The organism is Rossellomorea sp. GQ25 (assembly GCF_059758515.1).
Genome location: NZ_JCAXEQ010000001.1, coordinates 1 through 57,671, shown reverse-complemented (window position 1 = coordinate 57,671; position 57,671 = coordinate 1). Strand labels below are relative to the sequence as shown.

At 40.3% G+C, this 57,671-nt stretch carries 63 protein-coding genes (1 of these 63 running past the window's edge); 4 read left to right on the top strand and 59 right to left on the bottom strand.

Going from position 1 to position 57,671, the window contains the following annotated elements:
• The 15 genes from AC6CIB_RS00315 to AC6CIB_RS00245 form a co-directional block, all read right to left on the bottom strand.
• Window positions 1–983, bottom strand: the 5' portion of a protein-coding gene (locus tag AC6CIB_RS00315; protein WP_498277302.1) for a pyridoxal phosphate-dependent aminotransferase. 205 nt of this gene lie to the left of the window's left edge; 983 of the gene's 1,188 nt are visible here — the first part of the coding sequence; the start codon lies at window positions 981–983; its stop codon lies off the left edge, out of view.
• 23 nt (window positions 984–1,006) lie between these two features.
• Entirely contained in the window at window positions 1,007–1,483 is a 477-nt protein-coding gene (locus AC6CIB_RS00310; protein ID WP_498277300.1) for a cell wall elongation regulator TseB-like domain-containing protein, read from the bottom strand.
• A 12-nt stretch (window positions 1,484–1,495) separates the two neighbouring features.
• On the bottom strand, window positions 1,496–1,666 hold the full coding sequence (locus AC6CIB_RS00305) for a YpmA family protein (protein ID WP_498277299.1): 171 nt from the start codon (window positions 1,664–1,666) through the stop codon (window positions 1,496–1,498).
• Window positions 1,667–1,890: 224 nt separating this feature from the next.
• On the bottom strand, window positions 1,891–2,736 hold the full coding sequence (locus AC6CIB_RS00300; RefSeq protein WP_498277297.1) for a hypothetical protein: 846 nt from the start codon (window positions 2,734–2,736) through the stop codon (window positions 1,891–1,893).
• A gap of 76 nt (window positions 2,737–2,812) precedes the next feature.
• Window positions 2,813–5,608, bottom strand: coding sequence for an ATP-dependent DNA helicase DinG (dinG, locus tag AC6CIB_RS00295; RefSeq protein WP_498277295.1), 2,796 nt, complete (start codon window positions 5,606–5,608; stop codon window positions 2,813–2,815).
• Window positions 5,609–5,724: 116 nt separating this feature from the next.
• Window positions 5,725–6,108, bottom strand: coding sequence for an aspartate 1-decarboxylase (gene panD, locus AC6CIB_RS00290; protein WP_498277293.1), 384 nt, complete (start codon window positions 6,106–6,108; stop codon window positions 5,725–5,727).
• Complete coding sequence (gene panC, locus AC6CIB_RS00285; protein ID WP_498277291.1) at window positions 6,101–6,970, bottom strand: pantoate--beta-alanine ligase; 870 nt, start codon at window positions 6,968–6,970, stop codon at window positions 6,101–6,103. Before panC ends, panD begins: the two co-directional genes overlap by 8 nt.
• Window positions 6,967–7,806 (bottom strand): 3-methyl-2-oxobutanoate hydroxymethyltransferase, encoded by an 840-nt coding sequence (gene panB / locus AC6CIB_RS00280; RefSeq protein WP_498277290.1) that lies wholly within the window; start codon window positions 7,804–7,806, stop codon window positions 6,967–6,969. The genes panC and panB overlap by 4 nt, the downstream gene beginning before the upstream one ends.
• 277 nt (window positions 7,807–8,083) lie before the next feature.
• On the bottom strand, window positions 8,084–9,067 hold the full coding sequence (locus AC6CIB_RS00275; protein ID WP_498277288.1) for a biotin--[acetyl-CoA-carboxylase] ligase: 984 nt from the start codon (window positions 9,065–9,067) through the stop codon (window positions 8,084–8,086).
• On the bottom strand, window positions 9,052–10,248 hold the full coding sequence (locus AC6CIB_RS00270; protein ID WP_498277286.1) for a CCA tRNA nucleotidyltransferase: 1,197 nt from the start codon (window positions 10,246–10,248) through the stop codon (window positions 9,052–9,054). The genes AC6CIB_RS00275 and AC6CIB_RS00270 overlap by 16 nt, the downstream gene beginning before the upstream one ends.
• Window positions 10,249–10,290: 42 nt before the next feature.
• On the bottom strand, window positions 10,291–11,415 hold the full coding sequence (gene bshA, locus AC6CIB_RS00265) for an N-acetyl-alpha-D-glucosaminyl L-malate synthase BshA (RefSeq protein WP_498277284.1): 1,125 nt from the start codon (window positions 11,413–11,415) through the stop codon (window positions 10,291–10,293).
• A 1-nt stretch (window position 11,416) separates the two neighbouring features.
• A complete protein-coding gene (bshB1, locus tag AC6CIB_RS00260) occupies window positions 11,417–12,118 on the bottom strand; it encodes a bacillithiol biosynthesis deacetylase BshB1 (RefSeq protein ID WP_498277282.1) in 702 nt (233 codons plus the stop codon).
• Window position 12,119: 1 nt separating this feature from the next.
• Window positions 12,120–12,527 (bottom strand): methylglyoxal synthase, encoded by a 408-nt coding sequence (mgsA, locus tag AC6CIB_RS00255; protein WP_498277280.1) that lies wholly within the window; start codon window positions 12,525–12,527, stop codon window positions 12,120–12,122.
• Window positions 12,528–12,539: 12 nt separating this feature from the next.
• Window positions 12,540–13,310, bottom strand: a complete 771-nt coding sequence (gene dapB / locus AC6CIB_RS00250) for a 4-hydroxy-tetrahydrodipicolinate reductase (RefSeq protein WP_498277278.1) — start codon at window positions 13,308–13,310, stop codon at window positions 12,540–12,542.
• Complete coding sequence (locus AC6CIB_RS00245; RefSeq protein WP_498277276.1) at window positions 13,297–13,710, bottom strand: nucleotide pyrophosphohydrolase; 414 nt, start codon at window positions 13,708–13,710, stop codon at window positions 13,297–13,299. The genes dapB and AC6CIB_RS00245 overlap by 14 nt, the downstream gene beginning before the upstream one ends.
• A gap of 101 nt (window positions 13,711–13,811) precedes the next feature.
• On the opposite strand from AC6CIB_RS00245, the gene AC6CIB_RS00240 reads away from it, so the two are divergent.
• Complete coding sequence (locus AC6CIB_RS00240) at window positions 13,812–14,681, top strand: YitT family protein (RefSeq protein WP_498277274.1); 870 nt, start codon at window positions 13,812–13,814, stop codon at window positions 14,679–14,681.
• 80 nt (window positions 14,682–14,761) lie between these two features.
• On the opposite strand, the gene AC6CIB_RS00235 is transcribed toward AC6CIB_RS00240, so the two are convergent.
• The 33 genes from AC6CIB_RS00235 to AC6CIB_RS00075 all read right to left on the bottom strand — a co-directional run bounded on the left by AC6CIB_RS00235 (window position 14,762) and on the right by AC6CIB_RS00075 (window position 44,092).
• Window positions 14,762–15,442: a zinc metallopeptidase gene (locus tag AC6CIB_RS00235; RefSeq protein ID WP_113970695.1), complete on the bottom strand. Its 681-nt coding sequence runs from the start codon at window positions 15,440–15,442 to the stop codon at window positions 14,762–14,764.
• A 59-nt stretch (window positions 15,443–15,501) separates the two neighbouring features.
• Window positions 15,502–16,293 (bottom strand): sporulation protein YpjB, encoded by a 792-nt coding sequence (gene ypjB, locus AC6CIB_RS00230; RefSeq protein ID WP_498277273.1) that lies wholly within the window; start codon window positions 16,291–16,293, stop codon window positions 15,502–15,504.
• 66 nt (window positions 16,294–16,359) lie between these two features.
• Complete coding sequence (gene lhaT / locus AC6CIB_RS00225) at window positions 16,360–16,956, bottom strand: lipoprotein heptaprenylglyceryl N-acetyltransferase LhaT (protein WP_498277271.1); 597 nt, start codon at window positions 16,954–16,956, stop codon at window positions 16,360–16,362.
• A gap of 63 nt (window positions 16,957–17,019) precedes the next feature.
• On the bottom strand, window positions 17,020–17,790 hold the full coding sequence (locus AC6CIB_RS00220) for a menaquinol-cytochrome c reductase cytochrome b/c subunit (RefSeq protein ID WP_113970697.1): 771 nt from the start codon (window positions 17,788–17,790) through the stop codon (window positions 17,020–17,022).
• A 49-nt stretch (window positions 17,791–17,839) separates the two neighbouring features.
• On the bottom strand, window positions 17,840–18,514 hold the full coding sequence (gene qcrB, locus AC6CIB_RS00215; RefSeq protein ID WP_044336350.1) for a menaquinol-cytochrome c reductase cytochrome b subunit: 675 nt from the start codon (window positions 18,512–18,514) through the stop codon (window positions 17,840–17,842).
• A 13-nt stretch (window positions 18,515–18,527) separates the two neighbouring features.
• Entirely contained in the window at window positions 18,528–19,037 is a 510-nt protein-coding gene (locus AC6CIB_RS00210) for a QcrA and Rieske domain-containing protein (protein WP_044336348.1), read from the bottom strand.
• Window positions 19,038–19,177: 140 nt separating this feature from the next.
• Window positions 19,178–19,642 carry a YpiF family protein gene (locus AC6CIB_RS00205; RefSeq protein WP_498277269.1) on the bottom strand — a complete coding sequence of 155 codons (465 nt, stop codon included), beginning with the start codon at window positions 19,640–19,642 and terminating at the stop codon, window positions 19,178–19,180.
• Between the two features lie 1,038 nt (window positions 19,643–20,680).
• A complete protein-coding gene (locus AC6CIB_RS00200; protein WP_149156921.1) occupies window positions 20,681–21,220 on the bottom strand; it encodes a ReoY family proteolytic degradation factor in 540 nt (179 codons plus the stop codon).
• Window positions 21,221–21,357: 137 nt separating this feature from the next.
• Window positions 21,358–22,617: a tetratricopeptide repeat protein gene (locus AC6CIB_RS00195; RefSeq protein ID WP_498277268.1), complete on the bottom strand. Its 1,260-nt coding sequence runs from the start codon at window positions 22,615–22,617 to the stop codon at window positions 21,358–21,360.
• A gap of 34 nt (window positions 22,618–22,651) precedes the next feature.
• Entirely contained in the window at window positions 22,652–23,422 is a 771-nt protein-coding gene (locus tag AC6CIB_RS00190; RefSeq protein WP_498277266.1) for a hypothetical protein, read from the bottom strand.
• 258 nt (window positions 23,423–23,680) lie between these two features.
• On the bottom strand, window positions 23,681–24,973 hold the full coding sequence (gene aroA, locus AC6CIB_RS00185; protein ID WP_498277265.1) for a 3-phosphoshikimate 1-carboxyvinyltransferase: 1,293 nt from the start codon (window positions 24,971–24,973) through the stop codon (window positions 23,681–23,683).
• A gap of 12 nt (window positions 24,974–24,985) precedes the next feature.
• Window positions 24,986–26,089, bottom strand: a complete 1,104-nt coding sequence (locus AC6CIB_RS00180) for a prephenate dehydrogenase (protein WP_498277264.1) — start codon at window positions 26,087–26,089, stop codon at window positions 24,986–24,988.
• Window positions 26,090–26,166: 77 nt separating this feature from the next.
• Entirely contained in the window at window positions 26,167–27,267 is a 1,101-nt protein-coding gene (gene hisC / locus AC6CIB_RS00175) for a histidinol-phosphate transaminase (RefSeq protein WP_498277263.1), read from the bottom strand.
• A 61-nt stretch (window positions 27,268–27,328) separates the two neighbouring features.
• Window positions 27,329–27,682 carry a hypothetical protein gene (locus tag AC6CIB_RS00170; protein WP_498277262.1) on the bottom strand — a complete coding sequence of 118 codons (354 nt, stop codon included), beginning with the start codon at window positions 27,680–27,682 and terminating at the stop codon, window positions 27,329–27,331.
• A 63-nt stretch (window positions 27,683–27,745) separates the two neighbouring features.
• Window positions 27,746–28,105 carry a chorismate mutase gene (gene aroH / locus AC6CIB_RS00165; RefSeq protein WP_498277261.1) on the bottom strand — a complete coding sequence of 120 codons (360 nt, stop codon included), beginning with the start codon at window positions 28,103–28,105 and terminating at the stop codon, window positions 27,746–27,748.
• A gap of 74 nt (window positions 28,106–28,179) precedes the next feature.
• Window positions 28,180–29,262: a 3-dehydroquinate synthase gene (gene aroB / locus AC6CIB_RS00160; RefSeq protein ID WP_498277260.1), complete on the bottom strand. Its 1,083-nt coding sequence runs from the start codon at window positions 29,260–29,262 to the stop codon at window positions 28,180–28,182.
• Between the two features lie 3 nt (window positions 29,263–29,265).
• Window positions 29,266–30,438 (bottom strand): chorismate synthase, encoded by a 1,173-nt coding sequence (gene aroC, locus AC6CIB_RS00155; RefSeq protein WP_498277259.1) that lies wholly within the window; start codon window positions 30,436–30,438, stop codon window positions 29,266–29,268.
• A gap of 214 nt (window positions 30,439–30,652) precedes the next feature.
• The gene (locus tag AC6CIB_RS00150; RefSeq protein ID WP_498277258.1) at window positions 30,653–31,426 is read right to left on the bottom strand and encodes a CheR family methyltransferase; all 774 of its coding nucleotides are present in this window, start codon (window positions 31,424–31,426) and stop codon (window positions 30,653–30,655) included.
• Window positions 31,427–31,573: 147 nt separating this feature from the next.
• On the bottom strand, window positions 31,574–32,020 hold the full coding sequence (ndk, locus tag AC6CIB_RS00145) for a nucleoside-diphosphate kinase (protein ID WP_498277257.1): 447 nt from the start codon (window positions 32,018–32,020) through the stop codon (window positions 31,574–31,576).
• A 102-nt stretch (window positions 32,021–32,122) separates the two neighbouring features.
• Window positions 32,123–33,085 carry a heptaprenyl diphosphate synthase component II gene (gene hepT, locus AC6CIB_RS00140; protein WP_498277256.1) on the bottom strand — a complete coding sequence of 321 codons (963 nt, stop codon included), beginning with the start codon at window positions 33,083–33,085 and terminating at the stop codon, window positions 32,123–32,125.
• 27 nt (window positions 33,086–33,112) lie between these two features.
• Window positions 33,113–33,814: a demethylmenaquinone methyltransferase gene (locus AC6CIB_RS00135; RefSeq protein WP_498277255.1), complete on the bottom strand. Its 702-nt coding sequence runs from the start codon at window positions 33,812–33,814 to the stop codon at window positions 33,113–33,115.
• A gap of 6 nt (window positions 33,815–33,820) precedes the next feature.
• A complete protein-coding gene (locus tag AC6CIB_RS00130; RefSeq protein WP_498277253.1) occupies window positions 33,821–34,654 on the bottom strand; it encodes a heptaprenyl diphosphate synthase component 1 in 834 nt (277 codons plus the stop codon).
• Window positions 34,655–34,850: 196 nt separating this feature from the next.
• The gene (mtrB, locus tag AC6CIB_RS00125; RefSeq protein WP_034758340.1) at window positions 34,851–35,072 is read right to left on the bottom strand and encodes a trp RNA-binding attenuation protein MtrB; all 222 of its coding nucleotides are present in this window, start codon (window positions 35,070–35,072) and stop codon (window positions 34,851–34,853) included.
• 13 nt (window positions 35,073–35,085) lie between these two features.
• Complete coding sequence (folE, locus tag AC6CIB_RS00120) at window positions 35,086–35,652, bottom strand: GTP cyclohydrolase I FolE (RefSeq protein WP_498277252.1); 567 nt, start codon at window positions 35,650–35,652, stop codon at window positions 35,086–35,088.
• Between the two features lie 228 nt (window positions 35,653–35,880).
• A complete protein-coding gene (hbs, locus tag AC6CIB_RS00115; protein WP_034758336.1) occupies window positions 35,881–36,153 on the bottom strand; it encodes a non-specific DNA-binding protein Hbs in 273 nt (90 codons plus the stop codon).
• A gap of 635 nt (window positions 36,154–36,788) precedes the next feature.
• Window positions 36,789–38,267 carry a stage IV sporulation protein A gene (gene spoIVA / locus AC6CIB_RS00110; RefSeq protein ID WP_498277250.1) on the bottom strand — a complete coding sequence of 493 codons (1,479 nt, stop codon included), beginning with the start codon at window positions 38,265–38,267 and terminating at the stop codon, window positions 36,789–36,791.
• A gap of 251 nt (window positions 38,268–38,518) precedes the next feature.
• Window positions 38,519–39,229, bottom strand: coding sequence for a YphF family lipoprotein (locus AC6CIB_RS00105; protein ID WP_498277248.1), 711 nt, complete (start codon window positions 39,227–39,229; stop codon window positions 38,519–38,521).
• Window positions 39,230–39,260: 31 nt separating this feature from the next.
• Window positions 39,261–39,461: a DUF2768 domain-containing protein gene (locus tag AC6CIB_RS00100; RefSeq protein WP_148969471.1), complete on the bottom strand. Its 201-nt coding sequence runs from the start codon at window positions 39,459–39,461 to the stop codon at window positions 39,261–39,263.
• Between the two features lie 385 nt (window positions 39,462–39,846).
• Entirely contained in the window at window positions 39,847–40,893 is a 1,047-nt protein-coding gene (locus AC6CIB_RS00095) for an NAD(P)H-dependent glycerol-3-phosphate dehydrogenase (protein WP_498277246.1), read from the bottom strand.
• 16 nt (window positions 40,894–40,909) lie between these two features.
• Window positions 40,910–42,220, bottom strand: coding sequence for a ribosome biogenesis GTPase Der (der, locus tag AC6CIB_RS00090; protein ID WP_498277245.1), 1,311 nt, complete (start codon window positions 42,218–42,220; stop codon window positions 40,910–40,912).
• A gap of 173 nt (window positions 42,221–42,393) precedes the next feature.
• The gene (locus AC6CIB_RS00085) at window positions 42,394–42,585 is read right to left on the bottom strand and encodes a capping complex subunit for YIEGIA (RefSeq protein ID WP_113970716.1); all 192 of its coding nucleotides are present in this window, start codon (window positions 42,583–42,585) and stop codon (window positions 42,394–42,396) included.
• On the bottom strand, window positions 42,582–43,478 hold the full coding sequence (locus AC6CIB_RS00080; protein WP_498277243.1) for a YIEGIA family protein: 897 nt from the start codon (window positions 43,476–43,478) through the stop codon (window positions 42,582–42,584). Before AC6CIB_RS00080 ends, AC6CIB_RS00085 begins: the two co-directional genes overlap by 4 nt.
• Window positions 43,475–44,092: a YphA family membrane protein gene (locus AC6CIB_RS00075; protein ID WP_498277241.1), complete on the bottom strand. Its 618-nt coding sequence runs from the start codon at window positions 44,090–44,092 to the stop codon at window positions 43,475–43,477. The genes AC6CIB_RS00080 and AC6CIB_RS00075 overlap by 4 nt, the downstream gene beginning before the upstream one ends.
• A gap of 100 nt (window positions 44,093–44,192) precedes the next feature.
• Here AC6CIB_RS00075 and AC6CIB_RS00070 point away from each other — a divergent pair, with 100 nt between their 5' ends.
• Window positions 44,193–44,324, top strand: coding sequence for a YpzI family protein (locus AC6CIB_RS00070; protein WP_498277239.1), 132 nt, complete (start codon window positions 44,193–44,195; stop codon window positions 44,322–44,324).
• 162 nt (window positions 44,325–44,486) lie between these two features.
• Here AC6CIB_RS00070 and fni read toward each other — a convergent pair whose 3' ends face one another.
• The 8 genes from fni to sleB all read right to left on the bottom strand — a co-directional run bounded on the left by fni (window position 44,487) and on the right by sleB (window position 52,369).
• Window positions 44,487–45,545, bottom strand: a complete 1,059-nt coding sequence (gene fni, locus AC6CIB_RS00065) for a type 2 isopentenyl-diphosphate Delta-isomerase (RefSeq protein ID WP_498277237.1) — start codon at window positions 45,543–45,545, stop codon at window positions 44,487–44,489.
• Window positions 45,546–45,557: 12 nt separating this feature from the next.
• Window positions 45,558–46,691, bottom strand: a complete 1,134-nt coding sequence (gene rpsA / locus AC6CIB_RS00060) for a 30S ribosomal protein S1 (protein ID WP_498278590.1) — start codon at window positions 46,689–46,691, stop codon at window positions 45,558–45,560.
• 120 nt (window positions 46,692–46,811) lie between these two features.
• Window positions 46,812–47,393, bottom strand: a complete 582-nt coding sequence (locus AC6CIB_RS00055; protein WP_498277235.1) for a lysophospholipid acyltransferase family protein — start codon at window positions 47,391–47,393, stop codon at window positions 46,812–46,814.
• Between the two features lies 1 nt (window position 47,394).
• Entirely contained in the window at window positions 47,395–48,063 is a 669-nt protein-coding gene (gene cmk, locus AC6CIB_RS00050) for a (d)CMP kinase (protein WP_498277233.1), read from the bottom strand.
• A 1,040-nt stretch (window positions 48,064–49,103) separates the two neighbouring features.
• A complete protein-coding gene (locus AC6CIB_RS00045; protein WP_498277231.1) occupies window positions 49,104–49,301 on the bottom strand; it encodes a YpfB family protein in 198 nt (65 codons plus the stop codon).
• Between the two features lie 43 nt (window positions 49,302–49,344).
• Complete coding sequence (locus tag AC6CIB_RS00040; RefSeq protein ID WP_498277229.1) at window positions 49,345–49,992, bottom strand: flagellar brake protein; 648 nt, start codon at window positions 49,990–49,992, stop codon at window positions 49,345–49,347.
• A 152-nt stretch (window positions 49,993–50,144) separates the two neighbouring features.
• Window positions 50,145–51,491 carry a germination protein YpeB gene (gene ypeB / locus AC6CIB_RS00035; protein ID WP_498277228.1) on the bottom strand — a complete coding sequence of 449 codons (1,347 nt, stop codon included), beginning with the start codon at window positions 51,489–51,491 and terminating at the stop codon, window positions 50,145–50,147.
• Between the two features lie 14 nt (window positions 51,492–51,505).
• A complete protein-coding gene (gene sleB / locus AC6CIB_RS00030; protein ID WP_498277226.1) occupies window positions 51,506–52,369 on the bottom strand; it encodes a spore cortex-lytic enzyme in 864 nt (287 codons plus the stop codon).
• Between the two features lie 211 nt (window positions 52,370–52,580).
• Here sleB and AC6CIB_RS00025 point away from each other — a divergent pair, with 211 nt between their 5' ends.
• Window positions 52,581–52,925, top strand: coding sequence for a hypothetical protein (locus AC6CIB_RS00025; protein ID WP_148970017.1), 345 nt, complete (start codon window positions 52,581–52,583; stop codon window positions 52,923–52,925).
• Window positions 52,926–53,028: 103 nt separating this feature from the next.
• Here the strand turns inward: AC6CIB_RS00025 and prsW are convergent, their stop codons facing one another.
• Entirely contained in the window at window positions 53,029–53,715 is a 687-nt protein-coding gene (prsW, locus tag AC6CIB_RS00020; protein ID WP_498277224.1) for a glutamic-type intramembrane protease PrsW, read from the bottom strand.
• 87 nt (window positions 53,716–53,802) lie between these two features.
• On the opposite strand from prsW, the gene AC6CIB_RS00015 reads away from it, so the two are divergent.
• Window positions 53,803–54,780 carry an asparaginase gene (locus tag AC6CIB_RS00015; RefSeq protein ID WP_498277222.1) on the top strand — a complete coding sequence of 326 codons (978 nt, stop codon included), beginning with the start codon at window positions 53,803–53,805 and terminating at the stop codon, window positions 54,778–54,780.
• 73 nt (window positions 54,781–54,853) lie between these two features.
• Here AC6CIB_RS00015 and AC6CIB_RS00010 read toward each other — a convergent pair whose 3' ends face one another.
• Window positions 54,854–55,819 carry a YpdA family putative bacillithiol disulfide reductase gene (locus AC6CIB_RS00010; protein WP_498277220.1) on the bottom strand — a complete coding sequence of 322 codons (966 nt, stop codon included), beginning with the start codon at window positions 55,817–55,819 and terminating at the stop codon, window positions 54,854–54,856.
• A gap of 241 nt (window positions 55,820–56,060) precedes the next feature.
• Window positions 56,061–57,338, bottom strand: coding sequence for a Glu/Leu/Phe/Val family dehydrogenase (locus AC6CIB_RS00005; RefSeq protein WP_498277218.1), 1,278 nt, complete (start codon window positions 57,336–57,338; stop codon window positions 56,061–56,063).
• Between the last annotated feature and the right edge of the window lie 333 nt (window positions 57,339–57,671).

The window sequence follows — 57,671 nt, the reverse complement described above, 5'->3', positions numbered from 1 at the left end:
GGGAACAGATAGAATGCACCTTGAGGCTTCAAACAATGAAACCCTGGAATACTGTTCAATTTATCAAAAACAATGTTTAAGCGCTCTTCAAATGCCTGTCTCATTTCCTCTACAGGTTGTTGATCTCCTAAATAGGCAGCAACCGTCCCATATTGTGAAGTCGTCGTTGGGTTAGAGGTAGAATGACTGGCAAGATTGGTCATTGCTTTAATGATGGTCTCGTTACCTGCTGCATATCCAATTCTCCATCCCGTCATGGAATGAGATTTTGACACCCCGTTAATGACGATTGTTTGCTCTTTAAGTTCTGGAGACAATTCAGCAATAGACGTGTGTGAGTTCCCGTCATACACAAGCTTTTCATAAATCTCGTCTGAAACGATCAGAATATCGTTCTCTAAGCATACTTCTCCAATCGCTTGTAACTCTTCGCGAGAGTATAGCATTCCTGTAGGGTTACTAGGTGTGTTAAGAATGACTGCTTTTGTTTTGGGAGTGATCGTCTCTTTTAACTGCTGTGGAGTAACTTTGTACTCATTCTCTTCTTTCCCTTCAACAATCACGGGAGTTCCTCCGGCAAGCTTCACTTGTTCAGGATAGCTGACCCAGTATGGAGTAGGAATGATGACTTCATCACTTTCGTTTAAAAGAACTTGAAACAATGTATAAAGGGCATGCTTTGCACCACTCGTCACGATGATCTCCGATGGTTTATACGTAAGTTTCTGATCTGTTTCAAACTTATGGATGATAGCTTCTTTTAAATTGGCCATACCACCAGATGGAGTATATTTTGTGTGACCTTCAGTCATGGACGCATACGCAGCATTGATGATATGTTCAGGAGTATTAAAGTCAGGTTCCCCTGCACCTAAACCGATAACATCAATACCCTGTGACTTCATTTCCTTTGCTTTTGCAGTTATCGCTAAAGTCGTTGATGGTGTTAAAGCACTTACTCTGTCAGCTAACGTAAATTTCATGGACGTATTCCCCCTAGAGTTGATTATAAATTTTCAATTTTCCTCCACCATTCTCCAGTAGAAAATAGCAGGTAAAAATAATTTAAATTGTCTTGTTGATCTAAATAGGTAATTTCCCATACAGGTCCGACAGATTCATATCCTAAACGGACCGATAACAATTCTTTCGGTTGCTTTTCATCATTTAGTTTATTGATTGCCTGTTCTTTTGAAATACCATCTGCCCATTTTTTCTCAATTATTTTCCCTTTTTTATTGGGAACCCAAGCCACGAGCTTCTCGTTTTGATCATCCTTACCTGTCACCACAACATAGGACTTAGAGCCGTTGTAGAAGCTTGTGTTTTCAACTTCAACGATAGCCGTTTCAGCTTTCACTCTATTTAGAGCTTTCTCTGCCTGATTATCCAATGGGTTCCGGGAAACTTGATAAAGTACGACCGAAGCCGTAATCCCAAGGACGATGAACAATAGTGCGATAATCGTTATCCATTTTTTCATTACTATCACTCTTTATGTACGATAAATTGTTAATACTGCTTGATTCTGATCTTCCGGATCTAAGGCTAAACCAAACATATAATCATCTTTTTTTAAGGTTCTATTTAGTGCATCAACCACTTTATATAAGTTATCCGTATATTCAATACGAACGGTGGAAAGAATTTCAATTCGGCTTTCCATGTGTTCCTCCTTTTACCCGTTTACTTAAGATATTCCCCTATTAAAAAACATTTTTTTCTACTCATGATGTCACGGCTATTCGCCACACTATGAGTAAGAAACGCTACACACATTATAACAACATTAATGGCTATTATGGTAGAGCGTATCACAAAAACTATATTCTAATCCACACTCAGTTAGGCTGACAACGTTGTCAGCCCTTCTTTATTTTTCTTTCGGCACTAGTGTTTTCCGCCCTCTTCTTTAAACACTCCATCTTCTTGATCAAAAGTAAGCACTTCGTAATTTCGCTTATTAAATTTAATGGCAATCAATCCATGTTGCCCAGTTAAATACAGATCAATCCACGCCTCGTTGATGGCTTCGAGCATTTCACCATTAAGAAGCCTTTCCTTAGAACGGTATAGTAAAGCCGTTTGAGGATCGATATGCTTCAGGAGACTGTGAGACATGTTTTCCGATTTAGAGTGAAGAGGTATTTTCACAATATTGACGTTCTTTAGGGGTTTTGTAAGTAAAACCCCTAAAGAATGCAATGATTGTGAGCTCAGCCACAAAAAGCGATGATGGAAGAAAGTAATGGAAAAGTCCAATCCTTCTCCTTCCTCATTGCCTTCATGCATCACATTTAATGCTAACTCTTTTGAAAGCGAGTATGACTGATCTTCAGTAATCGTGTGTATCGTAAAGGTACCCTTTTTCTGTATTGCTTCAGCCAGGGATTTACCCGATATTATTTCTTTTATGGAGTACTTCTTCCCAAGTTCAGTAATCATATCCTCATGCACTTCACTTTTTTCCGTGAGGATGATTCCCTTAACGTTGTCAATATGCATTTGATTCAAATAATAATATAATTGTTTACTTTCCTGAAGGGGTCCGGTATTAATTAAATAATTTTCCCCGGAAGCTAAATGAAGAACTGCTACTTCCCCTTTTAAAACAGGAAGAAAACTAATCGCATACTCCTCATGTGATACATGTAAATCCACCTGAGGCACTCTCATTCCATAGGCATTTGAAATGACAAGGAAAAAAGTCAGCATTACCGATAAGATCACTCTCATTTTCAATCCTCCAGTTTCACATCTACTCTTTAGGTTGTGTTAAAGAGTAAAATTTATCACTGAAGTTTAATCTGTATTAGAGCCAATCTTCAATCCAAGAAACCAAATCAAATAAATCCCCTTCTTTTACTTCCATTGAAGGAATCGACTGCAAGAAAGCCTTACCATACCTTGTCGTCATCACTCTGCGGTCATATACAATTACGATTCCCCGATCACTGCTTCTTCTAATCAGTCTTCCTACCCCTTGCTTGAACCGAATAATCGCTTCAGGTAAAGAGTGAGAAGAAAACGGATTCTTCCCTTGAGCCTTGAGGATGTCTGATTTTGCCTGATTGACAGGCTCGTCAGGTGGAGAAAATGGAAGTCTGACCATGGCAAGACAAGACAGGTCTTCTCCGGGAATGTCTACACCCTCCCAGAAACTACTCGTTCCAAATAAAATTGCCTTGTCAAATCGCTGGAAGTTCTTTGTCAGCCGTGTACGACTTCCTGAGGTGATTCCTTGGGCCATTAATACATATTCCTCTAATAAACCACTTTCTTTCATCAGCTCGTACGTTTTCCTTAACATATCGTAAGACGTAAATAAGATGAGCATTCGCCCTTTCGTCGCTTGAGCCACTCCTATTAAATGCGAGCTTATTGCTTCAATATATTCTTCACTTTGAACTTGCTGAATTTCAGGGACATCTGTTGGGACGAATAATCTAGAAACTTCATTATAGTCAAAAGGAGAAGTAAGTTGTAACCGTTTCACCCCCTGATCGAGGAGTCCAATCTCGTTTAAGAAGTAATTGAAAGATCCGCTGACGGTCAGGGTAGCTGAAGTCAGGACGACACTTTTCTTTTTGGCAAAAATCTCATCTTGAAGATTACGATTGACAGTAACTGGTTGAGCTTGGATAGAAAGACTATTCGGTAATGATCTTGTATCTCCATCTAACCAGAGAACATGGTTGTTCATTTCTCTTAAAAAGACGGTTTGAAAATTCAATCTCAACTTTGCCCAATCCACTAAAAAGCTGTAAAATTCTTCAATCAAGGCTTTTTCTTTATCTTGCAACTTGATCTTCTTATCCTTGATTGTCTCTAGAACCTGCTGAAACTCTCTTTCCACATACTTCATTCCTGAAATAACCCGTTCCATAGACATGAGTACAGGTTGAAAGTAGCTGCTCTTCTTCATTTCGTCCGTAATTCTCAGCTGTATTTTTTGTACCCCGGTTCTCTTTTTGGCTTTCTTATAGAAAACGCTCGTTAACACTCCAATGGCTTCTTCTAAATCAATGTAAAACTGACTAATACGGGAATCCAATTCAAATGAGTGTGTATTCATTTGAACTGAGTGATTGGAAATAAGTTGATCAAGTTGATAGAACAACTGTTTTTGGTCCAGGGTTCCTAACTGGGAAGTACTAAACTTAATCGAGAGATAATCCATTACAACTCCAAGATGCTGTCTTGCTGACTTCTCCAGATGATGAGCCTCATCTATTACTAAGTAGTCGTAAGGAGGAAGCATGTTGCTTTCCTTCACGATATCAGTCAGAAGCATTGAGTGATTCGTAATGATGATATCTGCTTCTTGAGCACTCTTTCTTGCGAAAAGATAGAAGTCTTTCCCGACCCAGGGATCTTTCGTATGAGGTAAGTGCCAGCCGTCATGTTTTAGACGATTCCAGAACAACTGCCCCCCAGAAGTAAGATTAAGTTCATCCATGTCACCTGACTCTGTTCGTGTCAGCCATACCAGAATCTGCATTTTTGTCAGAACTACGTCATATTGAGACTCATCTTCCCTCAGGGCCTGTTCAAACTTAAACAGGTTTATGTAATGATTTTTCCCTTTTAGTAGTACAGTTCTGAATGGTGTAGGGCTTATTTTTTCCAATAATTTAATTTCTTTATGAAGTAATTGCTCTTGCAATTGGATGGTGTAGGTACTGATGACCACTCTTTCATGAGAGCCCTTGGCAAACATGACCACAGGCCATAAGTAGCCCAGTGACTTGCCAACCCCTGTTCCCGCTTCTATGACCACATGCCGGGATTCATGAAAAGCATGTTGAATCTCATCCATCATCTCCATTTGTTGCTCTCTCTTCTCATAGAAGGGAACATATTGTGCCAAGTGTTCTTCTATATTGGGTTCACCAAAATGGAGCTCTTCCATAACATCTTTCTTTGAAGCATCTTTCTTCCGTATAGCCAGTCCTCGATAGACCTCTAACTCCGGTGGCAGGTCTTCTACGTGTTTTTGTTTCTCACTCACAATACTGTCAAACAATAAGGAAAGATCACTTTTCAAATGATGGGAAAGCTTGTGAAGATTTTCGAGTGTGACTAAGGGCAGCATTGACAATTCTTCAATAAAATAAAGGAGAATTTCAGCTGTTACATAGGCATCACTGTCTGCCTGGTGAGGCCTTACATGGCTTAAATCCAATGAATTGGACAGTTCCGTAAGTTTAAAACTATCTGCCGATGGTAAGGCCACTTTAGCTAATTCTACTGTATCGAAGGCAGGTCCCGTAAATGGATTATAGCCCGCTGCTTCCAGTTCTGCTTGAAGGAATGAAAGATCAAATTGAACGTTATGAGCAACAAAAACGCCATGGTCAAGCAGCTCGAGTATTTTTGGTGCAATTTCATGAAAAGCTGGAGCGTCCTTGACCATTTCATCATTGATCCCCGTCAATTCCTCAATAAACGCAGGAATCGGTTTTCCAGGTGACACAAATGATGTGTATTGATCAACGATCTTTCCGCCTTCTATAATAACCGCTGATAGTTGGATGATTTTTTCTCCCTTTTTAGGAGAATTTCCTGTTGTTTCAAGATCGATAACAACGAGTTTGAATGGGTACATGTTCTTCACTGCCTTTATATAGATCCTACATCATACTCTTATGATTTCTAAATAAGTGTACCATAAACAAAAAAGCAAGTCTCCTATTCACAAATTAGAAGACTTGCCGATTTCTTTTATAGTATTGTCGCTTCAGGTTCTGTTCCGATCATATCAATGATATGGTTATTTTCTCCCATGATGGCAACTTTCGGGATATGGTCATGGGCCATTTCTTCAGCTACCAGTTTATACGATATGATGATGACAATATCACCTTTTTGCACAAGTCTTGCAGCAGCCCCGTTCAAACAAATGACGCCGCTCCCTCTTTCACCTGGTATAATGTAGGTCTCCAGACGGGCACCATTGTTGTTGTTTACAATCTGAACCTTTTCATTCGCCATCATTCCGACTGCATCTAAGATATCCTGATCGATGGTAATGCTTCCCACATAATCCAAGTTCGCTTCTGTTACAGTCGCTCTGTGGATTTTACCACTCATCATCGTTCTAAACATTTAAATCCTCCTCTGGTTCTACACTGATGATTATATTATCAATTAATCTGGCCTTTTGAAATTGAACTGCCAGAGCTATAATGATCTCACCCTGTAATCTGGACAGTTCCGTTAGCTCAGGATAGGAGTACACTTCCACATAATCGATTTTTCCCGAGGTATTTTCTTGAATGTTCATTGAAATCATAGAAATAATCGAATCAGGGTTCCTCTCCCCGGCATCAATACGATTTTTTGCTTCTTTCAGACTTTGATAAAGAGAAGGTGCTTCTCTTCTTTCTTCTTTTGATAGATAGACATTTCTTGAGCTTTTCGCCAATCCATCCTCTTCCCTGACAGTAGGCACCCTCACAATTTCCATAGGAAAGAAATAATCGCTTACTAATCCTTCCACTACTGCAATCTGCTGGGCATCCTTCAGCCCGAAATACGCTCTGGCCGGCTGAATAAGGTGAAACAATTTAGTCAGAACGGTTACCACTCCGTCAAAATGACCTTCCCGTTTTCGTCCGCACAGTACTTCTACCCGCTCTATCACACTCAAGGTTACAGATTGTTTCCCTTTATACATTTCTACTACTTCAGGTATAAAGAGTATATCAACCCCAACATTCTTTGCTAACTCTGTATCTCTTTCAACATCACGCGGGTAGCGGTCGAAGTCTTCATTCGGACCGAACTGCAGGGGGTTTACAAAGATACTCATCACGACAGTATCGTTGTTTTTCCTGGCTTCATCCGCTAGAGTCAAGTGTCCTTCATGAAGGTATCCCATTGTAGGGACAAACCCGATAGAGGACCCTGAATTTTTAACTTGTTGTATCGTACGCTGTAAATCTTGTATGTTCGTTATCACTTTCATTTTTTCATTCCACCGTAGAGAGCATCCAATTCTTCATCCCGCATCGTAAAGGAATGGTCATCGGATGGGAAGCTCTTCCCTTTAACTTCTTCTATATAGTTTTTTATGCTGCTATGAATGGCTTCTGATACGTTGCTGTATTGTTTAACAAACTTAGGCACACGATTCACCCCGTATGTTACAAGATCGTGGAACACTAACACTTGGCCATCTGTTTCACTGCCTGCACCAATACCAATGGTTGGAATCGTTAATGCTTCTGAAATCCCTTTGGCTATTTGCTTTGGTACACACTCTAACACAAGTGCAAAGGCACCTGCCTGTTCACATTTTAGGGCATCATCAATCAACTTTTTGGCTGAGTCGGCTGTTTTCCCTTGTACTTTATATCCTCCAAGGACACCGACGGATTGAGGGGTTAAACCTAAATGAGCCATAACGGGTATGCCGGCACTTGTAAGGGAATGGATACGATCGATTACATGATCTCCCCCCTCTACCTTCACAGCGTGAGCGCCTCCCTGTTGAAGAATCTGTGCCGCTGTTTTAAGAGTTTCATCCCTTGACAAATGGTAGGACATAAACGGCATATCAGTGACGATAAAGGTATCTTTCGCCCCTCTTTTTACGGCTTTCGTATGATGGATCATATCTTCAACTGTAACAGGTACCGTTGAGTCATAACCCAATACAACCATTCCGAGGCTGTCACCAACAAGGATGACATCAATTCCCGCTTCTTCCGCTATCTTGGCACTTGGAAAATCATACGCTGTAAGCATGGAAATCTTTTCTCTCTTATTCTTCATCTTAAGAAAATCGGTTGTTTGTTTCATAGTGTCCTCCTTCTTTTCAGTCAGAGGTGACGAAACGAAATGAAAGCACTTTCATTACAGAAATAAAAAAACCTCCTGAATAAATGACAGAAGGATCATAAGTGTTAAGTATCATTGTTTCGACCCTCTGTCCCAGTCCACAATGGATCAAGGCAGAAATTGTATTAAAGTTTAAAAGATGAATATAGGGGTGCAGTTCCAAGGATACTGCCCAATGAGATTATACCATAAAAAAACCGACATGGAAGCAATCGATTAGCCTCCATATCGGTTTCACTTAAATATTCACTTCAATATCTGCAGAATAAATCTGATGAACGGTCCCTGCTGAGTCTTCGATCTTCAGAACTCCTTCATCGGTTATTCCGAGTGCCCTTCCTTCAATCGTTCCATTGATGGTACGGGCACGGATTTTCTTACCGATACTGATTGCATAACTCTCCCATAACAGCTTAACCGGAGTAAAACCTTCCTTCATATAAATCGAATATAGGGCTTCGATTCGTTCTAAAACCTTTTGAACAATTTCTGATCTTGATAAAGGATCTCCTTGTTCAATGGCCAGTGAGGTTGCAATCTTCTGAAGTTCATCAGGAAAGTGTTCCTTCGTATGATTTACATTCATGCCGATGCCAATAATAATGGAATTTATTTTATCAGATTCAGCTTGCAGCTCCGTCAAAATCCCCGTCACTTTCTTTCCGTCGATAAGAATATCATTCGGCCATTTAATCTGCGGATGAAGGTCTGTTACTTCCTCGATCGCTTGAACGACGGCAACTGCAGTAATGAGTGTAAACTGTGGGGCCTTTTGGGGTGGAAGAAGGGGCTTTAAGATCAGACTCATCCAAATTCCCGTTCCCTTTGATGAGTGCCACTCTCTCATTAACCTTCCTCTTCCGGCTGTTTGTTCGTCAGCAATGACCAACGTACCTTCTGCTGCTTCGTCGCCCGCAAGCATATGAGCGATGCGCTGTGTACTTTGAACTGATTCCTCATAGTGGATCACTCTGCCTAACGTTTTCGTTTGTAATCCTAAGCGGATCTTACTTTCTGTCACACTATCAGGGGTTTCAATAATTCGATATCCTTTTTTTCTTACAGCTTCTAACACAAAACCTTCTTTACGAAGTTCTTCAATATGCTTCCAAATAGCCGTTCTTGAACAACCTGCTATATCAGCCAGTGCTTGTCCGGATAAAAATTCCTGATCCGATACAGATAAAGCGTGAAGCAGTTTCTTCTTTATAGTCGATTGCATGTCTGTAGCCACCTCCTTATCGTTTCTTTATCGTTATGGATTGTATCGGTTATAATCGCCAATTCAATTTCAGCCAAAAGTTCTTTCATCCACGGGCCACCCTTTTTGTTCGCCCATATCATTAAGTCATCTCCTGTTACATCCAGTTGTTGTCTCGATGTAATCGCTAGAGAATGATATTCTTCCTTAACGTTTTCTACAGAAGAAACGGGTTTGGATTCTATGCATTCATGGACTTTCTCAACATTTACGGCTGCTTCCAGGCCGGCACGATAAAGCAAAGGCTTAGACCAGCCGGACTTTCTTCTTTCTTTTAAAATTCCAAGCTCCTTCGAACGTTCCCTTATCATTTTCGTCGGGAGCCTCCAGCCTTTCAGAAAATCCTGGGTATCAATATCCCCCATGTATGCTAATAGAAGTAACCATGTTTGGTCCTTATTTATGTTTTCTAATTGGGGAAGTTTCGCTACATCTTGAAGAACTTCTTTCTGTTGAGTTAAATGAGGGAGTTCAATATATAGGTTGGTACGGACAAGAAGGGCAAGTGCCTCTCGTTTCCATTTACCTCCCGCAATCTTCTCGAACTCCATCGTCTTTCTTTCTACGGCTATATGCTCAAGAAGCCTGGAGTGCTCTTCTAATGCATTCAATGTATCTGGCTCCACCTTGAAGCCTAATTGACTGACAAAGCGCACTCCCCTCATCATACGAAGAGCGTCCTCAGTAAACCTTAAATCCGGTGACCCCACGGTCCGGATCACTCTATTATGTATGTCATCCAGGCCCTTAAAGGGGTCATATACATTCCCATCAGCATCCATGGCCATACTATTCATCGTAAAATCACGGCGTTCCAGATCTCCTTCTAATGAGCGGATGAATTCTACCTTATCCGGCCTTCTAAAGTCCGCATATGCAGATTCAGTTCTGAATGTCGTGATTTCATATTCTCTGCCCTCATCAATGACCAGAATGGTCCCGTGTTCTATGCCGATATCAATTGTTTTCGGAAATATCTCCTTTAATTCTTGGGGATAGGCAGACGTTGCGATATCTACGTCATTAATTGGACGACTTAGGAAGTGATCCCTGACAGACCCACCAACGAAATAGGCCTCGAATCCCGCCCTTTCAATCTTCCTTAAAACGGGTACGGCTTGTTGGAATATCCTCGGTAACATTTTTAACACCTGCTTTACTCAGATCTTTACCCTCCGACTGTATCATGATAGAAGCTCTTTGTAGATCCGTTCATACTCTTCGACAATTTTGCTGGAGTGAAACTTTGTTCGGGCCGTTTGTAGTGCATTTTCCGAGAGTTCCTTGTGAAGTGTTTCATCTTTCAGCAATAGCAGAGACTTTTCTGCAACTTGAGCAACGTTCCCGACTTCACATATAAAGCCGTTGTATCCGTCCTGAATGACTTCAGGAATGCCTCCTACATCTGTACCAATGCTCGGCACGCCGCAAGCCATAGCCTCCAGGGCAACTAAACCGAAACTTTCTTTTTCTGAAAGTAGCAGCTTAATATCACTAAGCGAATAAAGCTCTTCTAAGTTATCCTGTTTTCCAAGGAACAAAACTCTTTCTTCTAATCCGAGTTCTTTCACCTGCCTGCAAATCACCGTCATTTCAGGTCCGTCCCCAACAAGGAGAAGTTTGGCCGGAATCTCGCTTTGTATAAGATTGAATGCTGCTACAACATCCTTTACTCTTTTCACCCCACGAAAGTTGGAAACATGAATAATGACCTTTTCATTATCGTTAATTCCATACTCATTTCTAAGATGCTGAGAATCTACTGCCTTGTATACTCTTTCGTCTATGAAATTATAGACCGTTTGAACGTCTTTATCCGGCTGTATCAAGTCATTGGTTTGTTTCACTAATGCGGAAGAAACCGCGGTCACCACGTCAGACTTTTCGATCCCGAATCGAATCGCTCCCTTTAAAGAAGGGTCATAACCAAGTACTGTAATATCGGTGCCGTGCAAGGTGGTGACAATCTTTACATCTTTACCAGACATTTGTTTACCCAAAATGGCACAGACTGCATGTGGGATCGCATAATGTACATGAAGGATGTCCAGGTTCTCACGCTCAGTAATTTCTGCCATCTTATTCGCCAGTGCTATATCGTAAGGTGGGTATTGAAACACTGAATACTGACTTACTTCCACTTGATGAAAATAGATGTTGTGATACATTTTATTTAACCGAAATGGAATACTCGAGGTAATAAAGTGAATTTCATGGCCTCTCTCTGCTAATAATTTCCCCAGCTCTGTTGCTACTACGCCAGAACCTCCAACAGTCGGGTAGCAGGTAATACCTATTTTCATTTTCATATTAATCTCCTAACAAATCTTGATGCAATATTAGGGTGTTATAGGAAAAGAATCCTTCTGCATAACGTAAGCCCGCTTCTTTCCCCATCATTCGTTCCCTCGCTTCAACCGCTTCTATGTATCCTTCCGTTAAAGGAGTCGCCACTCCTTCAGATCCTTGCGTAAATTGGCTCGTATATGCCTCTAAGCTGCGAATCTTCGTATGCATATATGCCTCAATATTCACTACAAACTGAGGTTTATGAAAGCCGTTGATTATATAAAAATACAGATTATCCGCTTTATGTGCTGGAGTTGTGGAATGAAATTTCCGAATTCCTGCTGAAAAAAAAGCTTCTTTGATCAATCGTGAAGCATTCCCATGATCAGGATGACGATCCAGATCGTAGGGAGCAAATATCACTTTCGGCTTGTACATTCTGATCACGTTAACCACTTTCTGAATGTTTTCATCTGTTATGTAAATGCCTCTATCAGGAACATCCAAGGTCTCCCTCTTGTAGGCACCTAATATATGTGCAGCTGCTTTTGCTTCACCTTTACGCAAAGAAACGGTTCCATTTGAAGAAAGCTCGGCTTGTGTGAGATCGCAAATCACAATCTTCTTTCCTTCGGCCGCATATTTTGCAAGGGTGCCACCCATACCGATCTCCACGTCATCGGCATGAGCGCCAAATGCGAGGATGTCTACTTGTTGATCCACTTTACTCCTCCTTTTCCTTTACCACACTTCGCCACTCGATATCTCCTCTTTCAAGCCCTTTTACCAATACTTCTGCTGTTCCCATATTGGTTGCTAATGGAACTGAATACACATCACAAAGTCTGATTAGTGCAGATACATCGGGTTCATGAGGCTGAGCTGTTAAAGGGTCTCTAAAAAACAGGACAAGATCCATATTATTATTAGCAATATAGGAACCTATCTCCTGGTCTCCCCCCAGTGGACCTGACCGGAAACGATGGACAGATAATCCCGTTTCTTCCCCGATTCTCTTTCCTGTTGTTCCAGTGGCAAAAAGAGCGTGTTTCTCAATTATCGACTTATACGCCAATACAAAACGAATCAGATCATCTTTTTTCTTATCATGAGCTATTAATGCGATATTCATAACACTCACCCTTTAATCTAAAATATTTTCCAACCCGTACACAAGTGTATCCAGCTTCATGACCGTATCAACGGAAACTTTCACTCCTGACATGAAGCTTCCCCGGTTAAAAGAGTCATGACGGATCGTTAATGTCTGACCTTCCGCCCCTAACATCACCTGTTGATGAGCAATTAATCCCGGCAGGCGGACACTATGGATATGCATGCCATCAACATTCGCGCCCCTTGCACCAGAATGCGTTTCTTTTTCATCAGGGTGCCCCTGCTGCTTCGATTCTCTCACTTCCCTTATCATTTCAGCTGTTTTCACAGCAGTCCCTGAAGGTGCATCCAGTTTTTGGTCGTGATGTAACTCAATGATTTCAACATCATTAAAATACTTAGCTGCCATTTGGGAAAATTTCATCATGAGCACTGCACCAATTGCAAAATTAGGAGCAATGATACATCCTAATGACTTTGATTCTGCCAGTGTCTTGAGTTCATTTAATTCATCTGTAGAAAAACCTGTCGTTCCCACAACTGGTCTAACACCGTATTCAAGGGCGGTTTTCGTATGGTGATAACCTACCTCTGGAGTTGTTAAATCGATTAGCACATGTGGAGTTTGATCTTGAAAGCATGTTTCAATATCACCATATACCGGTACATCTATATCTATTACTTCCTTGTAATCAATCACACTAATAAGCGTAAAATGTTCAGTATCCCTTACTAACTGAACCGCTTCTTTCCCCATTCTACCTCTTGGTCCTGCAATGGTGACGTTAATTTGTTCCATTTTCATCCCTACTTTCAATTCTTGTCCAGCGATCTTTATCTCTTGTATTAAATTTATGCATCACACGATCGTGAGCCTCTTCCAGGCTAATATCCAGGGAGTTTGCCAAGCAGATGACCACAAACAATAAATCCCCCAGTTCTTCCTCAATCGTTTTTTCTTCCTCTGAATTCTTCTTAGGTTTTTCTCCATAATAATGATTCACTTCTCTCGCCAGTTCACCAAGCTCCTCGGTGAGCCTCGCAACCATTGCTAATGGACTGAAATATCCTTCTTTAAATTGACTTATGTATTGGTCTACTTCTTTTTGTAATTGATCCATCGTTTTTTTATTATCCATAAGAAGCCACACTCCTTCAGTATCTCCTATCATGTTAGCTAAATCCTTCCCGTTTGACAAATATTACGTTTGATTTATTAACTCTTCATTGCCAGTTTGTTTTTCTTCTTATATAATGTCTCTGTCAACGAGATAATACGAATAGAAGGAGGGAAACACACATGTTGGGATTACGTTTTAAAAATATATTATTCATCCTGTTGGGGTCAGCTATCTTTGCATTTGGTCTTGTCCATTTTAATATCCAAAATAAATTGGCTGAAGGCGGGTTTACCGGAATAACACTTATTCTTTATTTTTTATTTGACATTGATCCGTCTTACTCCAACCTGGCCTTAAATATACCCTTATTTTTCTTAGGATGGAAGCTTCTCGGAAAGAAAGCTTTTTATTATACTGTAATCGGGACCGTTAGCCTTTCTGTATTTCTATGGATTTTCCAAAGATATCAAATGACGATTAACCTGGAAGGCGATCTGTTTCTTGCTGCATTATTTGCAGGAGTTTTTATCGGGGTTGGACTGGGGATTATTTTCAGATATGGCGGTACGACAGGTGGCGTTGATATAATCGCTCGACTCGCCCATAAGTACATAGGATGGAGCATGGGGAAAACGATGTTTATGTTTGACGCCGTCGTCATTGGAGCGTCTCTCATCGCGTACTTGGAATACAGGGAAGCCATGTATACATTGGTAGCCGTATTCGTTGCGGCAAGGGTCATTGACTTTATGCAGGAAGGGGCATACTCAGCCAGAGGAGCTATGATCATTTCCGACAGCCATGAAGAAATCGCAAGTGTCATCAATGAAAAAATGGATCGCGGAGTTACCGTATTAAGAGGGCATGGTTCGTTCACGAAACAAAACCGTGAAGTGCTCTACTGTGTGGTTGGGAAAAATGAAATCGTCCGGCTGAAAAATATTATCACAAGCGTCGATCCTCACGCATTCGTCTCCGTCACCGTCGTACATGACGTACTTGGCGAAGGATTTACGTTAGACGCAGATAAGAATCCTTTACATGACTAAAGTGTCCAACCTACCTGCATCTTCATCAGACAAAAAAAGCTGGACTCAAAACTAGAGTCCAGCTTCTTCTTTATTTAGAATCAATCGTCACCATTCATCCCAGTAAAGATTAATACAAGTCTAAGTAATTCGATAACCGCAACTGCAGCAGCAGCTACATATGTCATTGCCGCGGCGTTCAATACTTTACGTGCATGTCGTTCTTCTTCATTCCGAATCAGTCCAAGTGAAACGATTTGGTTCATAGCCCGGGAAGAAGCATTGAATTCTACAGGAAGGGTGATCAATTGAAACACAACCCCAGCTGCCATCAGAATGATACCCAGCAGGAACATCCCTGTCATTTGAGTGAACATCCCGATCAGTAAGAAGATCCAGGACATATTGGAGCCTATGTTCGCTACTGGTACCAAAGCATGACGGAATCGTAGAAATGCATAGCTTTCAGCATCTTGAATCGCATGCCCGACTTCATGGGCCGCCACAGCTGCTCCCGCTACAGAATGTCCATGATAGTTATCTGGTGACAATGCAACCGTTTTTGTAATCGGGTTGTAGTGGTCACTTAAAAACCCTCTGCCTTCCACGACCTTCACGTTGTGTAATCCATTGTCGTCCAGAATCCTTCTAGCCATTTCCCTGCCCGTCATACCTGAAGTGGTGGCTACTCTTGAATATTTCTTAAACGTACTCTTTACTCGCATCTGAGCTCCGATTGGAATGAGAGCAATGAGTAAAAAGTAAATTAAAAATCCTGCCATTATCGCAATAACCTCCAGATGTTTAGATACCTAAATTTTATAGTGCTATAAAGGTTCTGTCAATTTTTTTGGCGCTCTGACTTTTTTGCTTCCCCTTGTCCATTATATTTTCTCCAACCTACATAAGATAATGTAGAGACAATGATACTGCCGGTTGAAATGATCACCCACCAGAGGGAAGGATCTGTTTCATCCTCTTGTTTATTCTCAAACAGCTTCTCAAGGTCAGTTTCCAAAGATGTTAATTCGCTCATTGTTTCTGTGCTTTCCAACACGTCTTGCCTATAATGATCTAAGTAAGAAATTCTTGCGTCCAGCGCTTGAGCCCGTTCTACCGGAATATCTAATTTAATACTTGGTTGAATAATATTATATTTCGATAAAAACACATTCAATGTGGTATGGTATTCATCTACATTTCCATTTTCCGCTGCCGACTTCACTCCATTAAATGCTTCCATTATCGGGTCTTCCATTTCGACCCACAAAGGCTGATATTGACTGCTTAAAGCATCCATTACAAGGCGGAACTTTGTAACGGCGTTCACCTTCTGCTCCATGTCAGCAGAGGTCTGATTGATACTCTCCACTGCTAGATTATGTGAGATGGTGAGAATTCTAAGCTCATCCATTGAAAAAGACCTTTGGGCACTCAAAGACGCAAATTCATCAGAGAAATAAACCAGTAGATGTTTCGCTTCTTCATATCTTCCAGCCTTTGTCATTTGCAAGGCCTGGTCTGCAACTTCATCAAGCTCGTTTACCGGAGACGTCGACTCTACTGCATTTAATGGGTGAGGTGTTAAAACGAGAAAAAAGAAAAGCGCGATAAAGAATTGGATAAATTTCATACTTGTCCCCCCTAAAACTACTATTAAAGTTTATGAGAGGGTGGACAAGAGTAGACCAAAAAAAGACTATGGCATAAGTTGAATATCTAAGCGTTTCGTTTTTTGCGTGAAGAAATAAGCGATAGCGATCGAGACAATACTTAACCAGAAAGTGAAGTATCCAATATGCTGTATGTACCTAAACAAACTGGAGTAAACGGGAAACTGCATATATACGTAATCAATAATGTCATTATGTACAGTCCATAAGGCACCGACTATAATGTGCCAAATCTTCACCCGGTAAAAGGAAGAATACAATATCCCTTGTATAGCCATTGCTCCGTGTGACGCCATAAGCATATAGCCCTCCCAAGGTAAATCACCGGAAACCCACAGTGTTAACAGATTCATAATCACGGCCCATACTCCATATTTAAATAGCGTGATAATGGCTAACACTTCAAATAATGGCCAATTGCGATTCATTAAAAATGCTATGAGAACGAAACAAAAAAACAGGCTGGCCGTCGGGCTGTCGGGAACAAACACTAAAAATTGCGAGGGAGTTTTTCGTAGTTGAGGGATATACCATATATAACCGTATATTGTGCCAAACAGATTCACAATGAGAAGGAACCATATAAACGTTTTGTTCTTCAAGATGGACATGATCCAGAGCATTTATTTAATCCTCTCTTTCAAGTAGAAAAAAAGAGCCAACGTAAGCCGGCCCTTTTTTTCTACTTATTCTTTTAAACCAGAGATGAATTCAGCCAGTTTGTCCAGCTCTTCGTCTGATCCTTTAAATAAACCTGCAGGCATGCCTGGTGGTTTACCGTTTTTAGCAATATCCGCTACTTCTTCAGGTGAGAGGCCCGTTGCAACTAAAGAAGGTCCTGCTCCACCTTGCAGATTTTCACCATGACAGTTAATACAGCCATTTTTCTGGTCTGCATAGATTTTATACCCTTCAGATTCTTTATCAATATCCACTTCAGCTTGAATCTTACCTTGTTCCTTCGCTGCTTCCCAATCATGAGTCACAACTGATTCCCAAGTTAAGAAATATGTTGCTGCAAGTGCCAATAACATGAATCCTACTGCAAATGGACGTTTCGTTGGGCGACGTTCAGGTCCTACGTCGATAAATGGAGCAAGTAAAAGCGCTCCGAATGCGATTCCAGGAATAACGAATGCTCCAATAACATTATAAGGTCCAGATGCATATGTGTATTTAAGTAATTGGTATAAGAATAAGAAATACCAGTCAGGTAATGGAATATATCCAGTATCTGTTGGATCGGCAACACGCTCTAACGGTGATGGATGAGCAACCGTTAAACATAGATAACCGATTAGGAAAACAGCTCCAACTAACCATTCTTTTAGTAAGAAGTTTGGCCAGAAAGCCTCTGTTTTTCCAGGGAACTCCGAATAATCTTTAGGAATATTCGGCTTTCTGTCTGCAGGTACACGTGAGTCCCCTACAAACTTCATCCCTTTTCCTCGATGCATAGCGTCCCCCTCCTTCTAATTTAAAGGTTTATTAATTTATGTTCGTATCTTATAGTGGTCCTGAAATACCTTGCTTACGGATCATCAGGAAGTGAGCTCCCATTAGTCCAAGCAATGCTGCAGGCAGGAAGAATACATGGATAGCGAAGAATCTTGTTAGTGTTTGTGCACCAATGATAGAAGAATCTCCTGCGAGTAAGATCTTCACTTGCTCACCAATAAATGGTGTAGCAGCAGCGATTTCAATACCGACCTTCGTAGCGAATAGCGCTTTCATATCCCACGGTAATAAGTAACCAGTGAAACCAAGTCCTAACATTACGAAGAAAATAAGTACTCCAACAACCCAGTTCAATTCACGAGGTTTTTTGTATGCACCTTGGAAGAAGACACGTAGTGTATGTAAGAACATCATTACGATAACCAAACTAGCTCCCCAGTGATGCATTCCACGGACAATTTGTCCAAATGCAACTTCATTTTGCAGGTAATACACAGATTCCCAAGCGTTTTTAATATCTGGAACATAGTACATTGTCAGGAACATTCCAGATAAAATTTGAATTACGGTAACGAAGAATGTTAATCCGCCAAAGCAGTAAACAAACGCTGAAAAGTGATGCGCCGGGTTTACATGTTCAGGTACTTCGTGATCCGCAATATCGCGCCACAAAGGCGTAATGTCCAAACGCTCGTCAACCCAATCATAGATTTTGTTCAGCACAGATTACGCCCCCTTACTTAACATATTTATTTGGTTCAGGTTGTCCAAGGTATAAAATACCGTCTTTTTCTTTTGTTGGATATACATCCAACGGTGCTGTCGGTGGTGTACCAGGAACATTTTTCCCGTTTTTCTCATACAAACCACCATGACAAGGGCAATAGAACTTGTTTGGGTTACTCTTGTCGCCCGCCCAGTTAACTGTACATCCAAGATGCTTACATACTGGTGAAAGAGCAACAACATTCCCCTCTTTGTTCTTATAAACCCATGCAGTTTGTGTTACTTCTGATGTGTACCACGCATCTTTTTGTTCATAAGAGAAATCGACACGTACTGGTTCATTTGTTAACTCTGAAACTTTTTGCTTTGTCGCTTTAAATTCTCCAGCAGCTGAAGTTTTCAATACTGGATCTACAGCAAATCGAACCATCGGCATTAACATTCCTGCCGCCATGAAACCGCCTACACCCGTAAGTGTATAGTTAAGGAATTGACGTCTAGATACACGATGTTTGCTCATCCTTTTCCCCCCTCTATCGTAAGGTAAGTCCATCGGACATATTTCGCACAAATATAAAACTAGGACATAACTATGATATATTAAACTCTATACAAGGTCAATAACTCTCTAATCTAAATGATGGACACAATGTGAAGTTTTTATGAATTTTTTTGCCATTTTTGTACAATCACATTTAAGAGCTGCTTCACTTGATTTTCCATTATGGAGTGTTTGTACTGTTCATCTAAATGCTCAAGCGGTATAGATGGCACCCAAATCAAGCGGTCATTCAATTCTTCCTCTACCTTTTTCCACTCGCTGTCCGATGTAAGAAAGAACGTATGTTTCACTCCGCTGGCACTTAATTCCCCGGCCCACTGGGTTAATCTTGAAACCTCATTCTCTCTTGAAGTAGACATAGTATACGTAAATGGAGGTGTCATGATCATTCTACCCTTAAATTGTCTTTCAAGGTGAAAGGTTAGCAGCGAGATGAATTCCGATTGTGCTGCGGACACTTTGATATCCTTTTGAAAATCAACAGGAACAATCGGAATGACAGCAGTATCTATGTATTCTTTTTCAGATTCAAAGACTTCAATATCTTTTACGTTCCAATTCATTTAAAACCCTCGTTTCTTCTTTCATTTTTCCCCTCCCATCATATCACTTAATAACACTCGTTTAAAAGCGATTTCACTTTTTACAATAGTATGCTCCATAAACCTTATTCCTATTTATTTGAGTCTATAGAAAAAGGCTCTTTTCGCAAAGATTGTTGCTTTATATAATAAGATTTGCCTGAGCTCTGTCAATTAGTTTGTGCTGGATGCTGAGGGGAACTGCTCCGCTTGCAGCTAGCTATCGTCCGAGCCTCCTCAGCTTAGCCGAACGGGGTCTACACACGACCGTACTTCCGAGGAGTCTAAGCAGTTCCCCTCACATCTATAAGAAATTATCGTGACAGAGCTTAAAAGGGACAAAAACCATTTTAAAGCATGCTTAGAAATTTTATTGAAGTGGAAGGTGCTCGACTCCGAATGTGGAGTCTTCCGATATTAGGAATGCCCGAAAATGAATGGGTATAGGGCTTGAGATCATTTAGAACTTAACTTTGAAAAATACCGTTTGAAGAATGGCGGTGTCGAATTCAGGATATGATTCCCAATTATCCAATTGAGCTGGCACAAAAACCTTGGCTAACTGTTCAATCGAAAGCTTTTAAATTAAAAGAAAAGAGGACAAGCTAAATCCTCCGTGGGTAATAATGATAAACATTGACTAACAACAACTGATTTTTGAACTATCATAATGCAGTTAATTTGGTGCTCCTTTGTGTTTTCTATCCGTCATTAGGCAGTCAGAATATAGAAGCACAGAGTGGATTGTAGCGGAAGGCACTTGACTCCTGCGGGAAATAGAGGAAAGGAAGTGCCTGGAGCGAAAAGGAACGGTCCCTGTTTTCACACTACCACTCATGACAAATTCACCTTTTTTGGAAGTTATGCAAAGCCAGTGGGTGAGCCTCTTCCTAAAGAGAGCACTGTAGCGTAAATCAACTACAACTATCTTCTCTACAACAAACTTTACGAAAAAAACCTTTGGAAAACAGCCAATAAAAAATCGAATGAAGAGATGTACCTTTCTCTTCATTCGAGATTTTAGCTTAAGCTATTCAATTCTTGCGTTAATTTTTTGAAGGATTTTTCATCCCCGGTATCAAGAGCCTGATCAATAGCCTTTAGTAAACGATCACGTTGAAAGGTTTGCAAACTGTCTTTAAGGAATTGTTCTGCAACTATCCTGTCTTTTTCATTAATCAACAAATACTTCGGCATAAACGGGTTTTCTTCAAGTACTGCTGCAAATTGATAACTTGAATTTGCCTTACTGAAGTTCAATTGAATATAAATATCTTCATCCTTATTTAAACGAATATCGTGAAATGACTTCTCCGCATCAGTTGTCATGATGTTCTCTTTATAGAATCGGAATGGCACATCCTCAACACAATGCGTGGACATCACAAGACCTCTTGGACAGTACTGAGATTCTTCAACAAAATGAACTTTTTTCATTAATTGGTCATGGCTCATCAGGTAATTCAGTATCCACACACATTCTCTTCTTTTTAATTGATATCGGTTTAAAAACCAGCGAATAAATTCTTTCTTCTCGTTGACAGAAACAGGGGTGGTCATGGTTTTCCCTCCTCTGCAGAATCCTTTTTAGTTTAAGTCCGTTTTCCTTTTGTCATACAGGTTAAAAACGTTAGCAACTCTAAGTTGTTTCCATGTGTTTACACACCAGTCAAATCCCTTTGTACCACCGACGTCGTTTAGTCTTGTAATCTTTCAATTAAGTCCTGCCACTCGTCATTTGAAGGATCCATTTCAATTAGGTGTTTATATACTTCTACTGCTTCACCTCTGAGTCCTTCTTCTACTAAAAATTGTCCGTACTCTAGTAAAAACTCTTGATGATTCTTAAAGTAAGTATATGCAATACGGTATTGTTTTAATGCATGATTAAATTGTTCAAGCCCCTCATATGCCTTTGCGAGATCCCAGTTGATTTGAGGCTCTTCTTCCCCTTCAACCGTAAGCATCTGGGCGATCTCCAATACATCGTCATATCGATCTTGCGTAAAGAACAATTTATTTATAACTAAAGCTGCTTCAACATAACCTGGATCTAAGGCTAAAGCTTCCCTAAAAAATGCCTCTGCCTCTTTTTCTAACCCAAGCTTTAAGGAAACTTTCCCACCAAACAAATTCAGCTCCTTGTTGTATTCATCCTGTTTTACGCCCTCTTGAATGGTTTCCAGGCTTTCCTGCAGCTTTTCTTCATGTTCATACGACCTGGCTAATAATAAATACACCGAATGATATTCCGGATCCAGCTCTTTAACCGAAATAAACTTTTCAATGGCTTTTTCATAGAATCCAGCCTGATATGCAGTAACGGCATATCCGAACAGTGTATTGATTTCCAAGTGATCTTCAAGAGCCTTTTCGTAATGTGTCAATGCCTCTTCAAAGGCTCCTCCTACACTATAAGCTTCGGCTAACCTTTGATGAACATTGGTTCCACCCAGCTCAGTCGTGCCTCTCTGAATAAGGGCATGATAATGCCTTATCGCTTCCAGGAACCTGCCTGTTTCAGAGTATAATTCCCCCAGGCCGAAATCAATGACAGGCTCATCGGGTAATAATTTCTTGGCTTGTAAAAGCTTCTGTTCACTTACTTCAAATAAACCTTGCATTTGATAAAGATCTGCCAAAAGAAGCAAAGCTCTTGGATATGTCGGATCTTCTTCATCCAGTTCTGCGAGTTTGTCAATAGCTTCTTCTTCATTATCCATCTCCACCAGCACTTCTGCGAGCTCGATCAGGAGTTCTCCCTCTCCAGGGTAGTATTCCAGCAGATTTTCATACAACTCTTTTGCTTCTTCCAGAAACCCTAAATGGTGTAATTCTTCAGCCAGACTGAATTTCTCTTCATGACTTCCAAACTTCAATGCTTGCTTATATTGTTTCTTTGCTTCGTCCAATTTCCCTTCTTCTAATGAAGATAACATTTGTTCAGCGTATGACATGGTCAATCCCTTTCTATAAAAAAGCTAATAGTCATTAAATAAAGTATCCTGGTGTTTGGATGACTAGTTCTTCACCAGCACCAGGATAATAATAGCCTCTATTATTTAAGTAATAACATTTTCCTTTATTCATTGTACATTTTAGCACATGATGGTCAGTTTGAAAGGCTAAGGGCTCAGCACCCTTCTCACCTTCGATTTTCAAATAGAGGTTATAACTTATTTCTCCACCCACCAAAAAATTTCCTCTAAGGGGATATATTCCAATTTTCTTCAGTTCTTCTAATCTCATAGGTTCTTTTTGCGGGATTTCATTTGAAAGATGAGGAATTTTCTCGTTTTCCATCGTATTTTGCCATATTTTAAGATGCTTTATTTTTGTTTTTTTGTCTATGTTTGTCGTAAAAAAAGGGACAAAAGTAATAGGATAATCATATAAACACCCTTTGATCCATCCCCAGCGAATTTCCTTGAATGGCTCTAATTCGTCAATGTCAATCCAGACAACGGGAACTTTATGTCTTTTACATGACCGAATGACTGTAGGGGTAATAAGATTTGCGGGTGTTTTTAACCCTATCGTGTAGTCAATCGGACTGTTTAACAAGGAGGTCTTTCGCTCATTCAATTTTGCCAGAAATTCACATTCGTATGTTAACTTAAATGCCGTCAGCACTGTAGTACAACCTTTATGGATAAATTCATTTAGATAATAATTCTTTATTGAAAGAAAATCAGCCCCTTGGGGCACCTCTAAATCACACATTACATGTCCGGGAGTCATCATGAAAGATGAAACATCCATCCTCATGTACCGATAATAAGAAAACCTGTCTCTTATGGCCGATATTTTATCGTCTTTAACGAGTAAAGAAGTTTGAGTGATTTTGGAATCTTTAACCCAATTCGCATTTTCAATAATATACGTACTCAAATCGCCATCACCTTCCTTTATAGACAAGCTATGAAAGAAGGGATGAAATCATGCTATGCATTCATATAAAAGAAGAGGTGTAAGGACTAAACTAAAGTCCGAACACCTCCCAAAAGGAATTCATGTACATTATTTCTTTAACAGCTTGTTTATATGCTCAAAGAAAGTTGGATACGAAATGTTCACTGCATCCGCACCTTCAAGATAGACGTCAGAATTTGTTATTAAAGAAGCTACAGCCAGAGTCATTCCAATTCGATGATCTCCCCAGGAATGGACCTCCCCCCCGTGTAATGGCGTTTTCCCTCCAATGATCATGCCGTCCTCAGTTCCTTGAATGTCAGCACCAAGCTTTCCAAGCTCTTGTACAATGGCATCGATTCGATTTGTTTCCTTAACCTTTAACTCTTGTGCATCCTTTATTATTGTCTTTCCCTTTGCCTGGGAAGCCAACAAGGCGATAACAGGTATTTCATCTATTAACGATGGGATCAGGTCTCCACCAATTTCTATTCCCGTAAGGTCTGAAGATTTCACCAGGATGTCCCCTATCGGTTCTCCACTTTTTGAACTCTCCATTATTTCTATGGTTGCCCCCATCTTCTTCATCACTTCAACAATCCCTACTCGGGTTTCATTAAGACCGACATTTTTCAGGAGCACTCTACTATTCGGCACAATCGCAGCGGCTACCATAAAGAAGGCTGCTGAGGAAATATCCCCGGGGACATAGACTTCAGTTCCTTTCAACACCTGACCGCCTTTTACCTTGATTGTATCTCCATGCCTTTCGATATGGCCACCAAATTCAATAATCATTTTTTCTGTATGGTTTCTTGTTTTTTCAGGTTCTTGAATTTCAGTTGTACCTTCGGCCTGGAGCCCTGCCAACAAGAGAGCAGACTTCACCTGTGCACTTGCTACTGGCAACGTGTATTTAATCCCTTTGAGGTCCCCCCCCCGGATTGATAAAGGAGTATAGTTGCCTTCTGACCGACCGTCTATTTTAGTCCCGAACTTTTTTAATGGTTCTGTCACTCTTTTCATTGGGCGTTTCGCAATCGAGTCATCTCCAATAAGGATTGAATGAAAAGGTCTCCCTGCCAATATCCCCATAATAAGACGAGTTGTGGTACCTGAATTACCCACATCCAGGATGTCCTGTGGTTCTGATAAATGATTCCAGCCTTCACCTGAAACAACCACTTCCTCATCTGTTACTCGGATATCGACGCCTAACTTACGGAAGCATTCGATAGTGCTTAAACAATCCTCTCCCATAAGAAAATTATGTATAACGGTTTTCCCTTCCGCAACTGAACCAAACATAACAGCCCGGTGTGAAATAGATTTATCCCCAGGGACATGCAGTTCTCCATTAAGACCTTTTTTGGGGTTTATTAATTTCTTTTTTCCTTCCATCATTATCACCCTTTACCCTAAGAATAATTCATAACCCGTATTTTCGTTTAAGCAGTTTAATGCCCTTTCTCTATCTTCAAGTGTTTGGAAGCTAATGACTAATACTCCGTAAATATCTTCTCTCGTTTCCAGGATTCTTATGTTTGTTAAACTTATGTTTTCCCCGGCAAGGTAAGCAGTAACTTCAGAAATCACCCCGGGATAATCAGGAACATCAACAAATAAGTCATAGAACGAAGGGATAGCCCCTTTTTCAAGGATGGGAAGATCATCCCGAAAAGTTTTCGCTTCAGTGAAGTAATCAAAGATTCCCTGTGAGTCCTTTTCTTCAATGATGGTGATGACTTCATCCATCTCTGATTTCCACTGTTTGAGAAGTGAAAGCAAAACCCCTCTATTCTGAAGCGTGATATCCTTCCACATCGTCGGGTTAGAAGAAGCAATCCGCGTGATATCACGGAACCCGCCAGCAGCGAGCCTCCGCAAATAAGGGTGTTGTACAGATGATTCTTTCGCTTGGTGAACAAGAGAAGCCGCTACAATATGTGGAAAATGACTGATCGTACCGGTTAATTCATCGTGCTCCCTAGGTTCTACGATCAAAAATTTGGCATGCGTTCCTTTCAGCCATTCTTGAAGTTCTTCTACTTTTTTGCCAGTAGCACCAGAACCTGGAGTCAGCATATAGAAGGCATTTTCAAATAAGATTTTTTTAGCTGCTGCAACACCGCTTTTATGAGAACCTGCCATTGGGTGTCCACCAATGAACTGAATTCCTTTAGCAGTCAGTTCCTCGGAACACTTCATAATTTGTTCTTTTGTGCTGCCCGTGTCGGTAATTATCACCGTTTCTTTTAAAGCGAATGATTGAAACTGCCCAATAATCCTTTCAGTTTGAAAAACTGGTGTGGAAATGATGATGAGATCCGCTCTTTCAGCAGCAGACTGTAAAGATAGTGACATTTCATCGATAATTCCCAGTGATCTCGCCAACCTTAACTCTTTATGATTAATATCATGTCCAATGATTTTAGCATCGGGGTGTTCGCTCTTTATACAGAGTGCTAAGGAGCCTCCAATTAATCCCATCCCAATGACCAATACCGTCCCTTTCATGATTGTCCCCCTCATTTGCTTTGAAAAAAGTCGGAAAGGGCTCAAAATTCTAAGCCGTTCCGACCATCCATTCCTTTTTACACTTGATTTTGAAGGTCTAAAAATTCCTTCATTTTCTCAATAACCTCTTCATTTTGTTCATGAGAGCCGACCGTTACCCTTACAGAGTGAGGATACCCCAGGGCCTCTCCGGACCGAACAATGAATCCCTTACTCATTAAGTATTGAAACACATCATCACCGCTTACACCGAAATCGATTAACACGAAGTTTGCTTGTGATGGAATATAATGCAGACCGTGTTCCTCGCAGAATTGGTAATACTGCTCCAGTCCTTTGCGATTGTGCTCCCTGCATTCTCTAATAAACGTCTGATCTTCAACGGCTGCGGATGCGGCTCCCTGACCTATAGCATTATTATTAAACGGTTCTCGGATTGGTTCTAATTTTCCTATCACTTCTTCACTCGCGATTCCGAAACCTACTCGAAAGCCGGCTAATCCGTATGCCTTTGAGAAAGTACGCGTAATCAATAATTGAGGGTATGATTTTAATATTTCCAGAGAATCATAATAATCCCCGGCCACAACATATTCATAGTAGGCTTCATCCAATACGACTAATACGTGTGCAGGAACAGCATCCAGGAAGGAGATGAGCTCTTCACTGCGAATATATTCCCCTGTTGGATTATTTGGTGAACATAGCCAAACGACTGAGGTCGTTTCATCAATTTCAGCAAGCATCTTGGTTAACTGATGTCTACCCGCTGAATCAAGGGGAACTTCTCTTATTTCCGCTCCTTCTACAATGGCATTGTGCTTATACTGAGGGAAGGTCGGCGTAGCCATCACCGTGCTCTTATCACCGTCTAATAAAGCTCTTGATATGATCTCAATCACTTCATCTGAACCATTCCCAAACAGTAATTGTCCAGGGTCCACAGATAGTTGTTGAGCCACCTTCATTCGCAATTCCTTTGCATAGCCGTCGGGATAAATCGCATGTGAAACAGCGTTTGTCTTGAGAAAGTTTTCAACGTTCTTTGAACATCCAAATGGATTTTCATTCGAAGCAAGCTTCACTACTTTCTCGAGATTGAATAGTTCTTTCACATCATCCATCGTTTTCCCGGGCTGGTATGCTTTAAGATTTTGAATCTGAGATTTCCACTTCATGCTTACCTTCCTTTCAATCGTTTTCATCAGACTTTTTTCGTATAGTTCGTGGTTTTATGACTTAAGAACTGCCAGGGGCTCTGTCAACCAGTGTGTCCTTGATGGTGAGAGGAAGCGCTCTGCTTGCTCGCCATCTATCAGAAATTTTATTGACAGTGCTTAAAGGTGACAAAAAACTATTTAACAGAAAACCAAAATTTTCGTAACAGGAGCAATGATCCAAAGCTCTCTTTAAAAGAGGTTGTTCTCTAAATGATTGTTGTTTGTAATTTGATTCAATAAAAATACTGAAAAAGTTGATTCTCGTTGCAGGTGCTTCCTGCGGGAGAAGCGGGACAGGTGAGACCCCGCAGGCGAAGCCGAGGAGGCTCACCGCACGCCCCGCGGAAAGCGAGCACCCTGTAGCAGAAATCAACTACTACTTTCTCCTCTTAAATAGTAAAAATCTTCAAGAAAAGGGCTTTTATTAAATAACTAGCTATTTTAAATCAGGACGTAAGCTGACTGCATTTTTCATATAAATATGTTGGATCTCTTTCTGAGGTATAGATGTATTTAAATGAATCATCACTCTAATACAATTTGGCAATGCATTAGGGACATCCAACTCCTGCATACACATGACAGGAACATATTTCCACTCTTCAATCCTTCTTAACGCTTTTGCCGGAAATACACTCCCTATGTCACTGGTGGCAGAAATAAATACAGATGCAACATCCTCGGCCATAATATTATTATGTAAAATCATTTCCCTTAAGAGACTTTCTGTTGAAAGGAGAACTTCCTTTTCATTATCACAATCCGTTGTAGTGGCGCCTCGAACTCCCCTGATCATTCTTCCACTCCCTTTTTTCCTGTTATTAAACACTCTCTTTGTACTTGCGGGTTATATTAAAACCAGAGTACGTTTTACAACTGACGGATAAACTCGTCTGCCCGTCTTAAATCCTCTACAGATACCTTCACCATTAATGGCTCGCCAATATCCTTCAATAACACAAAAACAGGATCTCCATATTGGGATTTCTTATCATGTCTCATTCCCTCATATAATGTGTCAAATGTTATATGAGATGGGATGTTTAGATTGTAGCCAAGTGTAGTGACCCATTCAATAAATTTTTGTAGATTAAATGAAAGTCCGCAGTACTGTTCACTAAGATACAGAGCAAAAATCATCCCGATCATTACCGATTCACCATGTGTGCGATTTCCGTATCCGCTGGCACTTTCAACAGCGTGCCCATACGTATGTCCAAAGTTTAAAAAAGCTCGTATATTCGACTCTCTTTCGTCCTTTGAAACAATATCCCCTTTTACACGAATCCCTTTCATTAGGCAATCCGTTAAAAATTCCTTATCCATTTTTTCTGGAGAAAGGAATGAATGCATTAATTCTTGTAAAAAGGATCGATCGGATAAAAAAGCATGCTTGATTACTTCTGAAAATCCTGATAGCACTTCAGTTCTAGGTAAAGTTGTAAAATAATTTAAATCAAAGAACACACCTTCAGGCTGATAAAATTGCCCTACCATGTTTTTGCCAAGAGGATGGTTAATCGCTACCTTCCCGCCAACAGCACTATCATGAGCGAGTATCGTTGTCGGGACCCCAATGAAGGGGATCCCCCTCATATAGGTGGAAGCGACGAAACCAGCCAGATCTCCGATGGCTCCACCTCCGAATGCAATCACCAGGGCTCCGCGATCGACATGATTTGATAGACCGTGGGTGATGGCATCTTCATAAATAGCGAAGCTTTTGGCGTGTTCTCCTGTAGAAGCCAGATAAGTCGTTACATCATATGTTCGACTTAAAATCTCTGAAAAAGCTGTTCCATGAAGATTAAAGACTTCTTTATCCGCAATGATCCACAACTTAGATGCTTGAGGAAAGGCCTTTTTTATAAAAGAAACAATTTCATTCGTCATTTCCACTCCAATTTTCACATCATACGTTTTGGAAGCAGTTTGAATGGTTATCTGTTTCATTCATTAATACTCCTTGGAATCTTGACGTTGTCTATTGATATCTTCATGAAGCTTATCGAATTGATCACTATGAAATTGTTCCACGATAGCACAAGCAAGTTCCCACGCCACTACGGCCTCTGCCACAACGCTTGCAGCCGGTACTGCACAACTATCGGATCTCTCGATACTTGCTTTAAATGGTTCCTTTGTTTCGATATCCACGCTTTGTAATGGTTTATACAGCGTTGGAATAGGCTTCATGACACCTTTAACCCGAATGGGCATTCCTGTCGTCATACCGCCTTCAAAGCCGCCTAATCGATTCGTTTTACGGTAGTACCCCTGTTCTTCACTCCAGGCTATTTCATCGTGTACTTCACTACCCGGTTTTCGCGCCATTTCAAATCCTAAGCCGAATTCGACCCCTTTGAATGCATTAATACTCATGACGGCCATGGCAATCTTCGCATCAAGCTTACGGTCATAATGGACATAGCTCCCGACTCCTGAAGGCATCCCTTCAACGATGACTTCTACCACACCACCAATGGAGTCTCCATTTTTTTTCGATTCATCTATTAAGTCCATCATTTTCTGTGCAGCATCTTTATCCAGGCAACGGACCGGAGAATCTTCTGTTATATCTCTTAGATCATTTATAGAATCATAGTGAAGTTTCTCTGCTTTAATTCCACCAATTTCAAGAACATGACCGACAACCTCGATACCTAATAGCTTCAGTAACTTTTTAGCAACGGCACCTGCAGCCACTCTTACAGTGGTTTCTCTAGCTGATGACCTTTCCAATACATTCCTCAGGTCCCTATGTCCATATTTCATACCACCGACAAGGTCTGCATGTCCTGGTCTTGGTCTTGAAATCTTTCTCTTTACCTCTTCCTCTTCTCCGGGCTCTAGAGGTTCGATGCCCATCACTTTCGTCCAGTGAGTCCAGTCTCTATTCTCCACAATCAGTCCTAGAGGAGAACCCAGAGTATATCCATGTCTCACTCCTCCAACGATGGATGCCCGATCTTTCTCAATTTGCATCCTTCGGCCCCGGCCATAGCCTTTTTGCCTTCTTGCCAGGTTATCATTGATATCCTCTGCTTCTAAAGGCATTCCTGCTGGCAGCCCTTCAATGATGGTCGTTAATTGTGGTCCATGTGATTCTCCAGATGTTAAGTATCTCATTCACTTTCCCCCTTCAACTCGTTAAAGAATTATGTACCAATATAACATAGAATTCAGATCATTTCCTAGCCCTTAAGTTTAAAAAATTTTCTAAAAATCTCTCTTACATAGAGAAAAAACGATGTAACCCAACATATTTGGACTTTTAAACTGTATCGTTACCCAAAAGTAAGCATACAATTGTCCAGTATATGTAAGATCGACATCGTAGATTTTAGATTTTTTTATAGAAGAATGTGTCTTCTGTTTCGAACCCGTATTGGGATGGGTTGAAGATTTGTTCGGTACTCCCGACAAAGAGCACACCGCCGGGTCTCAGTGATGCATTGAATTTTTTATATAATAGGTTTTTCGCTTCCTCCGTGAAATAAATTAACACATTTCTGCAAACAATCAAGTCGTAGTTCCCCTCAAATGGGTCTGAGAGCAGGTTATGCTGCTTGAAAGTCACGTTTCTCCTGATTTCTTCATTCAATTTGAACAAGGAGCCTTCCTGAGAGAAATATCGGGCTTTCATTACGGAGGGAACTTCATTCAACGATCGTTCAGGGTAAAGACCGTTCCTTGCACGTTGAATGGCATTTTTATCGATATCAGTCGCGGTGATGGTCCGTCCTGAAAGACTCATGTGTTTGGACAGCATCATGGCGATCGTGTACGGCTCTTCCCCCGTAGAACAAGCTGCACTCCAAACTTTAAGTGATTTGTTTTCCTGTAGAAGTCTGGGAAGGATTTTAGTCTCGAGTACTTCCCACCGTTTGTAGTTTCGATAAAACTCTGAAACATTGATCGTCATTCGATCGAGAAACTCTTCCATTTCTTCGCTGTTACGGTTCAGCTTACTGAAGAACTCTTGAAAACTACAGCAGTCCTTTTTTTCATACAGGGCCGTTAATCTCCGTTTCATTTGGGCTTCTTTGTAAAGGGAAAGATCAATACCCGTTTTTCTTTTTATCCCCTGAATAAATTCAAGATAATCATTTGACATAAGGACCCACTCACTTTGCTACATTAAAGGTATAAGACTATATGTATTATATCGAACGCTATACAGAAAAGTTAAACCTGATTCTATAAGAAAAGGCAAGTCGCCTTATCACGACTTGCCCTAAAAATCTTATTTGTTTAACTGGTATTAATAAACCCACTCGTTCATTAATTTAGAATACTCTACCAGTTCTTCCTCTTTGAAGAATAAGCCGATTTCTCTAACAGCGCTTTCAGCAGAGTCAGATCCGTGGATGATATTCTTTCCGACTGTTAAGCCGAAATCACCGCGGATTGTTCCAAGAGCAGCATCCTTAGGGTTTGTTGCTCCCATCATTCCACGAGCAGTCGTGATGACGTTTTCACCTTGCCAAACCATTGCAAATACAGGTCCAGAAGTGATAAAGTCAACAAGTTCTCCAAAGAATGGTCTTTCCTTGTGCTCACCGTAATGCTCTTCAGCAAGCTCATTTGAAATGCTCATTAGCTTTGCCCCTACTAATTGAAAGCCTTTTTTTTCAAAACGTGATACGACATCACCGATTAATCCTCTTTGTACGCCGTCCGGTTTTACCATTAAAAATGTCTTTTCCATCTTCCCCACTCCTAAATATGTATGTATAGAAGTCCTAAGGACATCCCACGAAAATAGTAACACTGATTGGGGTTTTTGGCAACGTTTCCATTTTAAATTTTCTTAATATTTTCTCTTGCCAATAAAGTTTGCGATATTCTTCAATGTTTTCTTCACGCGGTTGTATGGGAGATGATCCAGTTCTTCCAATGCTCTGTCTAAGTACATTCTACTAAGCTGATAGGATCGATCTATGGCATCCGTAGCTAAGATGGCGGCAATGATTTCTCTCATCTCTTCAGGAGAAGTATATTCAGTCACTCTTTCAATCTTCGTTTTAAGTTCAGGGTTTTCCATCGCATATAAAATCGGAAGGGTGATATTACCTTGCCACAAGTCACTGCCGGCAGGCTTACCCAGTTCTTCCTCACTTGCTGTAAGATCTAATATATCATCTGTAATTTGAAAGCTCATCCCCACATTATAACCAAATCGGTATAAGCGTCGATGGATTTCTTCAGGAGCCCCGGAAGAAATGGCACCTATCTGGCAGCTTACAGCAATAAGCAGAGCCGTTTTCCGCTTGATTCTAAGAAGGTAATCCCTCAGATTTTGATCAAATCGATATTTATCTTTTATTTGAGCGATTTCACCCTTACATACTTCAACAATGGTGTGAGAAAGTATTTGATGTGCTTCAGGCGCTTTAATATTCGTCATATACTCGAGAGCTCGTGCAAAGATGTAATCTCCGGTATACATGGCAATACGATTGTCCCATTGAGCTTTTATCGTTGGCTTTCCTCTTCTTAACTCTGCATCATCGATTACGTCATCGTGTACAAGGGATGCCATATGAATTAACTCCAAAGCCACTGCTACATTTTTCACAATGTTTATATCATATTGTCCGAATTTTGCAGACAGCAAGACAAAAACAGGTCGGATTCTTTTACCACCTGCTTGTAGAAGGTGAAGGGACGCCTCTTGTAAAAGTTGTGATTCTGACTCAATCGCAACTTCCAATTCCTTTTCAATTTCATCAATATCCGTTTTTAAAAACGAATACATCCTGTTTAGCTTCATAGTTTTTCCACCTAATTTACGAATTTCTTACTTTCTGCCTGAATGCATGGCAGCCACTCCGCCACTATATGGTTTCACATGGATATCTTTAAAGCCGGCTTCTTCAAACATCTTCGCAAGCTCCTTCATCCCTGGGAAATCTCTAGCCGATTCCTGAAGCCATGAATATTCATTAAAGCTCTTGGCAAAGATCTTTCCGAACAGAGGCATCACGAAACGAAAGTATGCGTAATATAGCTGTTTGAATCCGAGCATGGTTGGTTGGGAGGTTTCAAGGCAAACAGCCATCCCTCCAGGTTTTACCACACGATTCATTTCTTTTAAGACGTGGAGGTAGTCAGGAACATTCCGTAAGCCAAAGCCAATCGTGACATAATCAAAGGTATTATCTTCAAAAGGCAGCTCCATTGCATTTCCATGGATCAGCTCAATATTGTTCAAGTGGGATTTTTTTACTTTCTCTTCACCAATAGACAGCATATTTTGGCTGAAATCCAGCCCCACTGCCTTGCCTGTTTCTCCGACTTTTTCTCCTATCGCTAACGTCCAATCCGCAGTTCCACAGCAAACGTCCAGCGCCTTTGAGCCTGGCTTCACATCCATATGTTTCATGGTATCTCTTCTCCACTTTTTATGCTGTTGGAAACTGATTACCGAATTCATCTTATCATAATTCGAGTATATTTTTTCAAATACTCCGTGGACTTTTTGTTCTTTGGACTGCTGCATTTCGATTTACCCTTCTTCCGCATATAGTTTGGTCATAGGTTCAGGCTCAGCATAAGGTAATAGCTCTACAATCAGCTTTTTAAAATACGGTGTTACCGGTTCTATGTTCTCTAACTGAGTTTGAATGGTTTTCTTCGTTGAGGAAATTAATTTATCCACTCTTGAAAGTAAATGTCTGGACTCTTCTTTCGTTAGCTTTAAAGATGGTGTTTCACTAGCTGATTCGAACGTTAAAGTCGACAACGCTTTGATAAAGCTCGTATTCTGTGATTGCTCTATACAGATTCTCTCTTGAACAAGCTTCTTGTATAAAAGGGCTTGCTCAACAATCCGGATCCATTTGTCATCTTCAAAAAAACGAAAGAATTTTGAAACGATCGCTGATTCTCTTGTCTTCAAGCTTGACATTAGCCCATCAAGGTTTTGATGTTCCTCTTTATAAATGGAAATTTTGCTTTCGTTGATTTCTTTAATCGCCTTGGCTAATACTGCGATAAGGTCCACATCATCTGTGTCGGCAAGGATTTTATAGTAAAGGCTGCTGAAGTATACTCCTGCAAGTACCGTAAGCTGCCTCTCTTTCAATGGATCAATCTCAGAGATTGTAACCTTTTCATGGGTATCAAGGGCTATCTGTAATAACATGGCAGTCGAAATCCACTGTACAACTTCTTTATTCAAGGTCCGTCCCTCATTCACAAAAGGAAGGAGCAGGAAATAAATCCGATCCCGATCAATGTAAGGCTGATCGATATATTCCTTCAAGTAAGAGTGATGCAACTGCTCTTCTATGTATTGATGAATGATATTCGCTTGATGGTTACAATCAATGAATTTCATACCCTTTAATCCCCATTTCTACTATGTATCGGTCTAAAAATTTCAGCAATAGATATTATACCATAAAATCCTCAACAATAGGGAATCAGTCTTACCCCCATATTTAGCTGAGTATAACAAAGGGGACGACTACGAAGTTCAACTCTTCATAGTCAGTCCCACCTGTATCTTCTCTGGAACGTAAATGCTCAGAGTATTATTTCTTGTTATCACTTTCGACTTCACCGTAGCTTGTAACGATTGTTGCTTTTCCTCTAACTTTAATCGCAGAGGTATGGTCTGTAAACTGAGCAATCATGACTTCACCCTTATCAAGCTTTTCTGAATGATGAAATCGGGTATCTGTCCCTCTTGTCAGCCCGATCACGTTCACACCATCTTCAATCGCCTTAATCACAATATAATCATTTGAATTCATCCTTGGCTCACTCCTAATTCTTTATAAAAGAAAGAACTTCGCTTCGTGCTTGAGAGTCTTCTTTAAACGAGCCCCTTACCGCAGTTGTCACTGTACTTGAACCAGGCTTCTTTACACCTCTCATTGTCATGCACATATGCTCAGCTTCAACCACTACCATTGCACCATAAGGCTCAAGGGTTTCCATGATCGTATCAGCCACTGTCGAAGTGATTCTTTCTTGTAGCTGAGGTCGTTTAGCAACAGATTCAACGGCCCTTGCCAGTTTACTAAGTCCAGCCACTCTTCCGTTTCTGGGAATATATGCTACATGAGCTTTTCCGTAGAAAGGTACCAAGTGGTGTTCACACATTGAATAAAAAGGAATATCCTTCACAAGCACCAGTTCTTCATGCTCTTCACTGAATATTGTTTCAAAGTATTCTTTCGGATCGTGACCGATTCCCGAAAATACTTCTGCATACATCTTCGCGACACGTTTTGGTGTATCTAATAAACCTTCTCTATTAGGATTCTCTCCAATAGCTTCTAATATTAATCGAACTGCTTCTTCTAATTGGCCATGATTGACTTGTGCCATTATGTTGTCCTCCTAAAATAACTTAAAGAAATAGTAACATTGTTAATATTAGCACAAGCCTATAATGTCATCAAAGACTAGTGCTTTAGAAGTTTTATAATAATATAAAACTTCCTTTTATGGAATAAAACTTCGTACATATTTTAAGGAGAAATAACCATACTATAAATGAATAGCAAAAAAGGCCGCATAAATATGCGACCTTTTCTTTACGCTCAAAGTATGTAATTATTTTACAGCTTCTTTAAGCGCTTTACCTGGTTTGAAAGCAGGTACTTTGCTAGCTGAGATTTCGATCTCTTCACCTGTTTGTGGGTTGCGACCTTTACGGGCTGCACGCTCACGTACTTCGAAGTTACCGAATCCGATTAATTGTACTTTATCACCGTTTGCAAGTGAGTTTTGAATTGTATCGAAAACAGCGTCAACCGCTTTTGTAGCGTCCTTCTTAGATAGCTCAGCAGCTTCTGCAACAGCATTGATTAGTTCTGTCTTGTTCATGCCATTCACCTCCTCCCAAGGAAATGTCTCAGTCATGATTCATTTACTTTAATATCATTAGTAAACAAGTTTAGCGAATTCTATACATAAAGTGTAGAAAAAACGCTTGAAAACGTTGCTGAATCAATATTCAACAACAATTCTGTTAAAAGATTATCACAATAGATTAACCTTAGCAAGAACAAATCAAGAAATAATGGGAATCTTTTCTTATTTGATACACAAATGTAATAGAATCCCCTCAAAACCCTTTATTCTTGCCGTCTATTCAACCTATCACTTCTTTTCGATGACTGCAACTAATACCCTCTCCTCTTTGGGTACTCTATCTTACTTCCCAACCTTGTAATCCCTTAAACATCGACTCCCCTATTTTCATCTAGGATGAATACCCAACAGGTTGCATCACCCTGAAATTTCATTGTATAAACCTATATACATCAAGGTTTAAGAGCCTCCCCTTGCGTTTTTACACCTATTTCGTCCCAGCTTTAAATTTATAAATACACAAGGTGAAAATCAGCAATTAAAAATCGGGATTTCATAAAAAAAAAAAATCAGAGCTATAAGATGAAAATGAAAGATTTCAAAGAAGCAAAATAAAAAAAGACCCCCCTAAGAAGGTCATAAGACATTTATAATATGATGGCGATCAATCCACCTGATCCCTCGTTTATGATTCTTTCCAACGTATCTTTGAGTTTATATCTTGCATTCTCAGGCATTAAGGAAAGTTTTGCTTGGATTCCCTCTCTTACAATGGAACTTAAGCTTCTGCCGAAGATATCGGAATTCCAGATGGAAAGCGGGTCATCTTCGAAATCCTGCATTAAATAGCGCACCAGTTCTTCGCTCTGTTTTTCTGTACCGATAATCGGTTCGAACTTGGACTGTACATCCACTTTGATCATGTGGATGGATGGTGCTACTGCTTTCAAGCTGACTCCGAATCTGGAACCCTGTCTGATGATTTCCGGTTCATCCAGACTCATATCATTTAACGAAGGAGCTGCGATGCCATACCCCGTCTGCTTCACCATTCTCAATGCATCTGAAACCTGGTCGTATTCCGCTTTTGCATGAGCGAAGTCCTGCATTAATTCCAGGAGATGATCTTTCCCGCGAATTTCCACCCCTACAATCTCCTTCAGTACTTCATCGTACAGTTCGTCAGGGGCGTACAGGTCAATTTCTGCAATCCCTTGCCCCATATCAATGCCGGCAAGTCCTGCCCGTTCGATATGATCAAATTCACTGAAGTAATGAACAACACGATCCACATCCCGCAGTCGTTTAATATCCTTAACGGTTTCTTTCACGGCTTCCTGATAGTTCTGTCTTAGCCAGTGCTCTTCTTTCAGAACCATTACCCAGCTTGGAAGATTCACATTCACTTCAAGTACCGGGAATTCAAATAGTGCTTCTCTTAACACGTTGAGGACGTCTGAGTCTCTCATGCTCTCCACACTCATGGCGAGAACTGGAATGTCATACTTATCTTGAAGTTTCACTCTTAGGTCTTCTGTCTCAGGAGCATGAGGTCTCGCCGAGTTGACGACCATGATAAATGGTTTACCTACTTCTTTCAGTTCCTCAATGACTCTCTCTTCCGCTTGGATGTAATCGCCTCTACCAATTTCCCCGATGGAACCGTCGGTTGTCACCACAACTCCAATCGTGGAATGTTCCTGGATGACTTTACGCGTACCGATCTCGGCCGCTTCATGGAATGGAATAGGCTCTTCATACCATGGGGTATTGATCATTCTAGGTCCATTTTCATCCTCGTATCCTTTAGCACCCGGGACCGTATATCCCACACAATCTACCAATCTCACATTCACTTCCAGCCCTTCATCCACGTGAACGGAAATGGCTTGATTAGGAACAAACTTCGGTTCTGTCGTCATGATGGTCTTGCCTGCTGCACTTTGGGGTAATTCATCCTGCGCTCTTGCACGTTCCGATTCACTGGCTATGTTAGGAAGGACCACAAGTTCCATGAACTTCTTGATGAATGTTGATTTTCCTGTTCTAACTGCTCCTACCACACCTAAATAGATATCTCCGCCTGTTCTTTCGGCAATGTCCTTAAATAGATCGACTCTTTCCAAGAGATTCCCTCCCATCTTATATTCCAGGGATGTTTCATCCGTGTATTCTGTCTCACATTCTATATTTATGATGTTGTCCCAATGACTTATGACTATTAATATGCTTTTTTTCCCCCCTTATGATTAAAAGTATAAAAATTTATTATGTCTGAGCATTTATGATCATTAGTTTTGATGAAATTTCCCTATAAGGATGACAAAAAAATAATAACCCTTCCCTTACAATATATTTTGCAAGAAAAGGGTTATGCCTATTTTGTCATAAAGACAGGTTCGTTATTTTCATCAACCGTATAGGGTAAAGAATATGCTGGAACAAAAAAAGTGTCCTCTACTAGAAAATTCCGGATATCTACACCAGGCTTGAATTCTTTATCAGTCGATTTGATCTTTTCAAATAAGTCCATTGAGTAATCTACAAATATGTCACCGTCACCATTAATGACAAGGGGAAGGTTTTTGTTTGAGTAAGGGCTATTTACATACACATCACCATCATAACCGAGTTCTTTATAATTTAATGTATATACATTATTGGCTACTTCCTCTTTAAATGGCGGGTACCCCTGAGCTTCTATTCTGATTTTCAATTCCCTTATTTGTTCCGCCAGACGAAGATCAAAAATCTTGACTTGAGGATCTTCCTCCACGTCAGTCAGAACATATTGAAAAATCCCACCGTTTTCAAAAGCATTCCCTGGAATCTCTGCTAAGTACTGAGGTGAAAGCTTTCTGAAATCAATCGGATACTTCTGATATATGGGCGTGTCCTGGTCTCTGGTCTTAATTGGAAGCAACCCATTATTGTCCTTCTGATAGGTTACGACCGCATCTTGTACAGCTTTCACCTGCGTTTCATAAGGGATCTGATTCTGACTAAGCTTTTCTTCAGGGTACATACATCCAGAAAGAATACTCATAGTTAAAATAAGAAGAAATGCAATTAAACCTAAGCGTTTCAATCTAAAAACGTCCTTTCAATCGGACAGCAACCTAATTGGTCGGTCCACTAAATACAATATAGATCATCATAAGTCCACCAGCAATCATCATTATATATGCCATGAATGCTGTAATAAAACGCAAGAATTTCTGCTTGATCTTATACCTGCTAAAATAGATCGTTAATATGGCAAAAAACATGAATCCCATCGATGCAAACGAAATCCACATCTTCATCATTGAATCCAACATACATCCCTCCTGTTATCGAATGTATTATATCATAAGATTTTTACAAAAGAATAGAAAAGAATGGTTGTTCAATAATCTGTTACAAACCTAGGATGTACCTATACTGACTATCCAAGGCAGAGATTATCAAAAAAAAGAGCTTCCCAAGTATTTCAGCATCATTAAACTGATGTCAAAATACTTGAGCTGCTCCAAACAAAGCGAGACCTACCCATCCATAGGCAAAGCTGTGTATATTCATGACAGTGTATGCAACAAGGGAGTGGTTCGCATCCTCGAATGCCTATTATTCCAAGATTAATTCATTGTTTCGAAAGAATGATCTACTCCTCAATAAATCTTCATTATTGAAGCTTGGTCATGCATTCTATCGTAAAAGAATAGCTTAATTTAATCGCTCTCCGAGAATATTCACGAGGTCTTCCATCTCGTTTGTCTTTACACGTCCCATTAAATGGTCTACCGCTTCTTTCGCTTCTATTTTATTGAATAGCACATCATACAAAGCGTTGGTAATGGGCATATTCACTTCATACTTGTCTGCTAACTGATGGGCAGCTTTCGTTGTGCGTACGCCCTCAACGACCATCCCCATGTTGTCAAGGACCTCATCAAGGTTATGACCCTTACCAAGCATGTTTCCCGCTCTCCAGTTTCTTGAATGTACACTTGTACATGTAACAATCAGATCACCGATGCCTGTTAAACCTGAAAATGTTAATGGGTTTGCTCCCATCTTGGTTCCTAAACGGGCTATTTCTGCGAGTCCCCTCGTTATTAGAGCGGCTTTTGCATTATCTCCATATCCCAAGCCGTCTGTGATTCCGGCTGCAAGGGCTATGATATTCTTTAATGCTCCACCGATTTCAACCCCCAGCATATCGGGATTCGTATATACACGGAAATTCATGTTCATGAATAAGTCCTGAATCTCTTCAGCAGCCTTCATATCCTTAGAGGAAACGGTCACAGTCGTTGGATGCCTCAAACTCACTTCTTCAGCGTGACTAGGTCCAGACAATACCACCACTGTATGTAAGTTATCAGGGTTCATTTCATCTTCAATCATCTCTGAGATTCTTAGAAGTGAATCAGGTTCAATTCCTTTACTCACATGAACAACGGTCAATGGTGCACTTTGAACCTCTTGAATTTGACCCAAAACTTCGCGGATCGCTTTCGTCGGAACAGCCAGAATGATCGTATCAACGCCATCTAAAGACTCACTAAGATTATGATAACCCTTGATGGATTCCGGGAGCTTGACCTCTTTCAGGTACTTTTCGTTGGTATGTTGAGTATTAATTTCATCAATCTGTTCTTTTTTGTGTCCCCATAATCTTACTTCCAGTCCATTATCAGCAAGGACCATGGCAAGCGCCGTTCCCCAGCTCCCTGCTCCAACAACCGTTATTTTCTTTGAATTTTTCATTTTTACACCCACCTTATTATTTTCTTGCGCGAGCAATAATACGAATAGGAGTCCCTTCAAATCCAAATGCATCACGTATTCTATTTTCCAAGAATCGTTCGTATGAGAAGTGCATTAATTCTGGATCATTCACAAATACCACGAATGTTGGCGGCTTCACAGCCACTTGTGTCGCATAGTAGATTCTGAGTCGCTTACCATTATCTGTAGGAGTAGGATTCATTGCTACTGCATCCATGACCACTTCATTCAACACGCTTGATTGTACTCGTAGTGCATGATTTTCACTTGCCAGATTAATGATTGGCAGTAATGTGTGAATGCGCTTCTTTGTTTTGGCAGATAGAAAAACGATTGGAGCATAATCAAGGAATTGAAAATGGTCGCGGATATTCTTTTCCCATTTATTCATGGTTTTCTCGTCTTTATCAACGGCGTCCCATTTGTTCACGACGATCACGATTGCGCGACCTGCATCATGAGCATACCCGGCAATTTTTTTATCTTGCTCGATAATCCCTTCTTCTCCATCAATGACAGATAAGACGACATCGGAACGTTCAATTGCTCTAAGAGCTCTTAACACACTGTATTTTTCAGTGGTTTCATACACTTTACCTTTTTTCCTCATGCCTGCAGTATCAATGATGACATAATCCTGTCCATCATACGTGTAGGAGGAATCAATGGCATCCCGCGTCGTTCCTGCAACATTACTCACAATCACACGCTCTTCACCTAATAAGGCGTTAACCAAGGAAGATTTCCCAACGTTTGGTCGACCAATTAATGAAAATTTGATCACATCTTCTGCATAGTCCTCTTCTTCTTCTTGTTTAAAGTTTTTCACAACCTCATCAAGAAGGTCTCCTAACCCAAGTCCATGAGAACCTGAAATTGGATACGGCTCTCCAAACCCCAGTGAGTAAAAATCATAAATCATTTCTCTCATTTCGGGGTTATCAATTTTATTAATCCCCAGTACGACCGGTTTCTTAGAGCGATAAAGGATCTTGGCTACAATTTCATCTGCAGCTGTAACACCTTCACGGCCATTCGTTAAAAATACAATCACATCTGCTTCATCAATAGCGATTTCAGCCTGCTGCCTGATTTGATCAAGGAATGGTTCATTCCCCAGTTCAATCCCACCGGTATCTATAATGTTAAATTCATGAGTCAGCCACTCAGCAGAACTATATATACGGTCTCTTGTTACACCAGGTACATCTTCAACTATGGATATTCTTTCTCCAACAATTCTATTAAAGATCGTGGACTTCCCAACGTTTGGACGTCCTACGATTGCTACTACTGGTTTTGTCACGTTATTCACCCTTTCTGTAAGAAGGTTATCCTATTCTTACATTTCCTCTTTTTATGCCTTTTCAATCATCACTTGGAGCTATGCATAAGAAGGACTGGCCCTTAAGGTATTGTTTCCTTATGGGACAGTCCCCCTAACTTAACTATTTTATCAATAAAAGAATAAACTAGCAATCAATGTTTTACAATGATAAATAGTCCTTCATCCAGTTCATGGGCAATGCCATCGAGAATCGCCTCTAAATTCGCACAGATCTTTTGCAATTCTTCATCTGTTTTACAATAAAAGACGCTTGTTCCACTTGGAACTTTTTCAGGTGATGTCGTAACTGTCGCGAGAATAAACTTTTGGATCGTTGTACTCATTCTAATTTACTCCCTTCCTGATTCGCCTTCGATTCTGACGGCATTCTTATCGCATTTTCCAATGTCGGCACCTGCCCAAGAATGGCAATAGCTTTCTCTACATCCTTTCGCTGCGGGAGGACGAATACACCTATTCGACCATCGTCTAAATCCCTCTTGGCCAGTGGCGTTAAAGCCGGAGTTCCTGAATCTTTAAATATCCCCAAAGAAGTAGACATGTCATGAAGAATAGCTTGCCTTTGACCAAGATTCGCTACCGTTGATCTGGCATCGAATGATTTGGGAGAAAGAACAAACCCCATTCCATACTTTAATATTTCTTCTTGTCTTACCTTTAATCCAATATTCATAATGTAGATATTATCAACGTATAGTCCTGCCCCATCAAAGTGAGGCTTCACATATTCAATGTTTACGATATCCTTCAATCTGCCTCCAGCCATTAGTTTATGAGCAGCCATCATACATATCGCACTGATCAGCACCGCTACATAGAAGTTAAAGACAATATAAGCTAAAGTGGCTAAGAGAGAAGTGAAAATAACCAAATAATTACGGCTTTCAAATGCTACAGCAATCCCCTCGATGTATGTAGCTCCTCTAGGAACAAGTTCATATGCATCTAACTCTGTCAATGTGTTTCTCTCCATATTTCGCACATCCCGAAATTGAGAGGCAGCAACGGTTAAGAAAGTAATCGCCGTGAAGTTCTCCTCAAGTAAAGCAGGAATCGCAATGGTACCTAATCCAGCAGCAATAAACCCAAGAGCAATATGTATAATCTTCCCATGCAAATAAGTGGGATATTGGCGATAGTCTGTACGCAGCATATAGATTCTGGTTAATGTCCCAACTACTACTCCGAAGATGACCGGATACACATACTCATTCATAGATTCTTCATTTCCCCTTTGTTTGTTTGTACTTTGATGTTGAATAACTGATTTATTTCTTCAAACAACTTTATCGCTAAGAGCATTCCAGTTGAAATAGCCAGGAGATCGAGGTAAACAGGTCCACCGATGGGGTATGAAAATCCTACATTCTTTAATGGAACGCTCATAAAGACTTCTCCAACTATACTGCACCCGGTAATAGAGATCATCCTGAGCACGTAAGAAGATGAACCATAGAAAAGAACACTCAGAAAAACAAGCGATAGAGCAATTATTAGGTTTCGATCAATGAACATAAGAACAGGATCATATATAGCCACTAACCCTATGCCCGCATATAGCATCCCCATCGTCAGAATGGCTACAAGCATATATAACTTCTCTCTCAAACTAAGAATTCTTAAGTAATGGATACAAATAAGACCTAAAATAAATACCGGTGCTGCGACCTCCACAGGACCTACTTTTACACCATATGGAAACACGCATAATAGCACTAAACAAATGAAAGAATAACGGAAACGATATGGGTGTGCCTTATTCATCATAAACGTTGTATAAATCCAAATTCCCCAAATCATCCATAAATACAGAATCCCATCCACAATCACTCACTCCCTCCTATTATCTACATTATGGAAAATCTTTATGTATCTCATTCATGTATGAATCATTTTTTCAAAGAAAAAATAAGAAAGGGAGGTGTTTATGATGGGTAAAGATCGTCAAGAAAAGAAACTAAAACAAAGCAAACGAGTCGAATCAGACAGAGACCAGGGCCTGCACTATAACGGAGCAACAAGCCTGCAAGGAACGGAAGAAGCCAAAAAGGGACAGAGATAACCAGAAAAGTGGAGGCGGCTTAAAGAGGCAAGATGGACTGGCCGCCGGAGCTGTACAACTAATAATTCAGACGAAATTGTTTTACAAAAATACCCAAACACAGACTGCAACTCAAACTCATTTCAAAAAAAGAACGAATTCTCAAAAGAGAATTCGTTCTTTTTACTTATTAAACGTTCTATTGCTATAACTTGCAGGATTCAATCCCCTAACGTCCAGCCAATGAAACACGTCGCCTGACAACACGAGTGGCACACTGTGAAGATTTTCTAGACGCCTGCACCCCAGCGCACTCATCAGGAACCTTATATCTGTATGAATTTGATTCACTTCTACAATGGTGTCTTCAAGTCCTGAATCTAAAAGCTGCTTGAGAATGATCCCTGCCATTCCTACTGCAGATGCTCCTAACCCTAGAGATTTAACGATGTCTAAGCTATTTTGGACACCACCTGAAGCAAGAATCGGCTTCCTGGATGTTACATGACTTTCAGCAATCGAAATGGCAGTGGGTATACCCCAATCATCGAAGAATTCTAACATTCGTTTTCTGCGTTGATTTTCGATTTTAGAGAAGTTGGTACCACCGAATCCTCCCACATCAATGGCTGAAATGTTCGAGTGGGACAAGGATTCTGCAGCCTCTTTACTGATACCAAAACCTGTTTCTTTCACAATGACAGGTACTGGAATACTTTCAGCAATCTCCTGTATTCTGTCCATGGCACCTCGGAAGTCCCTGTCACCTTCGGGCATGGTTAATTCTTGTATGACATTTAAGTGGATTTGCAACGCATTGGCTCTAATCATCTCTACGGCATCTTTTGCCTGTTGAACGGTTGCTTCACTTCCCAAATTACCAAAAACGATGCCATTCGGATTATGCTGACGAACGATTTCGTACGTTTTTCGTTCAGAAGGGTCTTTAAGTGCGGACATTTGAGATCCGACAGCAATGGCCAGACCTGTTTCCCGAGCAAGAATCGTTAATTCTTCATTTATTTTAGAAGTTGATTCCCCACCGCCGCCTGTCATAGCATTTATGAAAATTGGCGAACTCCAATAAAGTTCGCCAATCTCTGCCTGTAGATGAACTTCATCTACTGCTATATTCGGTAAGCTTTGGTGGACAAAAGCAACTTCATCAAAACCTGTTCTTCGTTGTTGGCCAGTTGATAAAGCGTAATTAATGTGGTCTTGCTTTCGTTGGGCTCTTGTCACTATTCATCACCATTACTTAAGATCTTTTAATTTGTCACCAATCATTTCACCTAATTGGAAGCCGGTATTTTCTTCAGGCATTTCGTAATCAGTCACTTCTTCCTCTTTTTCTTCAAGAGATTTGATGCTTAAAGATAAACGTTGATCATTCTCATTTACATCCAATACCTTCACTTGTACTTCTTGGTTTTCCTGAAGGACTTCGTGCGGTGTACCGATATGCTTATGTGAAATTTGAGAGATGTGAACCAGACCTTCAACACCAGGTAACACTTCTACAAATGCTCCATATGATACTAAGCGTTTAACCACTCCGTCCAGAACACTGCCTTTAGGTGCTTTCTCAGAAATATTACTCCAAGGTCCTGGTAGCGTTTCTTTAATGGATAAAGAAATACGTTCGTTGTCACGATCGACGCTTAGAACTTTGACCTGTACTTTTTGTCCTTCAGTCACTACGTCAGAAGGCTTTTCAACGTGTTCGTGAGAAAGTTGGGAGATATGCACCAATCCATCTACTCCACCAATGTCTACGAACGCTCCGAAATCTGTGATACGCTGAACTGTACCTTCAAGAACAGCACCAGATTCAATATCCGTAAGAAGCTGCTTTTTCTGGTGTTGCTTTTCTGCTTCTACAACAGCCCGGTGTGATAGGATTAGACGATTTTTTTCCTGATCCAATTCAACAATTTTGAACGTTAATGTTTTATCCTTATAGTCCGAGAAATCCTCAACATAATAATCCTCGACTAATGATGCAGGAACAAATCCTCTAACTCCCAGATCAACTACAAGTCCGCCCTTCACAACATCTTTGACTTCCGCTTCAAAGATGTCGCCATTTTCAAAGCGAACCTTCATTTCTTCCCATGCTTTTTCAGCATCTACTTTTCGTTTTGAAAGAACGAGAAGTTCTTCTTCAACTTTTGTCACGATTAACTCAAGTACATCCCCTTCACTGACTACATCAGAAGCTTTTTCGATATGAAGGCTTGAGAGTTCACTAATTGGAATGATGCCATCCACTTTGTTATCTTGAACGTCTACTAAGACCTGTTTCTCTTCAACCTTAGTGACTGTCCCTTTAACTTTTTCACCGATTTCAAGATTTTTCACTTCAATTCCATTCATGTCTTCCATTATGTACTCCTCCTTAATCCATGACTGCAAAGATTTTTGATAATTGTGAGACTTCACAATTTATAATATTCTTTCTACTAACTTCTAATAAATACTACTTTTTGTCAAGCGAGAAAGCTCATATTATTCTTGCTCATGTATTAGTTTTTCGATGTGCTGCATAATAATTTCAGTTGTTTTCTCTGCATTCAGTTTTTGTTCTCGAATGTCCTCCATAGCAATAGGCGGCCCGAATACGACCTTTAATTTCCTGAAAGGCTTATAGGGTCCAATAATTGCACAAGGTACTACGTGAGCATCGGAACGAAGAGCAAAGAAACCTGCTCCTGCTAATCCCTTACCTACTTTACCTGTCTTACTTCTAGTACCCTCTGGGAACAGTCCTAAAACATCTCCTTGTTTAAGGACCTGCAAACCTTTGCGGAGTGCTTCCCGATCACTCATTCCCCTTTTCACCGGGAAAGCCCGTAAATCGGGTAATAGCTTACCTAATACCGGGACATTGAAAAGCTCTTCTTTAGCCATAAAAGATACAGGTCTGGGAGCTGAAATCCCCACTACCGGGGGATCTAAGTTATCAATATGATTGGTGCATAATAAGACTCCCCCCTCTTTAGGGAAATGCTCCAATCCTTTGACCTCAATGCGATAGAGAGGGGAAAGAATCGATTTTACGAGACCTTTAGCAAAGGAATACAAGTTCACATTAACCTTTCCTTTCTACTAACAGCATAATTTGATCCACTACTTCAGGGATGGATAGTGAAGTTGTATCTATTTCAGTTGCGTCGTCCGCTTTCTTAAGTGGAGCCACTTCTCTTTCTGAATCGATCTTGTCACGGCGGGCAATTTCTACTTTTAATTGTTCCAGATCAGAAGGGAACCCTTTCGAAATGTTTTCTTCATGTCTTCTTTGGGCTCTTTCATCTACACTTGCCAGTAAAAATACTTTTATTTCAGCGTCGGGGATAACATGGGTCCCGATATCTCTTCCGTCCATTACAACAGCACCTTGTTTAGCCAATTGCTGTTGCCTGTTCACCATCTCTTCTCTAACTTGAGAATGAACGGCCACATGAGATACTGAATTGGTAACGGCGGCTTGACGGATTTCATCTGTCACATTTTCCCCGTCTACATATACAATTTGGCCATCTTCAATCGGTTCAAGCGTGATTTTTGTTTGAGTTAATAATTCCTTCAATTCATTTTCATCGTGCAAGTCTATATTCAGTTTCAAAGCTTTATATGTTAATGAACGGTACATCGCCCCAGTATCAATATAAAGATAAGATAATTTCCCTGCTACAATTTTTGCCACTGTACTTTTCCCCGCAGCTGCAGGACCATCGATCGCAATTCTTAATTTCTTCAACTAATCCACCTACTTAATTTCCTAATAATTTTCTTACCTATTTTAACATAAATCACCCATCACGTTGAAAGAATCTTTATTCTAAAAGGCTCTTTTCACAAAGAATGTTGTTTTGTTACATAAGATCTGCCAGTAGCTCTGTCAACAAGCGTGTGCTGGATGGTGAGGGGAACCGCTCCGCTTGCAGCTAGCGTTCGGCCGAGCCTCCTCAGCTTAGCCGAACGGGGTCTCGGCACGACAGTACTTCCGCAGGAGTCTACGCTGTTCCCCTCACCATCTATAAAAAAATTTCGCGACAGAGCTTAAAGGTAACAAAAAATACAAACTAAAAAAAACAGAGTTTCTATTATACAAGTGGAAATTGACCAATGATTTCTTTAAAAAGATGTGTTTTTCCAAAAATTTTTTTATTCGTGTGCAACTGGGTGTCATCTCCCATTTATCAATTCAGCCGTCACAAAAAACTTGACTAACTGCTCAAATGAAAGCTTTTAATTATTGTAATGTAGAATTAGGACAAGCTAAATCATCGAGGTAATAACAATCAACAATGACTAATAACTGATTTTTGAGCTATCATAATGAGGTTAATCTGATGCTCCTTTGTAGATAGTTTGTTTTTGGGAACAAACGCTCAACTTATCTACAATAGGAGCTTTTTTTGTGTTTGTCTATCCGTCATTAGGGAGTCAGAATATATAAGCACAGAGTGAATTGTAGCGAAGGCACTTGACTCCTGCGGGAGATAGAGGAAAAGTCGAGACCCCACAGACGGGACTCGACTTCCTCCCCGGAGAATCTTGTGCCTGGAGCGGAAAGGAACGGTCCCTGTTTTCACACTACCACTCAAGATAAATCAACTTTTTTGGAAGTTATGCGAAGGCAGTGAGTGAGACCCTACAGGACCCCACAGGCGTATCCGAGGATGCTAACCGCCCGCATAGCGGAAGGCACCCAGTAGAGGAAACCAACTACTACTTTCTTCTGTAAAATAGTCACATTGTATACGAAAAGAGCCTTCTAAAAAAAAGAGCAGGTAATTAATCACCTGCTTTACCGGATAAGGTTTCGACTATTTCACTGTACTCCATTTTTTCGACGCCTTCATAAAAAACGATCTTATTTAGCTCCGGAAGGATATTTAATTCATGGATAACGAATTGGACTGCTATTAATAAAATGAAATGTATAATGACTAATTTAATTAATATTCGCTCAACGGATTTAATCGTTCTCACCCTTTTCCTATTCATAGAAAAAGTATGTGTAAATTATGGAATTTTATTCAAGTAATCCTTTTTTTCGTAAGTTCAACTGTCTTTCAAAGCAAAATCTTAAAATAAGCTGTCGTTGATTTTCAGTTAAATGAACAAATTCAATGCTTGCAATTTTTTTGTGACCTTTTTCCCAGATACGGATAACTTTACCTTCTATCTCTACATACTGGTTCTCACCCGTTTGCATGGGCAAAACGATGGTCGTAGATATGTCAGAACCACCTTTCAGGTCCATTCCTTCTCTCACCAATACTGCGCATCCTCCTGCACTTATATCCTCTGTAAGCGTTGGAAAATAACCATCATTTATTTTTATTGAGACATCTGTGTTCGCTTCTACTCGCACAAACTGTCTTCTTTGGACCTTTGCTAAACCTTCCTCACCTGGATAATGAATGTGGATCATCGGTATTTTGGATAGTTTGCGGCCCTTCACTTCTGTTTCAAACATAAGTACCGTCTGCTCATTAACGATGAAACTTGCTTTAAGTTGTGTACCATCTATTAAGAAAACGGCTTTCTCTTTTTTTGTATGAATAGGGTAATCGATATAAAGCCCTTCTTCCCCGATTTCAACGACCCGGCACCTATACCGTTCAAATGTATCATTATGTATGGGTTCCAACTGTAATGTGGTACCTACTTTTATCATAGTATAATACTCCCGCTTTCCCGTTTTATGTATCTATATTATGGCATGACATTCAGCACCTTTCCATATCTTTTTGAATCTCTATTCTGAATTTTTCTACATCTAAAGAAGAGGGACGGACCTCCCTATCGGAGGTCCGTCCCTCTAAAAGCTTAGACGACTTCTTCATAAATCGGTTCCGCTTTTTTGAGTTTCTCTACTTTTTCTTCTTCTCCTGTGTTTGCATTGATAAATATTCTAAAGGTATCGTTACCCAGCATCCCTAAGAATTCGTAGCAGAGCACTTCTTCATTAAGATCATTCACAATTACCGCTTTACGTTCTTCCATTACTTTAAGATTAGGGTTTGTCGTTTCTTTAGCCTGTGCTTGAGTAATTGACGGTTGTCCGATTTCTCTGTCATGATTATTCTTCAAATATTCTTCAGCAGCAAATCCGACCATTTGTCCATTATCTAATGCTACCTTTATTTTAACAGAGTCCGGATAAATTCTTACACCATCCAATACTGTCACATAGGTGAAAATGCCAATGTTGTCATACTGGGCACTTTCAAATAGTTCTAATTTTTCAAAATCGTTATCCTTCAGGAAGTCAGTCGCTTTCTCTGCCGCTTTATTTAAGCTGATTTTTGGTTTCTGCACTTCCCGATTGTTGATATACCAGATTGGATATCCACCTTTTTGAGTTATATCCATACTTGCATGTGTCTTACCGTTTTCAATCGTAACACTATAAAATTTATAGTCCGAGCCTTTTCCACTCTTTGTTACTTTTGCATCAGCCTTTTCACTTATCCCGGAATATTTTCTCAAGATTGAAACGGCCTCATCCTTTGAAATCTCTTTCCCTTTAATCTTCCGAAAGTTTTGGTCTTTCTTCTCGGTATTCACAAATGTTGTCGTTCCAAAGTTTGCTTCATCATATCCTGACACATTTTTTTCAACGGTCTTGAACCCGTCTATAATGGTGTTATCCGCTTGTTCATTTCCCGTTGCCAGAGCAAGTTCCACGTCCATCCATCTTAAATTGTTCTCCATAACCAGATGCTGAACCTTTCTTAACTGATTCTGAATATCGGCACTTTGTTCATATAAATTTTCAAGTGATTTATATTCTTTATCCGTTAATGGATTCTTGTCTAAATCTCGCACTGCCACACGGTAACTAAAATCTCCGATATTACTTAAGAATTCCTCTGTTTTATTAAAAGGAAGCAGGGTTAAGGGAAGCTGCCCTACATCGCTGTGTGCCTGAGAAGTTAATCTCCACACATCGGCAAGTGCCGGAGACAATGATTTCCTTGAATTCATGGCAAGAGTCGAACCAATCTTATCGTGAAGGAGATCCACTTGATAAGTTAACTCATGAAACGCTCTTTGATAGTTATTTTCAGCATTGATTAATATTGCATTTTTTTCCTGATGCTCTTGGTATCCCCAGAATGCGGTTCCTGCAACTCCAAGGACGAGCACCGTTATTAAAATGACACGTAGCAATTTACTTCACCTCTTTAACTACAGAATATGTGCTTTCCTATTTTCTTGATTTGTGGACGTGACCAAATCCACTTGCTTGTTGCTGTCACAGGGTTAAAGTAATAGAGAGCACTTGAAGAAGGATCCCAACCGTTTATTGCATCTAAAACCGCTTCTTTCGCTTTTTCATTTGGTGTTAACCATATCTGACCGTCTGCTACAGCTGTAAAGGCACCAGGTTCAAAAATGACACCTGCGGCTGTATTCGGGAATGCAGAACTGTCTATCCGATTGAGAATAACGGCCGCTACTGCAACTTGTCCCTCATACGGCTCACCACGGGCTTCTCCATATACGGCATTTGCCATAAGTTGAATGTCGTTCTGTGAAAATCCATTAGGCGTGTTCACTGCCGTTGGCTTCGATGGAGTGGGTGTTGGTTTTGGAGCAGGCTTCTTTTGAGGAGCTGCTTTTCCACCGGATGTTCCGCCTCCTCCAGGACCTTTTTGTTTATTTAAATCTGTTCCGCCATAATGACTGAAATTGTTGCCTTTTTCAATTTGTTCTTTTACAAATTGCTTGTTATACTTTGAGGCTTTCACCAGTTTTTCTTTTGTTTTCGCTCCTGCCAAACCATCAATGGGAAGTCCAAACTCATATTGAAAGTTTCTTAGAGCCCAATATGTGCCCCACCCAAATACTCCATCGATATCACCGTTATAGTACCCGATATATTGAAGTCTGGATTGCAGCTCGATTACATCCTCACCTGTTGCGCCATGTTGTATCACTTGATTCGTAAAAGCATCTGCCTTCTCTCCTTCAGATGAAATCATAAAAAGAGAACACATAAGCACCATGACGACTGAAGTAGAAATCAATTTGAAACGACTTTTCATAATGCTTTAACCTCCATATCTTCAATTAACATTAACTCTAGTTTTTGTTGAGGCTCCCATTTTATACAAGCGAATAATAAAATTTAGAAAACAACCTACCACATCATTGATAAGACACTGTAATGTCCCAGCAAAAGCCATGTAAACTATCAGAGTTATAATAGAATGAGGATTACTTCAAACAAATCCGCAATAAAAAGGGGAGGTCATGATGGAGGATTATCTAGCGAAGTCATTAGATGAGTGGAAAGAAGATATTTCAGAGGTTTTGGATCAGATTAACACTGACTATGAAGAAATAAAGAAGGAACTGAAGGTGTATTCCTATAAATACGGTATTACAAAGCAAGTCATTCAATCAACAGTGAATGAGGAAATTATCGAAAATATCAGGGAAATGTATCATAAGCCTTTTGAAGAAAAGTACAATGAACTGAAGGAATACATACGCGAATTGGACGAAAAAAGAAAGGTTTTTCAAATGTTCGTGAATAAAATTGATGAAGTGAAACGGAAAGAAGCACCTAAAACGGACCTGGCAGCTGCCTACAAGTAAATATTTTATTAAACCGTCTTTGCAAAAGGCGGTTTTTTGGTGCGAGGGAGTAAATCAGGGATCTGAAAATGTAAAAAAGACGCTTCAAATAGAAAGCGTCCTTTTAAATAATTTCTTTTTCGAAATCAGTACCCGTGTATTTCTTTTCTGTTAATCGATGAGCACTTTTCACTTTCTTCAAACCAAGCCACCATAAGAAAAACATAAATGGTACCATATAATAAATCCAGTTTTTCTCAGCTAAGAAGATGTAATTATATGTTCCGTGTAACAGTAGGGGTACGGAAATCGCAATGAAAAGCCACTTATGCCTTTCTTCACTGGAGGAAAACTTTGCTTTGCCTAAGTAATATCCCATAATGACACCGAACAACGCATGACTTGAAACAGGCAGGATCGCTCTTCCAAATGCATGTTCAACACCGTTAGCAACCAAATACAAAATATTTTCAATAGTAGCAAATCCAAGTGACACACTTGCACCATAGATAATGCCGTCGTAAGGTTCATTAAAATCAACATGTTGGAAGATCGCAAACATTAAAATAAACCATTTGAAAAATTCTTCTAAAAGTCCGGAAGAAATAAATGCCGTCGACCAATTTGAATCAATGATTCCTTCAACTTCTAAAACATATTGTAAAAACATAATAGGAAAGGTAATAAGAGCCCCATACATAAAGGTTTTGAACACTAGCGTAATAGGTTCTGCCTCATATTCATCCCGCAAATAAAAGTAACTTAGCAATGCTAATCCTGGTGCTATACCCGCTGATAAAATCACCAGCATAAAAAAGTCCTCTTTTCTTTCTGTTTTCTTAATCGTATCATGTTAATGTAAGAATGGAAACAGGAATTTATTTGGTTGGAGGAATGAATGATGAAGAAAGATATTTTGGTGATACATACAGGTGGTACCATCTCTATGATGGAAGACGAAAAGACTGGAGCAGTCACTCCCGGGAAGGAAAATCCCCTTTCGGTACAAACGTCTATCGTATCGAATTTAGCAAATCTAACCGTCTTAGAAGCATTTCATTTGCCTTCCCCCCATATTACACCAGAGCATATGCAGCAATTAAAAGAGATAATCGAAACGAAATATAGGGAAAAATCATTTGATGGAGTCGTCATTACCCACGGAACTGATACACTCGAAGAAACTGCCTACTTCCTGGATTTAACCCTTTCTCTTCCAGTCTCCCTTGTCGTCACAGGGGCAATGAGATCAAGTAATGAGATTGGAGCGGACGGTCTGTATAACCTCATTTCATCCGTTCGGGTAGCCGCTGATGACAAATCCAAGAACAAAGGGGTTTTAGTCGTCCTGAATGACGAAATCCACTCTGCTAAGAACGTGACCAAAACTCACACAAGCAATGTATCTACCTTTCAAAGTCCGCAGTATGGTCCAATCGGGATTGTGACTAAAAGAGGCGTTCTTTTTCATCATCAGCCCACATCAAATGAGCATTATCAGGTTTGTGACATTTCCAAGAAAGTTACCCTGATCAAAGCATATGCGGGAATGGATTCAGGCTTATTAGTTGCCATAAAAGACTTACACTACGATGGGGTTGTCATCGAAGCATTAGGACAAGGAAATCTCCCGCCTGATACGGTCGATGGAATTAATGGGCTGTTAGCTGCTAATATCCCAGTTGTATTGGTTTCGAGATGCTTTAATGGGATTGTTCAGGATATATACGGCTATTCTGGTGGAGGTAAGCAACTGAAAGAAAAAGGGGTTATCTTCTCAAATGGTCTTAATGGACAAAAGGCAAGAATCAAGTTAATGGTGGCTCTGTCCCAAACCGATGACATTAAAAAATTAGAAACGATTTTCAAAAATTAAGGTTGTCTTTCCATCAGGATCATAAGCAACCATCATGAAAGAAAGAGGCTCACATCAGAGCCTCTTTCTTTTGTTATTTTTCTTTTTGTGTAATGGATTCAGCGATCAATCCGCCATGCAAACGACCATTTTCAATAAAGATCTCATTCGCATTGTTTCCCGCAGCAATGACCCCTGCAATATAGACATCTTCTACATTCGTTTCCATCGTTTCTTGATGAAAAGCAGGTCGTCCTGTTTCCTTATCAATATCTATTCCCATTTTCGTCAGGAAGCTATGATCCGGGTGATAACCGGTCATCGCAAACACAAAGTCATTTTTGATTTCTTTTTTCTCCCCCTTTACATTGTAAATGACAGAGGCCTTTGTAACTTCCTCTACACACGCGTTGAATTCCATCGTTACTTCGCCATTTCTGACAAGCGCATCAAAATTAGGGAGTATCCAAGGCTTCACACTTTTTGAGTACTCGTTTCCTCGATATAATACGGTGACTCTGGCACCCGCTTTATTCAATTCAAGTGCTGCATCAACCGCTGAATTCTTCCCTCCAATCACAACCACATCTGTGTCAAAAAAGGGATGTGCTTCTTTAAAATAATGAAACACTTTCTCTAATTTCTCTCCTGGAATCTCTAAATAATTGGGATGATCATAGTAGCCGGTCGCAATCACAATCGATTTACTTTCATACATTCCCTTTGAAGTGGAAACGGAAAAACGGCCGTCTTTCTTCTCGACTTTATGAACGGTTTCGAATCGGTTGATTCTTAATTCTTTCCGCTTCGCTACTTCACGATAATACACAAGTGCTTGATTCCGCCTTGGTTTGTGTTCTTCAATAACAAAAGGAACGTCACCAATTTCAAGCTTCTCACTTGATGAAAAAAACGTTTGATGAGTGGGATAGTGGTAAATGGCATTCACGATATTCCCTTTTTCAATGACTAAAGGATCGATTCCCTTTTCTTTTAAACTAATAGCAGCTGACAACCCACATGGTCCCCCACCTACAATAATGCATTCTTCCATTTTCAAATTCAGACACTCCTTCAATTCCTCTATCTGAATGGTAATTTACGTTCGTGCACTTCAGATTTTAAAATGTTTTCTACCCAATTATTATGTAATAATATTACGTTTTGGTCAAAAGGAAGCACTCGAATCTCATGTTCCTCGTCAGTAGTATGATTTCTAATTTCTGCTGAAATTATTGTAAAGCGCCATTATTTAGAATTGAAAAAGGATGAGATGTCATCCATCTCATCCTTGACTGAAATTAAATCCAACCTCTGAACCGGCATGCTTCGGCCATTTTTCTTACGCCAACCATATATGCGGCGAGTCTCATATCGACTCTTCTGGACTGGGAAGTTTCGTATACATTGTTAAAAGAGCTTACCAAAATCTTCTCCAATTTTTCTTCCACTTCTTCTTCAGACCAGTAATACCCCTGATTATTTTGTACCCATTCAAAGTAAGAGACCGTCACCCCACCCGAGGATGCTAACACATCAGGGACCAGTAAGATTCCACGCTCTGTGAGGATTTTCGTTGCTTCCAAGGTTGTCGGTCCGTTCGCTGCCTCTACCACAATGCTTGCTCTTATATTGTGAGCATTCTTTTCTGTGATCTGATTCTCGATGGCTGCAGGAACGAGAATGTCACAGTCCAGCTCTAATAGTTCTTCGTTTGTTATCGTATTATTAAATAATTTCGTAACCGTTCCAAAGCTATCCCGACGATCCAGCAAATAATCAATATCTAACCCATCTTCATCATGAAGTCCACCGTAGGCATCAGAAATCCCAATCACCTTTGCTCCTGCGTCATGCATAAACTTGGCAAGGAAGCTTCCAGCATTACCAAAGCCTTGAACGACTACTCTCGCACCTTTAAGCTTTATTCCTTTTTTCTTGGCTGCTTCATGAATACAAATCGTCACACCCTTCGCTGTTGCCGTTTCACGACCATGGGACCCTCCAAGCACCAATGGTTTCCCTGTAATAAACCCTGGAGAATTATACTCATCAATTCGACTGTATTCGTCCATCATCCACGCCATGATTTGAGAGTTTGTAAAAACATCAGGAGCGGGAATATCTTTAGATGGCCCAACAATTTGGCTGATTGCGCGTACATAACCACGACTCAATCGCTCGAGCTCTCTAAATGACATATCCCGGGGATCACAAATGATCCCCCCTTTACCTCCACCGTACGGAAGGTCTACAATTCCACATTTCAAACTCATCCATATGGAAAGCGCTTTAACTTCTTTTTCGGTAACATTCGGGTGAAATCGAATCCCACCTTTTGTTGGTCCAACTGCATCATTATGTTGAGCACGGTATCCCGTGAAAACTTTTACTTTTCCATCATCCATCCGGACTGGTATTTTAACCGTTAACATTCGTACAGGTTCTTTTAATAATTCATATACTTCTTGTGAATACCCCAATTTATCAAGTGCAAGATTAATAACCGTTTGTGTTGATTTCAATACATCGTGTTGATCTGATGCTTGGTGATTTTCTTTCCCCTTATCGGCTACCATTTATGTAAACCTCCCAGAATACTTCACTGTTTAACGGAACCTCGTCCGCTTTCATGACATAGTATACACGTTTGAATTCTTCTTGCAAAGAAGGAAAATTAAAAAAAGAGGATTTTTTTGAAAACGCTATCATAATCGAAAAGCGGAGGCGGCTTGGTTAGAGGCGACAAGCATAAGGCGAACCTGCCGGAAAGGTGTCCTTTGCCTTTTTGGCAGGTTTGACTTATGACCTCGAGCCTCTAGCCGCCGGAGCTGGACATATCGAAAAGCGGAGGCGGCTTGGGCAGGTCCGACAAGCATAAGGCGAGACCACCGGAAAGGCGCTCTTTGCCT

What these genes read in the sequence shown, in the direction of transcription:
- AC6CIB_RS00310 (WP_498277300.1), bottom strand. Translation starts at nt 1,483, where the DNA reads ATGAAAAAATGGATAACGATTATCGCACTATTGTTCATCGTCCTTGGG.
- AC6CIB_RS00305 (WP_498277299.1), bottom strand. Translation starts at nt 1,666, where the DNA reads ATGGAAAGCCGAATTGAAATTCTTTCCACCGTTCGTATTGAATATACG.
- AC6CIB_RS00300 (WP_498277297.1), bottom strand. Translation starts at nt 2,736, where the DNA reads ATGAGAGTGATCTTATCGGTAATGCTGACTTTTTTCCTTGTCATTTCA.
- dinG (WP_498277295.1), bottom strand. Translation starts at nt 5,608, where the DNA reads ATGTACCCATTCAAACTCGTTGTTATCGATCTTGAAACAACAGGAAAT.
- panD (WP_498277293.1), bottom strand. Translation starts at nt 6,108, where the DNA reads ATGTTTAGAACGATGATGAGTGGTAAAATCCACAGAGCGACTGTAACA.
- panC (WP_498277291.1), bottom strand. Translation starts at nt 6,970, where the DNA reads ATGAAAGTGATAACGAACATACAAGATTTACAGCGTACGATACAACAA.
- panB (WP_498277290.1), bottom strand. Translation starts at nt 7,806, where the DNA reads ATGAAACAAACAACCGATTTTCTTAAGATGAAGAATAAGAGAGAAAAG.
- AC6CIB_RS00275 (WP_498277288.1), bottom strand. Translation starts at nt 9,067, where the DNA reads ATGCAATCGACTATAAAGAAGAAACTGCTTCACGCTTTATCTGTATCG.
- AC6CIB_RS00270 (WP_498277286.1), bottom strand. Translation starts at nt 10,248, where the DNA reads ATGTTACCGAGGATATTCCAACAAGCCGTACCCGTTTTAAGGAAGATT.
- bshA (WP_498277284.1), bottom strand. Translation starts at nt 11,415, where the DNA reads ATGAAAATGAAAATAGGTATTACCTGCTACCCGACTGTTGGAGGTTCT.
- mgsA (WP_498277280.1), bottom strand. Translation starts at nt 12,527, where the DNA reads ATGAATATCGCATTAATAGCTCATGATAAGAAAAAAGATGATCTGATT.
- dapB (WP_498277278.1), bottom strand. Translation starts at nt 13,310, where the DNA reads ATGGAACAAATTAACGTCACCATTGCAGGACCAAGAGGTAGAATGGGG.
- AC6CIB_RS00240 (WP_498277274.1), top strand. Translation starts at nt 13,812, where the DNA reads ATGTTGGGATTACGTTTTAAAAATATATTATTCATCCTGTTGGGGTCA.
- AC6CIB_RS00235 (WP_113970695.1), bottom strand. Translation starts at nt 15,442, where the DNA reads ATGGCAGGATTTTTAATTTACTTTTTACTCATTGCTCTCATTCCAATC.
- ypjB (WP_498277273.1), bottom strand. Translation starts at nt 16,293, where the DNA reads ATGAAATTTATCCAATTCTTTATCGCGCTTTTCTTTTTTCTCGTTTTA.
- lhaT (WP_498277271.1), bottom strand. Translation starts at nt 16,956, where the DNA reads ATGCTCTGGATCATGTCCATCTTGAAGAACAAAACGTTTATATGGTTC.
- AC6CIB_RS00220 (WP_113970697.1), bottom strand. Translation starts at nt 17,790, where the DNA reads ATGCATCGAGGAAAAGGGATGAAGTTTGTAGGGGACTCACGTGTACCT.
- AC6CIB_RS00210 (WP_044336348.1), bottom strand. Translation starts at nt 19,037, where the DNA reads ATGAGCAAACATCGTGTATCTAGACGTCAATTCCTTAACTATACACTT.
- AC6CIB_RS00205 (WP_498277269.1), bottom strand. Translation starts at nt 19,642, where the DNA reads ATGAATTGGAACGTAAAAGATATTGAAGTCTTTGAATCTGAAAAAGAA.
- AC6CIB_RS00200 (WP_149156921.1), bottom strand. Translation starts at nt 21,220, where the DNA reads ATGACCACCCCTGTTTCTGTCAACGAGAAGAAAGAATTTATTCGCTGG.
- AC6CIB_RS00195 (WP_498277268.1), bottom strand. Translation starts at nt 22,617, where the DNA reads ATGTCATACGCTGAACAAATGTTATCTTCATTAGAAGAAGGGAAATTG.
- AC6CIB_RS00190 (WP_498277266.1), bottom strand. Translation starts at nt 23,422, where the DNA reads ATGGATGTTTCATCTTTCATGATGACTCCCGGACATGTAATGTGTGAT.
- aroA (WP_498277265.1), bottom strand. Translation starts at nt 24,973, where the DNA reads ATGGAAGGAAAAAAGAAATTAATAAACCCCAAAAAAGGTCTTAATGGA.
- AC6CIB_RS00180 (WP_498277264.1), bottom strand. Translation starts at nt 26,089, where the DNA reads ATGAAAGGGACGGTATTGGTCATTGGGATGGGATTAATTGGAGGCTCC.
- hisC (WP_498277263.1), bottom strand. Translation starts at nt 27,267, where the DNA reads ATGAAGTGGAAATCTCAGATTCAAAATCTTAAAGCATACCAGCCCGGG.
- aroH (WP_498277261.1), bottom strand. Translation starts at nt 28,105, where the DNA reads ATGATCAGGGGAGTTCGAGGCGCCACTACAACGGATTGTGATAATGAA.
- aroB (WP_498277260.1), bottom strand. Translation starts at nt 29,262, where the DNA reads ATGAAACAGATAACCATTCAAACTGCTTCCAAAACGTATGATGTGAAA.
- aroC (WP_498277259.1), bottom strand. Translation starts at nt 30,438, where the DNA reads ATGAGATACTTAACATCTGGAGAATCACATGGACCACAATTAACGACC.
- AC6CIB_RS00150 (WP_498277258.1), bottom strand. Translation starts at nt 31,426, where the DNA reads ATGTCAAATGATTATCTTGAATTTATTCAGGGGATAAAAAGAAAAACG.
- ndk (WP_498277257.1), bottom strand. Translation starts at nt 32,020, where the DNA reads ATGGAAAAGACATTTTTAATGGTAAAACCGGACGGCGTACAAAGAGGA.
- hepT (WP_498277256.1), bottom strand. Translation starts at nt 33,085, where the DNA reads ATGAAGCTAAACAGGATGTATTCGTTTTTAAAAACGGATATTGATGAA.
- AC6CIB_RS00135 (WP_498277255.1), bottom strand. Translation starts at nt 33,814, where the DNA reads ATGCAGCAGTCCAAAGAACAAAAAGTCCACGGAGTATTTGAAAAAATA.
- AC6CIB_RS00130 (WP_498277253.1), bottom strand. Translation starts at nt 34,654, where the DNA reads ATGAAATTCATTGATTGTAACCATCAAGCGAATATCATTCATCAATAC.
- mtrB (WP_034758340.1), bottom strand. Translation starts at nt 35,072, where the DNA reads ATGAATTCAAATGATTATATTGTGATTAAGGCGATTGAAGATGGTGTG.
- folE (WP_498277252.1), bottom strand. Translation starts at nt 35,652, where the DNA reads ATGGCACAAGTCAATCATGGCCAATTAGAAGAAGCAGTTCGATTAATA.
- hbs (WP_034758336.1), bottom strand. Translation starts at nt 36,153, where the DNA reads ATGAACAAGACAGAACTAATCAATGCTGTTGCAGAAGCTGCTGAGCTA.
- AC6CIB_RS00100 (WP_148969471.1), bottom strand. Translation starts at nt 39,461, where the DNA reads ATGTTGGATTCAATGATGAAGATGTGGATTTCGTTTGCATCGATGGGA.
- AC6CIB_RS00095 (WP_498277246.1), bottom strand. Translation starts at nt 40,893, where the DNA reads ATGAAAAATTCAAAGAAAATAACGGTTGTTGGAGCAGGGAGCTGGGGA.
- AC6CIB_RS00085 (WP_113970716.1), bottom strand. Translation starts at nt 42,585, where the DNA reads ATGAGTACAACGATCCAAAAGTTTATTCTCGCGACAGTTACGACATCA.
- AC6CIB_RS00080 (WP_498277243.1), bottom strand. Translation starts at nt 43,478, where the DNA reads ATGAATGAGTATGTGTATCCGGTCATCTTCGGAGTAGTAGTTGGGACA.
- AC6CIB_RS00070 (WP_498277239.1), top strand. Translation starts at nt 44,193, where the DNA reads ATGGGTAAAGATCGTCAAGAAAAGAAACTAAAACAAAGCAAACGAGTC.
- AC6CIB_RS00040 (WP_498277229.1), bottom strand. Translation starts at nt 49,992, where the DNA reads ATGATAAAAGTAGGTACCACATTACAGTTGGAACCCATACATAATGAT.
- sleB (WP_498277226.1), bottom strand. Translation starts at nt 52,369, where the DNA reads ATGAAAAGTCGTTTCAAATTGATTTCTACTTCAGTCGTCATGGTGCTT.
- AC6CIB_RS00025 (WP_148970017.1), top strand. Translation starts at nt 52,581, where the DNA reads ATGGAGGATTATCTAGCGAAGTCATTAGATGAGTGGAAAGAAGATATT.
- prsW (WP_498277224.1), bottom strand. Translation starts at nt 53,715, where the DNA reads ATGCTGGTGATTTTATCAGCGGGTATAGCACCAGGATTAGCATTGCTA.
- AC6CIB_RS00015 (WP_498277222.1), top strand. Translation starts at nt 53,803, where the DNA reads ATGATGAAGAAAGATATTTTGGTGATACATACAGGTGGTACCATCTCT.
- AC6CIB_RS00005 (WP_498277218.1), bottom strand. Translation starts at nt 57,338, where the DNA reads ATGGTAGCCGATAAGGGGAAAGAAAATCACCAAGCATCAGATCAACAC.